This window comes from Aquimarina sp. BL5 (genome assembly GCF_003443675.1).
In the GTDB taxonomy this organism is placed as follows: Bacteria; Bacteroidota; Bacteroidia; order Flavobacteriales; family Flavobacteriaceae; genus Aquimarina.
This window is the reverse complement of record NZ_CP031963.1, coordinates 3,845,729-3,903,399: the sequence shown is the minus strand read 5'-3', so window position 1 is coordinate 3,903,399 and position 57,671 is coordinate 3,845,729. Positions and strand designations below refer to the sequence as shown.

At 33.4% G+C, this 57,671-nt stretch carries 58 protein-coding genes and 1 riboswitch (2 of these 59 running past the window's edge); of the genes, 23 read left to right on the top strand and 35 right to left on the bottom strand.

The genetic code is table 11. The annotated features are described in order from the left end of the window. A protein-coding gene (locus tag D1818_RS16320; protein WP_118460043.1) for an MATE family efflux transporter crosses the window boundary here: on the bottom strand, nt 1-1,231 show its 5' portion. Its footprint begins 176 nt before the window's first position; 1,231 of the gene's 1,407 nt are visible here — the first part of the coding sequence; its start codon is at nt 1,229-1,231; the stop codon falls past the left edge of the window. 307 nt (nt 1,232-1,538) lie between these two features. On the opposite strand from D1818_RS16320, the gene D1818_RS16315 reads away from it, so the two are divergent. Continuing rightward, nucleotides 1,539-1,868, top strand: a complete 330-nt coding sequence (locus D1818_RS16315; RefSeq protein WP_118460042.1) for a T9SS type A sorting domain-containing protein — start codon at nt 1,539-1,541, stop codon at nt 1,866-1,868. A 124-nt stretch (nt 1,869-1,992) separates the two neighbouring features. Here D1818_RS16315 and D1818_RS16310 read toward each other — a convergent pair whose 3' ends face one another. Both D1818_RS16310 and D1818_RS25620 read right to left on the bottom strand, forming a co-directional pair. Beyond that, entirely contained in the window at nt 1,993-2,844 is an 852-nt protein-coding gene (locus D1818_RS16310; protein ID WP_233558671.1) for an IS3 family transposase, read from the bottom strand. Beyond that, nucleotides 2,841-3,272 (bottom strand): helix-turn-helix domain-containing protein, encoded by a 432-nt coding sequence (locus tag D1818_RS25620; protein WP_205487255.1) that lies wholly within the window; start codon nt 3,270-3,272, stop codon nt 2,841-2,843. The genes D1818_RS16310 and D1818_RS25620 overlap by 4 nt, the downstream gene beginning before the upstream one ends. 121 nt (nt 3,273-3,393) lie before the next feature. Between D1818_RS25620 and D1818_RS16305 the strand changes: the two genes are divergently transcribed. The 3 genes from D1818_RS16305 (at nt 3,394) to D1818_RS16295 (ending at nt 6,137) form a co-directional block, all read left to right on the top strand. Next, entirely contained in the window at nt 3,394-4,374 is a 981-nt protein-coding gene (locus D1818_RS16305) for an acyl transferase (RefSeq protein ID WP_118460041.1), read from the top strand. A gap of 244 nt (nt 4,375-4,618) precedes the next feature. Next, nucleotides 4,619-5,068, top strand: a complete 450-nt coding sequence (locus D1818_RS16300; RefSeq protein ID WP_118463832.1) for a YHS domain-containing (seleno)protein — start codon at nt 4,619-4,621, stop codon at nt 5,066-5,068. Nucleotides 5,069-5,285: 217 nt separating this feature from the next. Continuing rightward, a complete protein-coding gene (locus tag D1818_RS16295) occupies nt 5,286-6,137 on the top strand; it encodes a M12 family metallopeptidase (RefSeq protein ID WP_118460040.1) in 852 nt (283 codons plus the stop codon). Nucleotides 6,138-6,219: 82 nt separating this feature from the next. Here the strand turns inward: D1818_RS16295 and tyrS are convergent, their stop codons facing one another. The 3 genes from tyrS to D1818_RS16280 form a co-directional block, all read right to left on the bottom strand. Then, the gene (gene tyrS / locus D1818_RS16290; RefSeq protein WP_118460039.1) at nt 6,220-7,515 is read right to left on the bottom strand and encodes a tyrosine--tRNA ligase; all 1,296 of its coding nucleotides are present in this window, start codon (nt 7,513-7,515) and stop codon (nt 6,220-6,222) included. Between the two features lie 95 nt (nt 7,516-7,610). After that, nucleotides 7,611-8,345, bottom strand: a complete 735-nt coding sequence (locus tag D1818_RS16285) for a tol-pal system YbgF family protein (RefSeq protein ID WP_118460038.1) — start codon at nt 8,343-8,345, stop codon at nt 7,611-7,613. Between the two features lies 1 nt (nt 8,346). Next, on the bottom strand, nt 8,347-8,931 hold the full coding sequence (locus D1818_RS16280) for an RNA polymerase sigma factor (RefSeq protein ID WP_118460037.1): 585 nt from the start codon (nt 8,929-8,931) through the stop codon (nt 8,347-8,349). 145 nt (nt 8,932-9,076) lie between these two features. Between D1818_RS16280 and D1818_RS16275 the strand changes: the two genes are divergently transcribed. Together D1818_RS16275 and D1818_RS16270 are read left to right on the top strand one after the other, a co-directional pair. Beyond that, the gene (locus D1818_RS16275; protein WP_158596889.1) at nt 9,077-12,031 is read left to right on the top strand and encodes a CHAT domain-containing protein; all 2,955 of its coding nucleotides are present in this window, start codon (nt 9,077-9,079) and stop codon (nt 12,029-12,031) included. A gap of 59 nt (nt 12,032-12,090) precedes the next feature. After that, complete coding sequence (locus D1818_RS16270; protein ID WP_118460035.1) at nt 12,091-13,101, top strand: NAD-dependent epimerase/dehydratase family protein; 1,011 nt, start codon at nt 12,091-12,093, stop codon at nt 13,099-13,101. Here the strand turns inward: D1818_RS16270 and D1818_RS16265 are convergent. The 3 genes from D1818_RS16265 to D1818_RS16255 all read right to left on the bottom strand — a co-directional run bounded on the left by D1818_RS16265 (nt 13,070) and on the right by D1818_RS16255 (nt 15,767). Then, on the bottom strand, nt 13,070-13,597 hold the full coding sequence (locus D1818_RS16265) for a DUF4296 domain-containing protein (protein WP_118460034.1): 528 nt from the start codon (nt 13,595-13,597) through the stop codon (nt 13,070-13,072). The genes D1818_RS16270 and D1818_RS16265 overlap by 32 nt on opposite strands. Nucleotides 13,598-13,692: 95 nt before the next feature. After that, complete coding sequence (locus tag D1818_RS16260; protein WP_118463829.1) at nt 13,693-15,033, bottom strand: dihydroorotase; 1,341 nt, start codon at nt 15,031-15,033, stop codon at nt 13,693-13,695. Between the two features lie 2 nt (nt 15,034-15,035). Beyond that, a complete protein-coding gene (locus D1818_RS16255) occupies nt 15,036-15,767 on the bottom strand; it encodes a polyprenol monophosphomannose synthase (RefSeq protein WP_118460033.1) in 732 nt (243 codons plus the stop codon). Nucleotides 15,768-15,942: 175 nt separating this feature from the next. Between D1818_RS16255 and D1818_RS25940 the strand changes: the two genes are divergently transcribed. Together D1818_RS25940 and D1818_RS16245 are read left to right on the top strand one after the other, a co-directional pair. Then, nucleotides 15,943-16,596 carry a DUF4271 domain-containing protein gene (locus D1818_RS25940; RefSeq protein WP_118460032.1) on the top strand — a complete coding sequence of 218 codons (654 nt, stop codon included), beginning with the start codon at nt 15,943-15,945 and terminating at the stop codon, nt 16,594-16,596. Between the two features lie 32 nt (nt 16,597-16,628). After that, nucleotides 16,629-17,375, top strand: coding sequence for a uroporphyrinogen-III synthase (locus D1818_RS16245; RefSeq protein WP_118460031.1), 747 nt, complete (start codon nt 16,629-16,631; stop codon nt 17,373-17,375). Nucleotides 17,376-17,467: 92 nt separating this feature from the next. Here D1818_RS16245 and pckA read toward each other — a convergent pair whose 3' ends face one another. Both pckA and D1818_RS16235 read right to left on the bottom strand, forming a co-directional pair. Further along, a complete protein-coding gene (pckA, locus tag D1818_RS16240; RefSeq protein ID WP_118460030.1) occupies nt 17,468-19,084 on the bottom strand; it encodes a phosphoenolpyruvate carboxykinase (ATP) in 1,617 nt (538 codons plus the stop codon). A gap of 67 nt (nt 19,085-19,151) precedes the next feature. Then, nucleotides 19,152-19,535, bottom strand: a complete 384-nt coding sequence (locus D1818_RS16235; protein WP_118460029.1) for a DUF423 domain-containing protein — start codon at nt 19,533-19,535, stop codon at nt 19,152-19,154. Between the two features lie 153 nt (nt 19,536-19,688). On the opposite strand from D1818_RS16235, the gene D1818_RS16230 reads away from it, so the two are divergent. After that, nucleotides 19,689-21,059 carry a saccharopine dehydrogenase family protein gene (locus tag D1818_RS16230; RefSeq protein WP_118460028.1) on the top strand — a complete coding sequence of 457 codons (1,371 nt, stop codon included), beginning with the start codon at nt 19,689-19,691 and terminating at the stop codon, nt 21,057-21,059. A gap of 68 nt (nt 21,060-21,127) precedes the next feature. Beyond that, complete coding sequence (locus tag D1818_RS16225; RefSeq protein WP_118460027.1) at nt 21,128-21,598, top strand: Lrp/AsnC ligand binding domain-containing protein; 471 nt, start codon at nt 21,128-21,130, stop codon at nt 21,596-21,598. Nucleotides 21,599-21,646: 48 nt separating this feature from the next. Here the strand turns inward: D1818_RS16225 and D1818_RS16220 are convergent, their stop codons facing one another. The 6 genes from D1818_RS16220 to D1818_RS16195 form a co-directional block, all read right to left on the bottom strand. Continuing rightward, complete coding sequence (locus D1818_RS16220; protein WP_118460026.1) at nt 21,647-22,339, bottom strand: zinc metallopeptidase; 693 nt, start codon at nt 22,337-22,339, stop codon at nt 21,647-21,649. A 107-nt stretch (nt 22,340-22,446) separates the two neighbouring features. Then, nucleotides 22,447-23,562: an alanine dehydrogenase gene (gene ald, locus D1818_RS16215; protein ID WP_118460025.1), complete on the bottom strand. Its 1,116-nt coding sequence runs from the start codon at nt 23,560-23,562 to the stop codon at nt 22,447-22,449. Nucleotides 23,563-23,695: 133 nt separating this feature from the next. After that, nucleotides 23,696-23,956 (bottom strand): SemiSWEET family sugar transporter, encoded by a 261-nt coding sequence (locus D1818_RS16210; protein WP_118460024.1) that lies wholly within the window; start codon nt 23,954-23,956, stop codon nt 23,696-23,698. A 170-nt stretch (nt 23,957-24,126) separates the two neighbouring features. Next, nucleotides 24,127-26,940: a leucine--tRNA ligase gene (gene leuS / locus D1818_RS16205; protein ID WP_118460023.1), complete on the bottom strand. Its 2,814-nt coding sequence runs from the start codon at nt 26,938-26,940 to the stop codon at nt 24,127-24,129. 155 nt (nt 26,941-27,095) lie between these two features. After that, entirely contained in the window at nt 27,096-27,536 is a 441-nt protein-coding gene (locus D1818_RS16200; RefSeq protein WP_147406100.1) for a hypothetical protein, read from the bottom strand. An 81-nt stretch (nt 27,537-27,617) separates the two neighbouring features. Beyond that, the gene (locus D1818_RS16195; RefSeq protein WP_118460021.1) at nt 27,618-28,550 is read right to left on the bottom strand and encodes a ketopantoate reductase family protein; all 933 of its coding nucleotides are present in this window, start codon (nt 28,548-28,550) and stop codon (nt 27,618-27,620) included. A 256-nt stretch (nt 28,551-28,806) separates the two neighbouring features. Here D1818_RS16195 and D1818_RS16190 point away from each other — a divergent pair, with 256 nt between their 5' ends. Genes D1818_RS16190 through D1818_RS16160 form a run of 7 tightly spaced genes read left to right on the top strand, consistent with a single transcriptional unit; the run spans nt 28,807 to nt 33,493 of the window. Next, on the top strand, nt 28,807-29,685 hold the full coding sequence (locus tag D1818_RS16190; RefSeq protein ID WP_118463826.1) for an ABC transporter permease: 879 nt from the start codon (nt 28,807-28,809) through the stop codon (nt 29,683-29,685). 5 nt (nt 29,686-29,690) lie between these two features. Beyond that, the gene (lgt, locus tag D1818_RS16185) at nt 29,691-30,518 is read left to right on the top strand and encodes a prolipoprotein diacylglyceryl transferase (protein ID WP_118460020.1); all 828 of its coding nucleotides are present in this window, start codon (nt 29,691-29,693) and stop codon (nt 30,516-30,518) included. An 11-nt stretch (nt 30,519-30,529) separates the two neighbouring features. After that, entirely contained in the window at nt 30,530-30,937 is a 408-nt protein-coding gene (locus D1818_RS16180) for a hypothetical protein (RefSeq protein WP_118460019.1), read from the top strand. After that, complete coding sequence (locus tag D1818_RS16175; protein WP_118460018.1) at nt 30,918-31,184, top strand: DUF3098 domain-containing protein; 267 nt, start codon at nt 30,918-30,920, stop codon at nt 31,182-31,184. Before D1818_RS16180 ends, D1818_RS16175 begins: the two co-directional genes overlap by 20 nt. 59 nt (nt 31,185-31,243) lie before the next feature. Continuing rightward, nucleotides 31,244-32,038, top strand: a complete 795-nt coding sequence (locus D1818_RS16170) for an undecaprenyl-diphosphate phosphatase (RefSeq protein WP_118460017.1) — start codon at nt 31,244-31,246, stop codon at nt 32,036-32,038. A gap of 9 nt (nt 32,039-32,047) precedes the next feature. After that, nucleotides 32,048-32,755: a tRNA pseudouridine(55) synthase TruB gene (gene truB, locus D1818_RS16165; protein WP_118460016.1), complete on the top strand. Its 708-nt coding sequence runs from the start codon at nt 32,048-32,050 to the stop codon at nt 32,753-32,755. Nucleotides 32,756-32,788: 33 nt separating this feature from the next. Beyond that, entirely contained in the window at nt 32,789-33,493 is a 705-nt protein-coding gene (locus D1818_RS16160; RefSeq protein WP_118460015.1) for a hypothetical protein, read from the top strand. A gap of 6 nt (nt 33,494-33,499) precedes the next feature. On the opposite strand, the gene D1818_RS16155 is transcribed toward D1818_RS16160, so the two are convergent. Beyond that, nucleotides 33,500-34,111 (bottom strand): thioredoxin family protein, encoded by a 612-nt coding sequence (locus tag D1818_RS16155; protein ID WP_199726259.1) that lies wholly within the window; start codon nt 34,109-34,111, stop codon nt 33,500-33,502. A 172-nt stretch (nt 34,112-34,283) separates the two neighbouring features. On the opposite strand from D1818_RS16155, the gene D1818_RS16150 reads away from it, so the two are divergent. Further along, entirely contained in the window at nt 34,284-37,547 is a 3,264-nt protein-coding gene (locus D1818_RS16150) for a S41 family peptidase (protein WP_118460014.1), read from the top strand. A gap of 15 nt (nt 37,548-37,562) precedes the next feature. Beyond that, a complete protein-coding gene (locus D1818_RS16145) occupies nt 37,563-38,126 on the top strand; it encodes a DNA-3-methyladenine glycosylase I (protein WP_118460013.1) in 564 nt (187 codons plus the stop codon). Between the two features lies 1 nt (nt 38,127). Here D1818_RS16145 and upp read toward each other — a convergent pair whose 3' ends face one another. From upp to D1818_RS16125, 4 genes are all read right to left on the bottom strand, one after another. Next, nucleotides 38,128-38,781 (bottom strand): uracil phosphoribosyltransferase, encoded by a 654-nt coding sequence (gene upp / locus D1818_RS16140; RefSeq protein ID WP_118460012.1) that lies wholly within the window; start codon nt 38,779-38,781, stop codon nt 38,128-38,130. Nucleotides 38,782-38,856: 75 nt separating this feature from the next. Next, nucleotides 38,857-39,495: a leucyl/phenylalanyl-tRNA--protein transferase gene (gene aat, locus D1818_RS16135; RefSeq protein ID WP_118460011.1), complete on the bottom strand. Its 639-nt coding sequence runs from the start codon at nt 39,493-39,495 to the stop codon at nt 38,857-38,859. Nucleotides 39,496-39,753: 258 nt separating this feature from the next. After that, entirely contained in the window at nt 39,754-40,128 is a 375-nt protein-coding gene (locus D1818_RS16130) for a DUF3127 domain-containing protein (protein ID WP_118460010.1), read from the bottom strand. Between the two features lie 8 nt (nt 40,129-40,136). Then, nucleotides 40,137-41,012 carry a flavin reductase family protein gene (locus D1818_RS16125; RefSeq protein WP_118460009.1) on the bottom strand — a complete coding sequence of 292 codons (876 nt, stop codon included), beginning with the start codon at nt 41,010-41,012 and terminating at the stop codon, nt 40,137-40,139. Between the two features lie 137 nt (nt 41,013-41,149). On the opposite strand from D1818_RS16125, the gene D1818_RS16120 reads away from it, so the two are divergent. Together D1818_RS16120 and D1818_RS16115 are read left to right on the top strand one after the other, a co-directional pair. Continuing rightward, nucleotides 41,150-42,364, top strand: coding sequence for a HAMP domain-containing sensor histidine kinase (locus D1818_RS16120; protein ID WP_118460008.1), 1,215 nt, complete (start codon nt 41,150-41,152; stop codon nt 42,362-42,364). Between the two features lie 36 nt (nt 42,365-42,400). Then, entirely contained in the window at nt 42,401-42,757 is a 357-nt protein-coding gene (locus D1818_RS16115; RefSeq protein ID WP_118460007.1) for a hypothetical protein, read from the top strand. Nucleotides 42,758-42,788: 31 nt separating this feature from the next. Here the strand turns inward: D1818_RS16115 and D1818_RS16110 are convergent, their stop codons facing one another. The 3 genes from D1818_RS16110 to greA form a co-directional block, all read right to left on the bottom strand. Continuing rightward, nucleotides 42,789-43,205, bottom strand: coding sequence for a thioesterase family protein (locus tag D1818_RS16110; protein ID WP_118460006.1), 417 nt, complete (start codon nt 43,203-43,205; stop codon nt 42,789-42,791). A gap of 2 nt (nt 43,206-43,207) precedes the next feature. Next, nucleotides 43,208-43,597, bottom strand: a complete 390-nt coding sequence (locus D1818_RS16105) for an HIT family protein (protein WP_118460005.1) — start codon at nt 43,595-43,597, stop codon at nt 43,208-43,210. Between the two features lie 120 nt (nt 43,598-43,717). Beyond that, on the bottom strand, nt 43,718-44,194 hold the full coding sequence (greA, locus tag D1818_RS16100) for a transcription elongation factor GreA (RefSeq protein WP_118460004.1): 477 nt from the start codon (nt 44,192-44,194) through the stop codon (nt 43,718-43,720). Between the two features lie 166 nt (nt 44,195-44,360). Here greA and D1818_RS16095 point away from each other — a divergent pair, with 166 nt between their 5' ends. Then, entirely contained in the window at nt 44,361-44,795 is a 435-nt protein-coding gene (locus tag D1818_RS16095; RefSeq protein ID WP_118460003.1) for a hypothetical protein, read from the top strand. Here D1818_RS16095 and moeB read toward each other — a convergent pair. The 9 genes from moeB to D1818_RS16050 form a co-directional block, all read right to left on the bottom strand. Further along, nucleotides 44,792-45,853: a molybdopterin-synthase adenylyltransferase MoeB gene (moeB, locus tag D1818_RS16090; protein WP_118460002.1), complete on the bottom strand. Its 1,062-nt coding sequence runs from the start codon at nt 45,851-45,853 to the stop codon at nt 44,792-44,794. The two genes, D1818_RS16095 and moeB, sit on opposite strands and share 4 nt — an antisense overlap. 32 nt (nt 45,854-45,885) lie before the next feature. Then, nucleotides 45,886-47,025, bottom strand: a complete 1,140-nt coding sequence (gene thiH / locus D1818_RS16085) for a 2-iminoacetate synthase ThiH (RefSeq protein WP_118460001.1) — start codon at nt 47,023-47,025, stop codon at nt 45,886-45,888. Beyond that, the gene (locus tag D1818_RS16080) at nt 47,025-47,429 is read right to left on the bottom strand and encodes a four helix bundle protein (RefSeq protein WP_233558497.1); all 405 of its coding nucleotides are present in this window, start codon (nt 47,427-47,429) and stop codon (nt 47,025-47,027) included. Before D1818_RS16080 ends, thiH begins: the two co-directional genes overlap by 1 nt. Before the next feature lie 10 nt (nt 47,430-47,439). Beyond that, a complete protein-coding gene (locus D1818_RS16075; RefSeq protein WP_118460000.1) occupies nt 47,440-48,213 on the bottom strand; it encodes a thiazole synthase in 774 nt (257 codons plus the stop codon). A gap of 61 nt (nt 48,214-48,274) precedes the next feature. Next, on the bottom strand, nt 48,275-49,057 hold the full coding sequence (locus D1818_RS16070) for a hydroxymethylpyrimidine/phosphomethylpyrimidine kinase (protein WP_118459999.1): 783 nt from the start codon (nt 49,055-49,057) through the stop codon (nt 48,275-48,277). 7 nt (nt 49,058-49,064) lie between these two features. Continuing rightward, nucleotides 49,065-49,673, bottom strand: a complete 609-nt coding sequence (locus tag D1818_RS16065; RefSeq protein WP_118459998.1) for a thiamine phosphate synthase — start codon at nt 49,671-49,673, stop codon at nt 49,065-49,067. 70 nt (nt 49,674-49,743) lie between these two features. Continuing rightward, on the bottom strand, nt 49,744-51,603 hold the full coding sequence (thiC, locus tag D1818_RS16060; RefSeq protein ID WP_118459997.1) for a phosphomethylpyrimidine synthase ThiC: 1,860 nt from the start codon (nt 51,601-51,603) through the stop codon (nt 49,744-49,746). Between the two features lie 41 nt (nt 51,604-51,644). Then, the gene (thiS, locus tag D1818_RS16055) at nt 51,645-51,845 is read right to left on the bottom strand and encodes a sulfur carrier protein ThiS (protein WP_118459996.1); all 201 of its coding nucleotides are present in this window, start codon (nt 51,843-51,845) and stop codon (nt 51,645-51,647) included. Between the two features lie 76 nt (nt 51,846-51,921). Beyond that, nucleotides 51,922-52,020: riboswitch (TPP riboswitch) on the bottom strand. Between the two features lie 63 nt (nt 52,021-52,083). Continuing rightward, nucleotides 52,084-54,303 (bottom strand): TonB-dependent receptor, encoded by a 2,220-nt coding sequence (locus D1818_RS16050; protein WP_118459995.1) that lies wholly within the window; start codon nt 54,301-54,303, stop codon nt 52,084-52,086. A 318-nt stretch (nt 54,304-54,621) separates the two neighbouring features. Here D1818_RS16050 and D1818_RS16045 point away from each other — a divergent pair, with 318 nt between their 5' ends. Beyond that, entirely contained in the window at nt 54,622-57,051 is a 2,430-nt protein-coding gene (locus D1818_RS16045) for a hybrid sensor histidine kinase/response regulator (RefSeq protein ID WP_118459994.1), read from the top strand. On the opposite strand, the gene D1818_RS16040 is transcribed toward D1818_RS16045, so the two are convergent. Next, nucleotides 57,048-57,671, bottom strand: the 3' portion of a protein-coding gene (locus D1818_RS16040) for a sigma-54 dependent transcriptional regulator (protein WP_118459993.1). The gene runs 729 nt beyond the window's last position; only the last 624 of its 1,353 coding nucleotides appear in the window; its start codon lies beyond the right edge, outside the window — the gene reads right to left on this strand; it ends in the stop codon at nt 57,048-57,050. The genes D1818_RS16045 and D1818_RS16040 overlap by 4 nt on opposite strands.

Here is a 57,671-nt window from a genome sequence, read left to right as displayed (position 1 = left end):
TAGTTGGCGTCTTCGTATCTCCGGCGCCATTAAATGATTGAATCACCACCATACCATATGCATAGAATACATAACCAGCTGCAATTACACGCAGACTTAATGCTCCGTATTTTACGACTTCAGGTTCTACACTAAAAATTCTGATAATAACCTCAGCAAATATTAGGTAAAATACAGATACAACAATCATAAAATAAGCATTGTATTTCCCGGTTTTCCAAACAGATTGTTCTGCTCTCTCAGGTTTACCCGCTCCAAGATTTTGACCCACAAGAGTTGCAGCGGCGTTACTCATTCCCCAAGAAGGCATGAGCGTAAACATTAATACTCTAATTGCAATAGTGTATCCCGCCAAAACTTCACTACCAAACTCTGCCATGATTCTCATTAAAAAAACCCAACTGGATGTTCCTATAATAAACTGACCAATACCTCCAAGAGATACTTTGATCAAATTAATCATGACTTTAGAACGCAAAACAATATCCTTAAGAGTTACCTTAATTTTACTCCAGCCAAAGAAAAGAATTACTAATTGTAATAGCACTGCACTACCTCTTCCTATAGTAGTTGCTATAGCAGCTCCCTGTACTCCGAAACCCGGAATTGGTCCAAAACCGAAAATAAAAAGTGGATCAAGAATAATATTTAAGAGGTTAGAAAAAATCAACACTTTCATAGCTACAGAAGCGTCACCTGCTCCTCGGAAAACCGCATTGATTAAAAACAATAACATAATAGTTATGTTTCCACCTAGCAAAACCTGCGTATATCCGTATCCATCAGAGATCAAATCAGGTTCTCCTCCCATAAGCGCTAAAATCTCTTTCGGAAAAACAATTCCGATTACGCTAATGATCACCGCTACCACGGTTCCTAAAAAAATAGCTTGTACCGCTGCCTGAGATGCTCCCTCGATATCCTCTTCACCAACTCTACGAGCTACGATAGCAGTAACTCCCATACTGAGACCAATTGCAACAGCATAAATTAAAGTGATAACCGATTCTGTTAACCCTACCGTTGCAATGGCATTTTCACCAAGACCGGAAACCCAATAGATATCTACTAATGCAAAAATAGATTCCATTATCATTTCTAAAATCATAGGAATTGCGAGCATAAACACCGCTCTACGGATACTTCCAGAAGTAAATTGTTGTTCTTTACCTGAAATAGCTATTTTAAAATAAGAAAATAGTTTAGTAAGGGTAAGTTTATTTTGTGTCATAAGAAAAAGAATTACGTTTTAAAAAAAGAAATAGATGGAAGACGCTAGAGAAGTCTCTCTAGCTTACTAGTACCGAGACCGATATTTCCAAAAAGACGTACATAATTCTTTATAACTTCATAATAGTGTAAATATCCGCTTTTTTTACGAAACGACAAAACAAGCGATAAACCTTAATTATAAAATGGTAAACCCGTAGATATAAAATCAAATTCATTATTTATAGAGATTTAACATTAAAAAAGGATCTCCCTAACTCAATTATTAATAAAATATTGTACTTTTATAGTCCCAAAATAAATTTTTTATGAAAAAAATCTACTTACTACTCATATTTATCGGTGTTTTTAGCCTCTTCTTTTCTAATGGAGTGAAGGCTCAGTCATCTTCTAGTTCGAACAACCAAGAAGAACGGATTCAAGTATTTCCTAATCCTATCTCTGGTGATATTCTTAATGTAACATCTAAATCAGGAAAGTCAATTACTTGTAGGGTTTTTAACGTATTAGGTAAAACTGTACTATACAAAGTTATTACTACAGAGAAATTAAATATTTCAGCACTGCCTCCGGGAGTTTATGTGCTTAGAATGAAAATTGGTGATTTCACCACTGCTAAAAAATTGGTAAGACAATAAGGTTCTAATCAATCATCTTTTTTATTCCTTAAATCGGAATATCATATTGATAATCTAACCAAAAATTAAAATTGTGACGTCCTGAATAATCGTTACAGGAATTAATAAATACAAGGTAGCAATTTTAATTTGCTACCTTTTGTTTTTTGTAGCTTTTTCTTTTTAATTTATTTTGTTGATGCATTTGATCAGGTGTTAACATTGAATTAGATAAATGAGGTCTTATCTGATTATAAATGCGGATTGCATTTTGAACCAGTTTGGTTTTGATTTGCATTGAAGTATCATACTTGTCAATAGCAAATTCTTGTTTAAGAATTCCATTAATTCTTTCTGCTATGGCATTTTCGTAAGGGTCATATTTTTCAGTCATACTAGGGCTAATATTATTGATGTTTAATGTTTTTTGATATTCATTGGAACAATACTGTAATCCTCTATCGGAATGATGAATTATAGGTTTTTCATTATAATCTCTATTAGAAATAGCCATATCTAAAGCTGTTAAAGATCCTTTTACACTTAGACTATTTGATACATTATATCCCATTATTTTTTTAGAATAAGCATCCGTGATTAAAGCCAAATAACATGGATTTTCCCTATTTCCTATATAAGTTATATCACTGACCCATACTTGTTCTGGTCTGATAAATTCAACATCTTTTATTCGATTTTTATGTTTTCTAAATCTATGATGAGAATCCGTAGTTACATGATAGTTCTTTTTAGGTAAAATCAACAAGTTATTAGCCTTTAGTATTTTAAATAGCTTATCGCGACCAACTCCGATTACTTTGAGTTGAGATTTTAAAAGATGAAATAATTTTCTTGTACCGATTCTAGGCATTGATATGCGAATGGTATTTACTAAATCAATTACCTTTTTACTTAGTTTTTGTTTGTCTTGATAAGACCGAATAGCTCTATAATACACCTGTCTATTCACCCCGAGTAAATCACAGGTAGCAGTTATGCTTTCTTGTTTTTCTTGGCTATATTTTTCGATAACTCGGGTACGTGCTTTTTTCTGATCGGAATATTAAATTCCTCTTCGGCGATATCAATCATCATATCAAATATAATTGCTTTCTTATCCGCACGCTCTGCTAAAAATTCAGCTCTTGCTTTTTGTTTCTCTAAAAACTTGACTTGCTGTTCTAATTCTAAAATACGTTGTTCAGGTGTTTTGGACATGGATCTATTTACACTAAAATCATAATCAAATTTACCATATTTTTTTAACCAAGTGCGAATCGTAGATCTTGCTTGAATACCATACTTATCCAAAGCTTGAGTTCTTGTTAATAAGCCTTGTTCAATCTCTTGAACAACTTGTAGCTTAAAGGATAAACTGTAATCCTTCTGTGTACGCTTTACATAATTTGAATGTAATGACTCCATAAATAACATTTTAGTGTAACGATATTTCAGGACGAGACAAATATTATATAAAAAAACACTCTATTCATCCAGAGTGTTTTTTTATACCTTTGTTTTAAATTAAAACACCTTATTAATTCCTATGCTGGCTGAAACTATTTTTACAATTCAAAATGATCAAGATTTTGAAAAAGCCGCATTGAGAGTTTTTCAACATCAATATATTAATTGTAAGATATACCAGCGATTTTGTAACCTTTTGGGAGTTACTAAAAGTTCCATAAAAAACAGCCGTGATATTCCATTTCTGCCTATTGAATTTTTCAAGCAAGAAAAAATTGTTAGTTCTCCATCTAGTATTCAGCAAATTTTTACCAGCAGCGGAACCACAGGAAGCATCACTAGTAAACATTATGTGACTAATTTAAATATTTATGAAAGTAGTTTTAGAAAAGGGTTTCAGCATTTCTATGGAGATATCAGAGATTACACAATTTTGGCTCTTTTACCATCCTATCTAGAACGTGAAGGTTCTTCATTAGTTTATATGGCGGACAAACTAATTAAAGAAAGTCAGGAACCGAAAAGTGGATTCTATCTGGACCAAACAGAAAAGTTGGTAACCATGTTAAAACAACTAACCAAACAAGGTAAAAAAGTATTACTTATTGGAGTTTCTTTTGCATTATTAGATCTTGTCGAAAACTATGACATCTCACTAAATAAGGATACGATTATCATGGAAACCGGGGGAATGAAAGGCAGAAGAAAAGAAATGATACGAGGACAACTACACCAGATTCTTAAAAAGGGTTTTCGTGTATCCACAATTCATAGTGAATACGGCATGACTGAGTTATTATCCCAGGCGTATTCTAAAGGTGATGGAATCTTTTATTGCCCTCCTTGGATGAAAGTTTCAACTCGTGATCCCGAAGATGCTTTAACTCCCTTACCAAGTAATAAAACAGGAGGGGTCAATATTATTGATCTGGCTAACATAAATTCCTGTTCATTTATCGCTAGTCAAGATCTTGGAAAAACTTACGACAACCGTAGTTTTGAAATTCTTGGTAGATTTGATCATAGCGACATTAGAGGGTGTAATTTAATGGCATTATAAGTATCTCCTAAAATGCTATTTTTTCCACAACTAAAAATTCCAACTAAATTTTAATAACATCTCCACTTTTCTGCAACTTTTAGTTTTAGAAATCGTATTTATAGGTGTAAGTGATTTTAGATTAAAAGAATATTAAATTCTATCTCTATATCTTCTAAAAACTTATAATTATGTTAAAATTGTAATGTTCTGATTTTTTCACGACTGAATGGTTGTAACAACAAAAAAAACACGATTACAAAAAATGAAAAAGTTCATTGTTATATTGTTTTTAGGAATAACTGCTTCTTTAACAGCTCAGCAGATTGACTACAATGTTAAAAAAGGATTTGTTGCAGAAGGATACGATGTTACAGAGTATTTTAATAATAAAGCAGTAAAAGGAGTTAGTAAGTTTATTACTACTCATGATAATGTAAAATATAAATTTGTAAGTCAGGAAAATCTGGAAAAGTTTAAAAACAACCCAGAAAAATTTGTTCCACAATATGGAGGTTACTGTGCTTATGCAGTAGGAGCTAATGCAGATAAAGTGGATATTGATCCTGAAACATACGAAATACGAGATGGAAAACTATACTTATTCTATAATTCTTGGGGAGTCAATACCTTAACTAAATGGAATAAGGAAGGAGCTGAAGATTTAAAGAATAAAGCTGATATAAATTGGCAAAAAATAAAAACGAAAAAATAATCGATACTATCGATATACATATAGAATGCTAAGTTTTTTTCAATAATTGATTGGTTAGTTGACAAAGCCTGCTAAGAAGAGATTCTTGCAGGCTTTGTTTTTTTTTGAGTTATTATAGTATCGAAATCTGATAAAATACCATTGTTAAATACGCTATAGGTTTAAAATATTAAGTGAGAATCGCTCGTTATAGACATCCAACTTAAATTTTAACACAATGAAAATCAACAAGTTTATAAGCGTAACTGCTTTAGGAGTATCTGTACTATTATTCGCAAATTGCCAAAACGATTCTATATCAGAAGAGGTCGCACAAGAATTACCAAAATCCAACACCTCATTCGAAAAGTATCCATTAACTTCGAATGAGCAAACGGTTATCAAACCTTTTTTTGGTAGTGAAACCGAATTTAACGAAATAGACGGTAATTTAGTTTTAGGTGATATGATCTTGTCTCCAGAACAAGTAGAAGAAACCAATAGTATCGAAAAGGGAACCATTCTTAATAATTCTGCCAGAAGATGGCCGAAATCAGGAAACGTTTATGTTGTTCCTTACGTAATAGATAGTCGTTTACCCAACAAAAGTCGTGTAACCAACGCAATGAATCATTGGAAAAACAAAACAAAAGTTCGTTTTGTTAGAAGAACCAACCAACGGAATTATGTATACTTTACAGATGATGGAGGATGCTATTCTTACATCGGTAAAATAGGTGGTCGCCAAATCATATCTCTTGCTAGTGGCTGCACTACAGGTAATACTATTCATGAAATTGGTCATGCAGTAGGTATGTTCCATGAGCAATCACACCCAAGACGAGATCAAAATGTGACTATTAATTTTCAGAATATCATTCCTGGTAGAGAAGGTAATTTTAGAAAAGAAGCCGCTTCTAACGTAAAGACTACTAATTTTGATTTAGGATCAGTGATGATGTACGGTTCTTTCTTTTTCTCTAAAAACGGGCGACCTACAATTACCAGAAAGAATGGAAACACCTTTAATGTACAGAGAAATGGACTAAGTAATAGAGATGTAAGAGTAGTAAATAAAATTTATAACTAAATTTCGCCTCATAGTATAGGAAAGGCGTATACATTATCTTTATGTATACGCCTTTTATAGTATCTCTAAATCTCAGATTACTTTATACTACTCTAATTACAAAATAATTTTTCTTTCCTCTTTGTAGTAAAACAAATTGATCATTAATCAAATCATTAGAAGTTATAGAATACCCTTCTTTTACCTTTTCCTTGTTCACTGAGATAGAATTCTCTTTAAGAGCTCTTCTTGCCTCTCCATTAGACTTCAGGAATCCTGTATGTTCTGCCAATGCTCCAATGATATCTAATCCATCATTAATTAGCCCATTGGAAACTTCAGCCTGAGGCACCCCTTCAAAAACATCTAGGAATGTAGCTTCATCCAACCCTTTCAGGTCTTCAGAAGTAGACTTTCCAAATAGGATATTAGATGCTTTGATTGCGTTATCCAAATCTTGCTGAGAATGTACCATAACGGTAATTTCTTCGGCTAATTTTTTCTGAAGAATTCTCTGATGCGGAGCTTCAGCATGTGTAGCAACTAAACTTTCGATTTCTTCTTTTGTCAAAAAAGTAAAAATCTTAATATACTTCTCAGCATCCTCATCACTCGTATTCAACCAGTACTGATAAAATTTATATGGTGACGTTCTTTTGGCATCTAGCCAAACATTTCCTCCTTCAGATTTACCAAACTTAGATCCATCAGACTTCGTAATTAATGGACAGGTTAGTGCATATCCTTTTCCTCCACCAATACGTCTTATTAACTCGGTACCTGTAGTGATATTACCCCATTGATCACTACCTCCCATTTGCAGTGTGCATTCATGTTCTTTGTATAAATGCAAGAAATCATATCCCTGTACTAATTGATACGTAAACTCTGTGAAGGACATTCCATCAGAAGACTCTGAAGAAATTCTGTTCTTTACAGAATCCTTAGCCATCATATAGTTTACGGTAATATGCTTACCTACATCCCTAATAAAATCAAGAAAGGAGAATTCCTTCATCCAGTCATAGTTATTAACCAATACGGCAGCATTAGCAGCATCTCCCTCGAAATCTAAAAACTGCGCCAACTGCGATTTTATAGCTTCCTGATTGTGTCGTAAAGTTTTTTCGTCTAGAAGGTTTCGTTCTGCTGATTTGCCAGAAGGATCTCCAATCATTCCAGTGGCACCCCCAACCAGAGCAAAAGGTTTATGACCAGCACGTTGATAATGTGCTAATAACATAATAGGAACTAGATTTCCAATATGTAAAGAATCTGCAGTAGGATCAAACCCAACATATGCAGCTCTCATTTGTTCCATTAGGTATTCTTCTGTACCAGGCATAGCATCATGCAACATCCCTCTCCAGCGTAGTTCTTCTATAAAGTTTACGGCCATTGTAATATAATTCTATTAGACGCGGCAAAGATAAAAATATGGATTATATAGCGCTATGAATAACTGAGAAATCGTTTTATCAATCTCGTCTTTTATCACTCCTTCAACTCTGCTTTCAGTTGCATCGCTTTTTCTTTGTAAACTCCATTATAATTAATGATTTCCTTAAGAATCTCTGAAGATTTTTTAATTTCTCCTAGTTTAAGATGTGTAAGTGAACGATACCAATTAGCAGCTTCGCGGTACCTACTCGCATCACTTATCATTTCAAACTGGAGTATGGCTTCTTGTTCTTTTCCACTATTAAGATAACTATTGCCCAGATATAATCTAAACTGTTCCGATGCACTAATAGAAATAGTTTTCTCAAGTTTAGAGATCACCGTATCATAATTACCTTTAGAGTAATTTTTAACGATGTCATCCCATTCGTTAGCAGTATCTCCTCTTGTAACATCTTCTGCAGGATAAGGCCTATAATAAGAGGCATACAACTCCGAGAAGCTATCTGTTTTATTCAAGTTATTCCATAACAATGTTCCTACTCCTAGTATAATAATAATAGAAGCTGCAATTTTCCAATATGAAAAATAGGTGTTACTTTTTAGTTGTTCTTTTTTTACTTCTGCACTGATTTTTTGCAATTTCTCTTTAAAATTAAGCGTATCTCTATCACTCAAGACTCGATGTAACTCACGTTGCTTTTCTAGTTCACGTTCAAGTTCAGAATCTTCAGCTATTTCTTTTTCAAAGGCAAGTACTTCTTCCTCTGATAATGTCTGAGCAAGATACCCTTCTATTTTTTCAAATAATTCCTGAGTCCTTTCCATATTATGATTCTTTTTCAGAAGTTATTTTTAACTCCTGATATACAGGATCTTCTTCTATCATATACAATAAAGATTTTTTACACTCAAATTTCTTTTTTCGTGCATATCCTTCTGCATATCCAGTAATACGAGCTATTTCTTTCATATTGTTACCTGCAAAAACTAAACTTAACACTTCTTTACAGGCATCACTTAGTTTGAGGAAGTATTTACGATATACATGCTCCCGTTCTTTTTCCTCTATATCTTCTACAATATACTCTTCAGATTCTTCATTTGCTTCTATTAACTCATCATCAAAGATTATTTTTTTTTTCTTTCGTAATCGACTTCTCCAAGTATTCTTACAAATGGCATAAAAATAGGTTCGTATAGAAACATTAATATCTAATGTACCTGATCTTAGTTTTTGATACATCACAACCAAAGCATCCTGAAATACATCTTCTGCATCTTCCTCTTCGCCAGAATTCTGAAGAATGTAACCCCTGATATAGTTATAATTCTTCTTATAGAAAGCTTTTATAATTGCAGTATCTCCTGCCGCAATTCCTTCTAAAATTTTACGTTCCTTGGGGTTATTCATAAGTTAATGTCTCCAAACGGTAATCTGTTACCTTTTTCTAATGTAAAAGTAACATTTTTACGTTCTTTGCTATTAATAAATATAGAATTCCCTTATGAAACGTTTCGAATGTTATTTCAATATAACAAAATGTGTGTTTTTTATTATGATAATCTCTTTCAACTATATCGATGCACAAAATGTAAATGATACGATTTTAGCTTCTGAGTATTTTAAAAAAGCAGATTCTCTGTTAGTTGATAGAAAACTAGATAATTCTATCGTATATTTTAAAAAGGCACTACCCTTATACAAAAATGTGAAAGCATGGAAAAAAGTAGCCAATTGCTATAATGAAATAGCTTATATTCAGTTTCAACTCCAAAAACTAGATTCATCATATTTCGCTGCAAAAAAAAGTCTTGACATATGCAAAAAGCACCTTCCTGAAAACTCTATCGAAAAAACAGTTTCTTATGAATATATTGGAAACTATCACGAAATAAAAAAGTCTGATATAGAAACTGCTCTAAGTTATTATCAAAAGTCCTATAGAATAAAAAAGAAAATCTTACCTAAAAATCATATAAGTTTTTCTTCTACATTAGCTAATTTAGGATTCATTTCATATGCTAAAGGAGAATACGACAAATCAATAGAATATCATAAAAAAAGCTTATCTATAAAAAAGCGTCACAAAAAAAAGAATTCAAATCTATCATATAGTTTAAACGAAATTGGAAGAATTTACATTGAAAAAAAACAACACACTAAAGCATTAGAATATTTCAAACAATCATTAATTATTTCTATCGAAACTTTCGGCTCAAACAATTTAGAAGTAGCTACTAATCTAAATAATATTGGCGTCGCCCTACGTGGAAACAAACAATACAAAGAGGCTTTAATAAAATATAGAGAAGCTTTACAGATATATATAAAATTATATGGCGATAAGCATATAAGGGTATCCAATTCCTATTATAATATTGGACTCGTTTATTATGATTTGAAAGATTATGATAAATCTCTCGATTTTTATAACAAAGCTTTAAACATAAGGCTAAATGAACTTGGAGAAGATCATCAATATATTGCTAATTCATATTTTCTTATTGGTATTAGTTTTGATGGAAAAAAAGAATATGAAAAAGCATTAATAAACTACAAAAAAGCAGTACGTATAAATTTAAATCAATCCAGTATTAATTACGGAATGGTCGCAAACATTTATAATTATATTGGAAACACTTTAAATAAAACAAAAGAATTTTCAGAAGCCATAACGTATTACGAACACGCCTTAAAAACAAATTCCATCTCTGAAAGTAGAAATTTACATTTTTTTGACTCGAATATTGCTTTAGAAACCTTACTATTCAAAGCTAAAACCTTTCAGAATTACTTTCCAAATAAAGACAGCGTCCAAAGCCTTAAAAATAGTATCCGTGTTTATCAAAAAGCAGATACCTTAACAAATAGTATTAGAGGAACCTTAAGCAATTATAAAGATCGAGTAACTTTTGCTAACAAAGTTAAGGAGATTTATCAAGGTGCTATTGATGCTCAATTACTTCTTCATAATCACAATCAACATAAAGATGCAATACATCAAGCATTTCTGTTTTCAGAAAAGAGCAAGGCTAATACCCTAAAAGGACTACTAAATGATGCTAATGCAAAAAGTTTTGCAGGTTTACCTTCAAAACTTGTGTCATTAGAAAAAAAGTTAAGAATTGATCACGCTTTTTATCAATCGCAAATCACTAAAGAACGTTCTGCACAAAAAATAGATTCTGGTAGTATTTCGAACTATGAAAATAAATTATTCAATCTGTCTAGAAGAAAAGACTCCTTAACAGAAGCTTTAGAGAAAAACTATCCTAACTATTATCAACTAAAACATCAAAACGAGATTATTTCTATCAATGATATTCAACAAAAACTGGATAACAAAACTACCTTTTTGGAATTTTTTACAGCTGATAGTACTACCTATGCCTTTACCATTTCAAAAAGTAAAATTGATGTAAAAAAATTCACTACTCTAAAACTTACAGAGAACATTGAAGAATTAAGAACATCAATTACAGATAAAAATATTGCTAGCTATAAAAGTAATGCGCTTGAACTATACCAGCAATTGATCAGTCCTATCAAAGATCAAATCGTTGGTGATAATTTGATTATCAGCCCGGATGGTCCATTATGGCATCTGAATTTTGATTTACTACTTACTAAAGATGATGGTTCCAACAACCCTAAAAAACTATCTTATTTATTAAAAGATTATACGATTAGTTACGCCAATTCTGCTAACCTTTTATTTACCCCTCTCCTAAGCAGTAAAAAATCTAATAAATTAAAGGAATGTCTAGCATTTTCGTTTTCGGACACCACAAACATTATAACAAGTGAGACCCTTAGTATGGCTGCGCTAAGAGATACTGGAGATGACCTCCCTGGAACTCGCAAAGAAATCAAAGCAATCGCAAATATTATAGACGGAAACTATTTCTACGGATCAGAAGCTATAGAGGCTAACTTTAAGAAAAATGCTAGCCAGTACAATATCCTACATCTAGCATTACACGGTGAGGTAGATAATGAACGACCAGAAAATTCTAAATTATTTTTCACTCAAAATAAGGATACCATAGAAGATAATCTATTGTACAGTCACGAATTATTTGCTTTAGACATCCCTTCAGAGTTAACAGTATTAAGTGCTTGCAATACTGGTACAGGCAAAATTGCAAAAGGAGAAGGTGTTATGAGCTTAGGAACTGCATTTCAATATGCGGGAACTAAAAGCCTATTATTAAGTAGTTGGGAAGTATCAGATCAAACTACTCCAGAATTGATGAAGTATTTCTATACCAACTTAAAAGCTGGCATGAATAAAGCAAAAGCACTACAACAGGCAAAGTTACAATATTTAAACACCGCTAACATTAATCGTACAAACCCGTTTTATTGGGGAGGTTTTTATTTGTTAGGCGATGTTTCTCCAATTCAGTTTAGCAATGATTATTCTTGGTATTGGGCAACTGGATTGGCAGTGTTTATCATACTATTTTTTGGTATTGTTTGGCTTAGAAAAAGGAAAGCTTCTTTTTAAATAAGTAAAACAAAATATTTATTCCTAATTGTTTACATTAGTGTGATAGAATAAATACTATGATATTAGTTACCGGAGCAACAGGTTTAGTAGGCACACATTTATTAATAAAACTGGCGGAAGAAAAACATCAGATACGTGCTTTATATAGAACAACTGCTAAAAAGGAATACGCAAAAACAGTTTTTTTGAAATGCTCTAAACCGGAAGATCATAATGCCTTTGAGACTATTGAATGGATACAAGGAGATCTTAATGACATTCCGACACTAAGTATTGCTTTTGAAGGAATTACTCAAGTGTATCACTGCGCAGCTATGATATCTTTTAATCCATCACACTACAAAAAACTACGCAAAATAAATATAGAAGGAACGGCAAATATTGTAAACCTATCATTGATCCATAAGATACAAAAGCTTTGTTACGTAAGTTCGATAGCAACTTTAAGTGAAAACACTTTTCAAAATCCAATTAACGAAACTACAGAATGGAATCCCGAGGTCTCTGATTCTGTCTATGCCATTACCAAATACGGTGCTGAGATGGAGGTATGGCGCGGAACTCAAGAAGGACTTAACGCAGTAATTGTAAATCCCGGTATCATTATAGGTCCTGGTTTTTTTAATTCTGGTAGTGGATATCTATTTAAAAAAATCTATAAAGGAATGAAATACTTCACTACTGGAACTACTGGATATGTAGCTGTTGATGACGTAGTAAAGATCATGCACCGCCTTATGAATAGTGAAATAAAAAATGAGAGATACATCTTAGTGAGTGAAAATTTAAGTTTCAAAAATGTATTTTCTCTAATTGCGGAAGCTCTTAACAAACCTATCCCAAAAAAGAAAGTGTCTCCTTTTCTAATGAAAACAGCGTACTATCTACAACAATTTAGTCATTTCGTTTTCCGAACAAAGCAATCAATATTCAAATCTTCAATAAAAAGTGCTTTTTCTAATTCTTTATATGAAAATGAAAAGATAAAAAAAGAGCTTATTTATAGTTTTACACCTGTAAATAAAGCAATAGAAACTACTGCTTCTTTTTTCCTGAAGGAGGAATAGGTTTTGACTTGTTTCTTTTCTTGATTGCGTTTTCTATCTCTTCTTCTATTAAAAATTCTTCATCAATAGATGATTTTTTTTCGAGCTTGATACCTTTTGTTGCTTTTTTAATAGAATCTTTTATCTTTTGTATGGAATCTTCTTCTTTTTTTAGTTTCTCAAATTTCACCTTCGATTTCTCTAGGTTGTTTTTTACCCTTTTAAAAATCTCTTCATATTCATCCAATTGATTGATATACCAATTATTATTTTCGGCAAATACTAAACTATCTACACCATGTTTTTTTAAGATATAAGATTCAGGGTTTATTTTTTTAACATCAAAAACTTTTTTATAACTTCCTTTTGCTGCTTTCACAAAAGCAATATCTGTAAGTATCTCTACCATTTTATCTTCTGATAGTAGATTTTCTGGCTTTTGTCCTTTATCCAAACTTTGACAAGAAAAAACAATAAGAACCAAAGAAAAAAAACTATATACTATTCCTTTTTTCACGCATTTAAATTTTATCAATTATTATAAGTAAATCATTAAGCTGAGAATATTTCTAACTACTGAGTTCTTACTCTAAAAATTTTCTAACACTTACGTTATCGGTCAAAAGTTAATCGTTGTGCATTTTTAACATCATAGAACTTAAAATTCTTATACACTAAACTTCCGTTCACAAAAGTATGTGTAATTCTTGATTTAAAGGTAGTCCCTTCAAATGGAGACCATCCACACTTATACGCAATATTATCACTATTAACAGTCCAAGGAGCATTAAGATCTACTAAAACTGCATCCGCGCAATAGCCTTCTTTTATATAGCCTCTCTTCTCTACCTGAAATAAAATTGCAGGATTATGGCACATTTTCTCTACAATCTTTTCTAACGAAATTTTGCCCTTATGATAAAACTCTAACATTGCAGGTAATGCATGTTGTACTAAAGGACCTCCTGAAGGTGCTTTTGTATATACATTATCTTTTTCTTCTTTGGTATGTGGCGCATGATCAGTCGCAATTACATCTAATTTATCCTTAAGTAAAGCTTGAAATAGTGCTTCTCTATCTTTTGATGTTTTTACTGCGGGATTCCACTTTATCAATGTTCCTTTTTCTTTATAATCCTCATCAGAAAACCAAAGGTGATGTATACAAACTTCTGCGGTGATCTTTTTATCTTTTAACGGAATCTTATTCGTAAACAATTCTAATTCCTTTGCTGTAGAAAGATGAAAAACGTGTAATCTAGCACCTGTCTTTTTGGCCAATGCTACGGCTCTAGAGGAAGATATATAACAAGCTTCTTCACTTCTAATAATCGGATGCATCTCAATAGGTATATCCTCACCATACTGCTCTTTATATTTCGCCGTATTATTTCTTATCGTCTCTTCATCCTCACAGTGTACAGAAATTAACAAATCAGTAGATGAGAAGATTTTTTCTAATACTTCGGGATTATCTACCAACATATTTCCTGTAGAAGAACCTAAAAACAACTTAAGTCCTGCAACTTTATTGCGATCTACCTTTAATATCTCTTCTAGATTATCGTTAGTACCTCCAAACATAAAAGAATAGTTAGCATAACTGGTTTTAGCGGCTATTTCGAACTTTTCCTCAAGCTTTTCTATAGTAGTTGTTTGCGGATTTGTATTAGGCATTTCAATAAAAGAAGTAATCCCTCCAGCTATTGCAGCTTTAGATTCCGTTTCTATAGTAGCTTTATGTGTTAGTCCTGGTTCTCTAAAATGAACCTGATCATCAATAACACCTGGCAAAAGATATTTCCCTTCTGCATCAAAGACCTGTACATCAGGAGATTTGGCACTAATCTGTGAAGAGATTTCTTTAAAAAAACCATTCTCTATATATACATCTCCATTAAAAATCTTTCCTTCATTAATAATGTTAGTATTCTTAATCAATACTTTATTCATGATCATATTTCATAACTATTAAACAAACTCTTTAATTTCATCCTTAATACGCCAAAAATCGCTTCAGAGATAATTCCTTTACTCATTTTAGAAGTTCCTCTTGTTCTATCAGTAAACACTACTGGAACTTCCTTTATCTTAAATTTTGATAGATATGCTTTAAATTTCATTTCAATCTGAAAAGCGTATCCTACGAACTTAATCTTATCAAGGTTAATTTTTTCTAAAACTTCTCTTTTATAACAAATAAAACCTGCTGTAGTATCATGAATATCCATTCCAGTGATAAAACGAACATATTTAGATGCTAACCAAGATAGTAATACCCTGCTCATAGGCCAATTAACCACATTTACTCCTGTAACATATCTCGACCCAATCGCTACATCTGATGTTCCCTTAGCGCAAGCATTATATAATCGTATCAGATCATTTGGATTATGTGAAAAATCCGCATCCATCTCAAAAACATATTCATAAGATCGTTCTAACGCCCATTTAAATCCTGTAATATATGCTGTTCCTAATCCTAACTTTCCTTTCCGCTCTACTAAAAAAAGATGTTCGGGATACTCCTCTTGCAATTCTTTAATCTTTGCGGCTGTTCCGTCTGGAGAATTATCATCTACAATCAGAATATTAAAATCACGTTGAAGCGCAAGCACATTTTTGATAATACGCTCTACATTTTCGATCTCATTATAGGTAGGTATAATTACTAATGCGTCTACCATTTAAAGTGTTTTCAGGCAAATATAACTAAATAATCACTAGAATATTTTCAGTTTTTCGCACTAATATTATGGTTTATGTATATATACTTGGTATTTAAATTAGTGTTGCATCTTATTATAGGATACTTTATTTTATTATGTAATAAGTATGGCTTAATTTTATCCTTTTATAAGCATGGAAGTTATTACAAGAGAAATCATATCTACTGACTGGATTACTATAGTAATTCTAATGTGTTTTGTGCTTTTAGCGACAGCTAAACTTATGAATTCTGCTCGCTTTTCAGAATTTGTAATGCTTTTCAACACAAACAAGTATATCGTTCTTAATCAAAAAGGGAATAAACTATCTACTTTTTTTAATGGAATTCTAATTTTAGTTCAAGTTCTCTCTGTTTCATTGTTCATATATCTGTGCCTAGATGTTTTACAATGGGAATCGGGTACAGTTGATATGATACTTTACCTAAAGATATCCGCTCTTTATTTATTTGTTTTAATCTCTAAAATCTTGATAGAAAAAATAGTTTCTACTATTTTTTCTATAGAAGTTTTAATTGAAGATTATTTATTTTATAAAGTATCATATCGTAATTTTTTGGGGGTAATTTTATTGCCTCTTAATTTATTGTTCATTTATACTGCGAAACCCTCAAAAATTGTTCTAATTGCATTACTAGTTTGTTTGTTGATTCTAAACTTAATGATTCTATTTTCTGTGTATAAGAAAAACGAAAACATCATTTTAAACCATTCGTTTTATTTTATTTTGTATCTTTGCGCACTTGAAATCGCACCCTATTTTATGCTATACAAGCTAATTATATAATATAGGGGTACGTTTACAAATAAAGACTATATATGAAAGTGAAAACGATTTTGGTCTCACAACCAGAGCCTAAAGTAGAAAATTCACCTTATTTCGAACTTGAGGAGAAAGAAAAGGTAAAAATTGACTTTATACCGTTTATTCACGTAGAGGGCGTAGATGCTAAGGAAGTGAGGCAACAAAAGGTAGATTTATCTCAATACACTGCTATTATTCTTACGAGTAGAAATTCTGTGGATCATTTTTTTAGAATCGCTGATGAAATGCGTTTTAAAGTTCCTGATTCGCTTAAATACTTTTGCCAGAGTGAAGCTGTTGCTTATTATCTACAGAAGTATGTAGTTTACAGAAAGAGAAAAATTTATGTTGGAAAACGTACATTTCAGGAATTAATGCCGTTAGTTAAGAAGTATAAAAATGAAAAGTTTTTATTACCTTCTTCCGATAAATTAAAATCTGAAATCCCTGACACACTTAACACCTTAAAAGTAGAATGGAAGCAAGCAATTTTCTACAAAACTGTGGTAAGTGATCTTTCTGATTTAAGAGATGTGTTTTATGACATCCTAGTGTTTTTTAGTCCTTCAGGAATAAAATCATTATTCGAGAACTTTCCGGACTTTCAACAAAAAGATACTCGTATTGCTGTTTTTGGAAACTCTACAGTAAAAGCTGCAGAGGAACACGACTTGATAGTGAATATTCAAGCTCCAACTCCTGAAACTCCTTCAATGACAATGGCACTTCAGAAATACATTAAAGAAGCAAATAAGAAATAACAATACTTATTTTTTAAAATATTGAAAACAAAAAAATGCCTGAAATATATATTTCAGGCATTTTTTTATTTCTTTTAGTATTTAACTATCTACTAAAAAGCATAACGTTGTGGACCTCCTCTACGGATTTCCTCATTAGCATAGGATTCGAATTTTTTGAAATTCTCTCTGAATGCATTCGTTAATTTAAATGCTGTTTTATAATATTCTTCATCATTATTCCAAGTAGCTCTAGGGCTCAATACCGTTGTTGGAACTCCTGGACATTCTCTTGGCTGTGCCACTCCAAATACCGAATGAATGTGATAGTTATCGTAAGAATACAATCCTAAATCACCATTAAGTACCGCTTGGATCATAGCACGTGTATATTTTAATTTGATTCTAGTTCCTACGCCATATGGTCCGCCAGTCCATCCTGTATTCACCAACCAAACATTTACACCAGTGTCTTTCATTTTTTTGATTAACATTTCGGCATATTTTGCTGGATGTAACGGCATAAACGGCGCTCCAAAACAAGCTGAGAATGAAGGAGTAGGCTCTACAACACCAGCCTCTGTTCCTGCTACTTTTGCTGTATATCCAGATATAAAATGGTACGCTGCCTGACTTGGAGTCAATTTAGAAATAGGAGGCATAACTCCAAAAGCATCTGCTGTTAAAAAGAATATATTCTTTGGGTTTTTACCTATAGAAGATTCCTGTATATTCTCTATGTGATAAATTGGATAACTTACCCTTGTATTCTGAGTGATAGAAGTATCTGCATAATCCACCTCGCCATCATCTCCAAAAATTACATTTTCAAGAATTGCTCCTTTTTTAATCGCTCCATATATCTCCGGTTCCTTTTCTGCTGAGAGATCAATCACCTTTGCATAGCAACCACCTTCAAAATTGAAGATTGTATTTTCTTTGGTCCAACCATGTTCATCGTCCCCAATTAATTTACGGTTAGGATCAGTCGACAATGTTGTTTTTCCCGTTCCAGAAAGCCCAAAGAATATTGCAGTATCTCCTTCTTCTCCAACATTAGCAGAGCAATGCATCGGAAGCGTTTCCTTATAAACAGGTAGTATGAAATTTAACGCAGAAAAAATACCTTTTTTGATTTCTCCCGTATAACCTGTCCCTCCAATAAGCGCTATTTTTTTCGTAAAGTTTAATATCGCAAAATTATGTTGACGTGTACCATCTACTGATGCATCCGCCATAAAACCAGGCGCATTAATCACTGTCCATTCTGGATCAAAACCCTTGAGCTCCTCTTCTGTTGGCCTTAAGAACATATTATAAGCAAACATATTAGACCAAGGATACTCATTGATCACTCGTATTTTTAACTTATAATCAGCATCCGCACAAGCGTAACTATCTCTAACAAATATCTCTTTACCTGAAAGATATGACGTAACCTTGTCGTATAATGCATCAAAAGCATTAGACTCAAAAGGAATATTGATATCACCCCACCAAATTTTATCTTCAGTAATTTGATCTTTTACAATAAAACGATCCATTGGTGAACGACCAGTAAACTCACCTGTATTTACAGCAAGTGTTCCAGATTTTGTAATTTTTCCTTGTCCCTTTTGAACCGTTTCTTCCTGAAGTTCATCTGGAGATAACTGGTAGCGTATTGTAGCATTTTCAATACCGTAATGCTTTAACGAAATCGTTTTCGTAATTGGATACAGTGGTTCCATAAAAATATGTTGTGTTTGTTATGTTTGACAAAATTATAAATAAATATTACACTAACGGTTAAAAAAATCACTTAATCTTAACAAGCGAAATAACAAAGAAAATCCATCCTAAAATTAACATAAAACCTCCCAAAGGTGTAATAAAGCCAATACTTGATAGAGAAATTCCTAATATTTCATCAACTACCAAAAGGTAAATTGACCCTGAAAAAAGAATCATTCCACTTAAGAAGAAATAAAAAATGCGTTTTTTGACAACATCTTCTAAGACAGCCATATTTCCTAAAATAATACAAACGATTGCATGATACATTTGATATCGAACACCCGTCTGAAAAGAATTAATACTTGTTTGGTCTACAAGCTTCTCTAAGCCATGCGCTCCAAATGCTCCTAATAGTACGGCTAATAGGGCTGCAACTGCTCCGGTAATCAAAATTGTTTTATTCATTCTTTTTTTAGCAATAATTGATCATTTTTTTGACCAAAAAATAAATTTTAGACATATTTTGTTTGAAAAGATAACGAATACGTCAAAATTGAGAACTTACTTTTTGATGTATTTACTACATTCGCATCAAAGTTATCAAAATAATCAATAAGCATGCGAAAGATACTGGTCATTGGTGCAGGTAAATCCACTGCGGTTTTAATTAAATATTTTCAGGATAAATCCGAATCTGAAAATTTACACATTATTATCGGGGACGTTTCCGTTGAGAATGCTCGAACACTTGCAGCAGATCATCCTAATACTACTCCTATCAAGTTAGATGTTTTTGACAAAAACTCGAGAGAAGACACAATTAAAAATGCTGACATTGTAGTATCTATGCTTCCAGCAAGATTCCATATAGAAGTAGCCAAAGACTGCCTTAGATTCGAAAAATCTTTGGTCACCGCCTCTTATGTAAGCAAAGAGATGCAAGAGCTTCATGAAGAAGTAAAGAAAAAAGGTCTTGTTTTTATGAATGAGATTGGTGTAGATCCTGGGATTGATCATATGAGTGCAATGCAGGTTATTGACCGGATACGAAATCAAGGAGGAAAAATTATATTATTTGAATCTTTTACAGGAGGATTGGTAGCTCCTGAAAGTGACAACAATCTATGGCGTTATAAATTTACATGGAATCCCAGAAACGTAGTAGTTGCTGGACAGGGTGGGGCTGCAGAATTCTTACAAGAAGGAGCCTATAAATACATCCCTTATCATAAATTATTCAGAAGAACCGAATTCCTAGAAGTAGAAGAATACGGTCGTTTTGAAGCATATGCTAATAGAAACTCCTTAAAATATCAAAGCATTTATGGACTCAATGATATTTTAACTCTTTATCGAGGAACCATAAGAAGAGTTGGATTTTCTAAAGCCTGGAACATTTTTGTGCAATTAGGTATGACAGCTGATGATTATACATTAGCAAACTCTGAACATATGAGTTACCGAGATTTTACAAACTCATTTCTTGCTTACTCTCCAACAGATTCTGTAGAGTTAAAGCTTCGTCATTATTTAAAAATTGATCAGGACGATATTATCTGGGACAAACTAATAGAGCTAGATATCTTTAATACTGATAAAAAAGTAGGAATTCCTAACGCGACACCTGCTCAGATTTTACAGAAAATACTAATGGACAAATGGACCTTAAATGACGGAGACAAAGATATGATCGTAATGTATCATAAATTTGGATATGAACTTGATGGAGAACGCAAACAGATAGACGCAACAATGGTATGTATTGGCAAGGATCAAAAGTACACAGCTATGGCCAGAACTGTTGGATTACCAGTTGCCATGGCTGCATTAAGAATTTTGAACAAGGAAATTACATCTCCTGGGGTACAGATACCGATCCGAGAAGAAATATACACTCCAATCCTTAAGGAATTAGAGGAATACGGCATTGAATTTAAAGAAAAAGAATGTGAGTATTTAGGATACAATCCTGACGGTGTAAAAGGATAATCTTATAAAAAGTTTCAATTTTAAATCTTATCCTCTATTTTTGATTATTAATTGTAATCTATCTTTTTATGAAAGGTCAATATGGTAGTGTAAAAATAGATGGTATTGACAAAGAAATTCTTCGTAATCTTATGGAAGATGCCCGAAGGCCTATCTTAGAAATTGCAAGAAAGATTGGAATTTCTGGCGCAGCCATTCATCAAAGATTAAGAAAACTAGAAGGTTCTGGCCTTATTGCTGGATCCAAATTTATTATAGATCCAAAAGTATTAGGATATAAAACCATGGCCTTTGTAGGAGTATATCTAGATAAAGCGGTTAGCAACCCTAAAGCAGTTAAACAATTGAAAGACATTCCTGAAGTAATTGAATGTCACTACACTACAGGAAACTGGTCTATATTCATTAAAATTCTCTGTAGAGATAATGAACACCTAATGAATGTATTGAATAAAGAAATTCAGGCAATTGAAGGCGTATCTAGAACAGAAACATTTATTTCACTAGACCAACAAATCAATAGACAGATTAAAATATAGTGCATGAAATACCTTCAAGACTTTAAAATCTCAAAGGTATTTTTACTATTAATCTCTTCTTCCTAAAAACATAGAAACAAAGTAAAGCAATGTAGCTAAAGAGCCTAACGCAGCCACCAAATAAGTCCTTGCAGCCCATTTTAAAGCATCTTTCGCCCCATCATACTCGTTACTTGTTACCATATTTGCATTTTCCAACCAAGCTAAAGCTCTATTACTAGCATCATATTCCACAGGAAGTGTTATAAAAGTAAATAAAGTTGTAACAGCGAATAATATTATTCCAACCAAGAAAATTAAATTTCCGAATGCATTACCGGCAACTGACAAACCTAAACCTACCATTATTACAATATTGGACAATTTACTAGAAATCCCCACTGCAGGAACAATCTTAGATCTAAGCGTTAACCAACTATAAGCAGTAGCGTGCTGAACAGCGTGACCCACTTCATGAGCGGCAACAGCAGCTGCAGCTGCATTTCTTTGATTATACACTCCTTCACTCAAATTCACTGTTTTATTCCTTGGATTGTAGTGATCTGTTAACATCCCTGGTGTAGAAATTACTTTTACATCTCGTATTCCATTATCTTCTAACATTTTTGTAGCAATCTCTGCCCCGCTCATTCCATTCTGCAAACGCACATTAGAATAATGCTTAAACTTGCTTTTTAGTTTATTACTAACGAATGAACTTACCAGAAAGATAATTCCCGCTATGACATAATATCCCATCATAATTAAAAACTTTTTTTATTATTAAAGTTACAATAATAAAAGCAAAAACCTCGCCATAAAGACGAGGTTTTCAGTTAAATAAACTTGAGTTAGCCAATAAGTCGAGTTTAACTTAAATAGTTATTTACATCTTCCAAAGGAAGGTTAAATGCTTCTGAAATAGCTGGATACACTACATCTCCGTTGATTACGTTTAATCCTTTTTTAAGTGGTTCGTTATCTGCACAAGCAGCTTTCCAACCTTTGTTTGCTAATTGTACCGCATATGACAAAGTAACATTAGTTAATGCCAAAGTCGAAGTATAAGGTACTGCTCCTGGCATATTAGCCACTGAATAATGTACTACATCATCAATAATATAAACCGGATCTTGATGTGTAGTAGGTTTTGTAGTCTCAAAACAACCACCTTGATCTACTGCCACATCTACCAATACTGTTCCAGCACGCATATCCTTTAGCATATCACGAGTGATAAGTTTTGGCGCTTTCGCTCCTGGTATTAATACACCTCCAACGATTAAATCAGAAGTCTTTATATGTTCACGAATTGTATATTCATTAGAAAATTCAGTATTCACATTGGCAGGCATTACATCATCTAGATAACGTAATCTCTTCATACTAATATCTAGAATTGTTACATCTGCACCCATTCCTGCTGCCATTTTTGCAGCCTGAGTACCAACAACACCTCCACCAAGCACTAATACTTTGGCAGGAGCAACTCCAGGAACACCTCCAAGAAGAATTCCTCTTCCTTTTAACGGTTTTTCTAAATATTTCGCTCCTTGCTGGATAGACATACGCCCAGCCACTTCACTCATTGGTGTAAGTAATGGTAAACTACGATCAGGATCTTCAACAGTTTCATAAGAAATACAAACCGACCCACTCTCTATCATTGCTTTTGTTAAAGGCTCGCTTGAAGCAAAATGAAAGTAAGTGAATATTAATTGATCTTTCTTGATCAATTTATATTCTGGCTCTATAGGCTCCTTCACCTTTATAATCATCTCCGCAGTCTGATACACCTCTTCTATAGTAGGTAATATCTTTGCTCCTGCACCGATATATTCATCATCACTAAAACCACTCTGAAGACCAGCATCTTGCTGAATGAAAACAGTGTGACCATGACTAACGAGTGCCATTGTTCCAGCAGGTGTTACACCCACTCTGTTCTCGTTATTCTTGATTTCCTTAGGAACACCAATTATCATATTCTTAATTTTTGGTCGAAAATAAATTTTTTATTGAAATAAAACAATAAAATAGGCCTAAAAAATATCTTATCTGTAATTTAAAGAAATACACTGAAATTTGTTAAAAAACGATCAGAATTAGCAATTTCTTTTAGTTTTTGTAGCGGAATTTAAAATAAAGCAGCAAAAATCCAGATATAGCCGTAACAAAGTTTGCCAAAATTACAGGCAGACTATCTATCAAATACCCATAAACCAACCAACAAAGCACTCCACTTTCAAAAATTAACAACATTGACATCGATAAACTTTCTGCAGATTTCGTCTTCCAAGTTTTATAAACTTGTGGTAAAAAAGCAGCTGTTGTTAATATCGCTGCTATTAATCCAAGAATTTCTACTGGGTTGATCATATACTATTTTGAGAAAAACATCTACCTAAAAAAACAGCGTCAGTTTGAGTGTCCGCCTCGGGCGAATGTATCGAAAACCAGTTGTTTTTGATCAAAAGCCTAATCTCGATACAATCTCAATCAAAATTGGGATCACTCCTTTGACAACTTTTTATTATACAATGTTTCGTTTACCCAACTACATTGACAATCTTACCTGGTACCACGATCACTTTTTTAGGTGTTCTACCATCAAGTTGTTGTTGTGTTTTTTCATGCGCCATTACAGCTGCTTCGATATCTTCTTTGCTTAAATCTAAAGATAACTCCATCATAAAACGCATTTTACCATTAAATGAAATAGGATATTGCTTTGTACTTTCTACCAAATGCTTTTCTTCAAAAACCGGAAATGATGCTGTAGCAATTGATTCATTATGTCCTAATTTATTCCATAGCTCTTCTGCTATATGTGGAGCATACGGAGAAACCAATATCAATAATGGTTCTAAAATTGCTCTGGAATTACATTTCTGAGCAGTTAATTCATTTACTGCAATCATAAAAGTACTCACCGAAGTATTAAAAGAGAAATTCTCTATATCTTCTTCTACCTTTTTAATGGTTTTATGTAATGTCTTTAAGTTATCTTTTGTGGGTTCTGAATCAGTCACACCAAACACATCTCCATTATGGTAGAGTTTCCATAATCTCTTTAAGAATCCATGCACACCAGTAATTCCTGCTGTATTCCAAGGTTTTGCTTGCTCTAATGGTCCTAAAAACATTTCATATAGTCGTAAACTATCTGCTCCATATTGATCACAAATACCATCTGGGTTTACTACATTAAACCATCTTTTGGACATTTTTTCAACTTCTCTCCCAACAATATACTTACCATGTTCAAGTTCGAACTCAGCATCCATAAACTGTGGTTGCCAATTCTTTAAATCCTCAGGCAATAATTCATCAGAGGAATTTATCATATTAACATCCACACGAAGCTCTTCTACATCATATTGATCTTTTAATCCTTTGGAAACATATTTATTTGTACCGCTAACTCTATAAACAATAGCACTTGTTCCCAAAATCATTCCCTGATTGATCAGTTTCTTTGCAAATTCATCAACTGGTACAACACTTCTATCAAATAAAAATTTCTGCCAAAAACGCGCATATAATAAATGACCCGTTGCGTGCTCACTTCCTCCTATATATAGATCAACTTCTTTCCAGTAATTAATTGCATCTTGTGAAAAAACCTCATCTTCATTATTAGGATCCATATACCTATTAAAGTAATAAGAACTTCCTGCCCAACCTGGCATGGTATTTAATTCCAAAGGAAAAACAGTTGTATTATCTATTAAATCATTAGAAACTACTTCATTCTTTTCGGTGTCCCAAGCCCAAACATCCGCGCGACCTAATGGCGGTTCACCAGTTTCGGTTGGTAAATATTTTTCTACTTCAGGTAATTCGATTGGTAAATGTTTTAGATCAATCATCTGTGGCATACCGTCTACATAATATACTGGAAATGGTTCTCCCCAATAGCGCTGACGACTAAATACTGCATCACGTAATCTATAATTGATTTTACCTTTTCCTTGACCTAGTTTTTCTAACTCATAAATCGCAGTTTTTACTGCTTTTTTATATTTCAAACCATCTAAAAAGTCCGAATTGGTAATGATTGTTTCGTCTTTATCCGCAAACGCTTCTTCAGAAATATCTACTCCTTCAAAAATATTAGGAATATCAATCTCAAAGTGTTTTGCAAAATCATAATCACGTTGGTCTCCACAAGGTACTGCCATTACAGCTCCTGTACCGTATCCAGCTAACACATAATCTCCAATCCAGATTGGAACTGGTTCTTTAGTAAATGGATGTTCAGCGTAAGCTCCTGTAAACACGCCACTAATAGTTTTTACATCCGCCATACGATCACGTTCACTACGTTTCGCAGTTGCTTCTATATATGCATCTATTTCGGCTTTTTGCTCTGGAGTTGTAATTTTAGCTACTAATTCATGTTCGGGAGCCAATGTCATAAAACTCACACCAAAGATAGTATCAGGACGTGTAGTAAAAACATCGATCACTTCATCATGACCTTTTACACGAAACGTCACACTTGCTCCTTCAGAACGACCTATCCAATTGGTTTGAGAATCTTTTAATGGCTGAGGCCAATCAATCGTATTTAATCCATCCAGTAAACGTTGTGCATATGCAGAAATACGCATACTCCATTGTGTCATCTTTTTACGGATCACTGGATAACCACCACGTTCGGAAACTCCGTTTACGATTTCATCGTTGGCTAACACTGTTCCTAATTGTGGACACCAGTTCACCTCTGTTTCTGCTAAATACGTTAATCTATATTTTAATAAAACCTCTTGTTTGTCTTTTGATGAAAAAGCATTCCAATCAGCAGCAGTAAATTCTGCTATATCTTCATCACATACTGCATTAACATTTGGATTCCCTTCTTTAGAAAACAACTCTTCTAACTCACTAATCGGTCTTGCTTTATCCGCATCATTATCATACCAAGAATTAAAAAGCTCTGTAAAGATCCATTGTGTCCATTTATAAAACTTAGGATCGCTGGTTTTTACTTCACGACTCCAATCAAAAGAAAATCCAATTTTATCTAATTGCTGGCGATAACGAGCAATATTATCTTTGGTAGTGATTGCAGGATGTTGACCTGTTTGGATCGCATACTGCTCTGCAGGCAACCCAAATGAGTCATATCCTTGTGGGTGTAATACGTTAAATCCTTTGTGACGCTTATATCTTGCATAAATATCACTGGCAATATATCCTAATGGATGCCCAACGTGTAGTCCTGCTCCAGAAGGATAAGGAAACATGTCTAGCACATAGTATTTTGGTTTATCGCTGTTATTTTCAGCTTTAAACGTTCCATTCTCTGCCCAATAGGCTTGCCATCTGGCTTCAATCGTATTAAAATCGTAACTCATCATCTGAAATTAAGACCGCAAATTTACGATTTTTGTTATACCTCTAATACTATTGAGAGTTTATAAATTGATAAAAAATAAACGAATCCTGAATTTGTTCGATTGTTAATAACGATTGTTCGCGAAGTATTAGGGAAAATGTACTTATAAGCTGCCTAATTGGTTTTTTCGATAATAAACAAGATTCCTATAAAATCAAAGTATATTTTTTCATTCTTATATTGAATTACAAATCTTTGTATTCCTTCATCATTTGGCAGTTGGATGAATTCAATTTCATTTTTATTCAAAACTTTCCATCTATAACTATACAATCCAATGAATGGTTCGACATCTTTGTCATTTTCTGATAGACTTTTCTTGTCCCTATATATTAATTCTTTAGATGCCAAAAATTCAATCGAAGCATCAATATACCTTTTTTTCAAGTCTTTATCTTCTTCAGATCTAGATTCAATATTGCCATAGCAACTTGTGATTTGACTATTATTAATAACATCTTTAATAATCCATTTCCCTATAATATCTGTTTCCATTAATTGTGGATATAGATTTTCAATACAAAATAATAACAAGGCATATAATAGTAATCTCATAAATTTGAGACGAAAAACAAGCAATTCTGTTACGAATCGGCTTTTAGACAGTTATTCCCGACTATCTAATATTTGGAAAAACTATTTAACCTCATTTCTAGCTTTTGCTTCCATTGGCTGTAAACAACTATAAATAAATGCATTTGTAGGTGTCTCTAGGTCTAGTTTTTTACCTTCTTTTACAATAAAACCATTAAAATTATCTAACTCTGAAGGTCTCCCTTCCATAATATCTCTTTGGGTAGAGGCAGTTGCATCAAAAGGTTGTTTGCCAATAAAAGTCATGATTCCATCTACAATAGCCAAAGGCATTTCAATTCCTTTGGCTATAGCTATCTGATAAATCTCAGTAGCTGTCGCTCTGAGCATATTATTCAATTCAGGATGCGCATATATTTCTCCGATTGTTGCTCTGGTGAGCGCTCCTAAACCGCTAACAGTAGTGATGAACATAAATTTGCTCCATATATCTATCTGGATATCCTCAGAAATCTTGTTCTTAAATCCTGCTTTATCAAAAACAGCTTTCACCTTTTGTAAACGATCAGATCTACTTTTATCCAGTTCTCCAAAAATAACTTCGGGCGTATGTCCAAAATGCGAAATAACTCCTGGAACTTCAATTTTACTGTAGATCTTACACAATCCCCCAAGTACATGTTTTTTATCAATCACAGATTGTACTTTTTCTGCATTATCCGCGCCATTCTGTAGTGGAATTACAATGGTATCTTCTTTCAGGATTGGTTTAATAAATTCGGAAGCTTCCTGAACTTGCCAGGATTTGGTACAGATTAAAATCAAATCTGCTTTTTCAATTTTGTAGATATCATCGGTAATTAAAAAAGGCCCGGTCTCGAAATCTCCATCAATACTTTTAACCTGTAACCCACTCCGAAGTATCGCTTCTAGATGCTTTCCTCTCGCAATCATCGATACTTTTTGGCCAGAATTGGCAATTTTTCCTCCAAAATACCCTCCAACCCCACCAATACCTATAATAACTGTATGCATATTCTTTTTAGATAAATTAGATCGCTCTACTCTTAGAAATTTAGGTAATCCCAGTATTCGTTTTATGAAATATAATCTTTATTGTGATTTCAAAAAATTTTAATCCCTGTTAGACGTTACCTTTATAAATCAAAGTTAATTAAAACATCATAATAAACAGATCTTGCACTATAGCAAGATTAATTCTGAAATGAGATACATTTTAGAATTAAAAGTCTCATTAACTTTATTATTTTTACCTACAAAACAAATTTTTATGAGTTCATCTTTTGAAAAATATCAGAAACGTAGACTAATTTCCTCGTATTTCTCTGTGGTTATTAGTATTTCTCTGGTACTTTTTTTATTAGGTTTACTAGGGCTTTTGGTATTGAATACAAAAAAAGTTGCTGATCATTTTAAAGAAAAAATTGCACTTACCATTTATTTAAAAGATACTGCCAAAGAAGTTGAGATCAAACAAATGGAAAAAAGCTTAGCGCTATCAGAATATACAAAATCGACTACTTACATCTCTAAAGATGAAGCTGCGGAAGAACATAGCAAGGACATTGGAGAAAATTTTATGGATTTTCTTGGATACAACCCTCTTCAGAATTCGATTGACGTATATCTAAAAGCCGATTTTGTAGATCAGGTAAAGATTGATGAAATCACAACATCTATTACTAAAAAAGATTTTGTTGATGAAGTAACTTATGATAAGCCATTGATCTCTCTATTAAATGATAACATCAAGAAAATAAGTTTTTGGGCACTATTAATTAGTGGAATTTTTACTTTTATCGCTGTACTTCTTATCAATAGTTCCATTCGACTTTCTGTATATTCTAAACGTTTTATTATTAAAACCATGCAGATGGTAGGCGCTACCAAAAGATTTATTCGCAGGCCTTTTGTTTGGAAAAGTGTTCGTTTGGGAATGATCGGAGCCATTCTTGCTCTCATTGGAGTTGCAGTCGTTTTATATTATCTCGACAAAGCTTTCCCAGAATTAGCATTGCTTAGTGACAAAATATTGCTAATTGGTTTATTTGGAGGAGTTTTTGGAGTAGGTGTTTTGATCACCTGGATAAGTACATTTTTTGCTACACAACGTTTTCTGAATCTCAGAACTGATGAATTGTATTATTAGAATTTATGGAACCATTATATTGGAACGTTGATCCAGAAATTACTACTCTCTTTGGTGTTTTTCCAATAAAGTATTACGGATTATTTTTTGTTACTGGACTATTGTTAAGTTATACCATTCTAAAAAAGATATTTCTTTCGGAAAACATTCCATTAAAAAACCTAGACACTCTTACCAATTACGTATTTATTGGCACTTTGGTTGGAGCAAGATTAGGACATTGTTTATTTTATGATTTTGCATATTTCTGGCAACACCCTTTAGAAATTTTCCTTCCATTCAAAATATCATCAGAAGGTTGGGATTTCACAGGTTTTGCTGGCCTGGCTAGTCACGGTGGCGCAATTGGAATTTTGATTGCTATCACATTGTTTGTCATAAAGACCAAAACTCCTTTCTTATGGATCATGGATAAAGTAAGCATCGTCATCCCAATTGGATGTGCCTTTATTCGTTTTGGAAATTTTATGAATTCTGAAATCTATGGAAAACCTACAAATCGTAACTATGGAGTAGTTTTTGTAAAAGATGATTTAATCACTAGACATCCAACTCAATTATATGAAGCCTTTTCTTTTCTAGCTATCTTTGTTATACTCTGGTATCTTAACAAAAAGAAGATTTTCTTTCATCAAAATGGGGTAGTTTTTGGGATATTTTTAATTTTAATGTTCTCAGCAAGATTCATTATCGAATTCTCTAAAGAAAATCAGGTAGCTTTTGAAGATACTATGACATTAAATATGGGACAATTATTAAGTATTCCTTTTATCATAGTGGGAATTATTTTGATAACACTTAGAATATTAAAAAAAGAAGCAGCAACTTCTTAAAGTTAATAATTATGCAAAAAACCGGTAAAATATTCTTTTCTGTATCCTTTGTACTATTTGTTATTTTTATGTGGATGATGATTCAGACTTTTAAACCTATACGCAATGTACAACCAGATGAAGTCATCGAAATTAAAGGAAAAGTAACAAAAATAGAAGAAGGTAGTGGTTTTGATATTGCCATAACGCTAGAAAATGACAGTCATTACTATTACATTAATCGCGGATTGCAATATGGACTAACGATAGAAGAATTACAAAAGGAGTTATTAAATAAAAACGTTACTTTGTATCCTATTCATAGATGGACTATATTTACACGCGACAAGATTATGGGACATATCTCAAAATTAATGATCGAAGATCGCGTTATTTTTAATGAACTTAATAATGACATTCATGAGCAAACAATCCAATAATAATATAGAACATAAACCAGATTTCGTCTTTGGAAAAAAGAACTATGTAGTGATGGCGATCGGTATTGCTGTAATTGCCTTAGGATTTATTCTTATGGCTGGAGGAGGAAGTGACGACCCTAATGTCTTTAACCCTGATATCTACAATTTCAGAAGGATTAGACTAGCACCTACAGTTGTTTTAATTGGTTTTGGAATAGAAGTATATGCTATTTTATTAAACCCTGATAAGAAGAAAAATCAGTAATTAAACAATTTATCTTCTGGTAATTATATATTTGCATCGAATTTTATAAATCCTTCCTTATGGAGACTATTGATGCGATTATTTTAGGCGTTATTCAAGGACTTACAGAGTTTCTGCCTGTTTCTTCTAGTGGTCATTTAGAATTAGGAAAAGCTATTCTAGGGGATAAAAGTGTACCCGAAGAATCACTACTTTTTACGGTTGTTTTACATTTTGCTACAGCACTAAGTACTATAGTAGTCTTTAGAAAAGACATCTGGGAAATCATTAAAGGACTTCTGAAATTCAAAAAAAATGAAGAAACAATGTTCTCTTTAAGGATTATTGTTTCTATGATTCCTGCAGTTATTATCGGTTTATTTTTTGAAGAACAATTAGAACAACTTTTTGGCGGAAACATCATGTTCGTAGGTTTCATGCTAATTATCACTGCCATCCTACTTTGGTTAGCTGATAAAGCCAAGAACACAGCAAAAATAGTTACAACTCCCAATGCATTTGTTATCGGAATTGCTCAAGCGATAGCGATGTTGCCCGGAATTTCGAGAAGTGGTGCTACTATTTCTACCTCCGTATTACTAGGAAATGACAAAACCAAAGCGGCTAGATTTTCATTCTTAATGGTAATTCCTTTAATTTTTGGTAAAATTGGTAAAGACCTGTTAAGTGGGGATCTTACCGTTTCTGCAGAAAATAGTACACCTTTGATTCTAGGCTTTATTGCAGCGTTTATTTCTGGTCTTTTTGCCTGTACTTGGATGATTTCCTTGGTAAAAAAGAGTAAATTATCATATTTTGCCTTATATTGTATTGTTGTTGGTGTTGTAGCCATCATCTTTGGTTTTATTAAATAGTCCCCAATAATGCTAACCGAACAAGATTATAAAGATGGTCAAATTCTTTTGATCGATAAGCCTCTACAATGGACATCCTTTCAGGTTGTTAACAAACTGCGTTGGTTAATTCGTAAAAATTTTGGGATCAAAAAAATCAAAGTAGGACACGCAGGAACATTAGACCCTCTTGCTTCGGGATTACTTATCATCTGTACCGGTAAATTCACAAAACGAATCCAAGAATTTATGGGACAAACTAAAGAATATACAGGAACCATTACATTAGGAGCAACTACTCCTTCTTATGATTTAGAAACGGAAATCGATAAAACTTTTGCTATCGATCACATTTCTGAAGAAGTTATAAAAACAACCACCGAACAATTTATTGGTGAAATCGAACAATACCCTCCGATTTTTTCAGCTTTAAAAAAAGATGGAAAACGATTATACGAATACGCTCGTCAGGGTGAGGAAGTTGAAATACCAGCAAGAAAAATTACTATTTCAGCGTTTGAAATTACCAGAATCGAATTACCTGAGATTGATTTTAGAGTAGTTTGCGGAAAAGGAACTTATATTAGATCATTGGCGCACGATTTTGGAAAAGCACTACAAAGTGGAGGTCATTTAAGTGTTTTAAGAAGAACCAAAATAGGAGAATTCTCTGTGGATGATGCAATAAGCCCGCAAGTGTTTGAAAATCAGTTGCACTCGGAAATTGAAACTACATAAAATATTGTAGAAAAAAAGAAGTTATAGATACCTATGGAATTTATAGAAAAACATAAAGCTTTAATTATCACATCCATGCTAATGGGTATTTTTGTGTTGTCACTCTATAATATAAATATGGTGAACAAGAGAAAGCAGCAATCCGAAATTCTGATGGAAATTCCGGAAGAATTGATGGAGGAACTTACTAAAGAGGAAGAACCCGAAACACCACCAGAAGAAGAACGAGAACTCATTGCTTCTAAAAGAACTCATGATGCATTTAATGAAGATTTTGAGGATTCAGAGGATTTCGAACAAAGAATAAAATCTCTTACGGAGACAGAAGAAGCAACAGAAGAAGCATCTAACAATGATCAATTAACAGAAGGTCAAGAGGCTATCAATGAAGACATCACCAGCGAAGAAGTTCCTGTGGATAAAAAAGAAGAGAAACCAATACCTGAAGAAGTTAATAATAGAAATAGCTCTGTTACTTTTATATTAAAAGGTAGAGAAAAGAAAGATATCCCAAATCCCATTTATACCTGTAATGGTAGTGGGAAAGTAGTAGTAAAAATTGAGGTAAATCAGAACGGTTATGTCATTGATGCTAAGATTGACAAAAAGAAATCCACGACCAGAAACGAGTGCCTCTTTGATAATGCATTAGACTATGCACAAGATGCATTATTTTCATCTTCAGAAATGAAAGAACAAAAAGGTTTTATCACGTATTACTTTAACTACGGAGGTTAATTAACTCTATATTAATTTTACCAAATCTTCGGCGATATTATTTCCTTTGTCTTTATTATACCAAACCTGTAAGTCTTGTTTGAATTCTGGATCTAAACCTCCGTGCATTTCTTTGTAATCATTTACCATTTTTGTAGCTACAGATGGCCTTGGCCCCCATGTATTTACCACTTCTTGAGTTTCTTTATTATAGGCTATTAGTTTTGGAATCGCCTTTCCTCCATTCATCAGAAAATTATTCATCAACTCATCATGCTCATCTCTAGATATAACTCTTAAATCAATCCCTTCATTTAATTCAGAAAGCTTATTAATTACAGGTAATGACTGCGCTGCATCACCACACCACCCCTCAGTAAGGACCAACCAAGTAATATTAGTTGTAGCATTAGAAAACGTTTCTGCAATCGCTCCATTAATTTTTAGCGTTTTATCTAAACGTTTCATTCTACGATCATTCAGCATACTATAATTAGTTAGTGCATCTGATTGCTCATGTCCTGTAGACTTTCCTTCTGATACTAAGTTGCTTACTGTATTTCTATACTCTTCATAGGAATATGAATTTCTTATTCCTTCTTCTATTAGCTCATTTATAGTCATTGTAGTGGTTTCCATAATTTTCTTTATATCTTATCCTATAGGACGATATATTTTCTTAAAACTTACATTTTATAAAGGTCATAAATTTAGAAAACGTTTTAGTTTTAACAAAGATTGGCAAAATGCGCTAAGATCGTATGCTATTTTTTCAATATTTTGATCTTTTAAATTTTAATATCTCTTTTTGATGAAAAAAAAATTTATCCTTGCCTTCGTTTTTATTTGTATATCCTCTCTATCTCTAGCACAGGGAACTCAACTACTAAGACAACCAACTATTTCTGAAACTGAAATAGTATTTGTATATGTAAATGATTTATGGAAATCATCCTTGCAAGGAGGGAACGCAATACGATTAACAAGTAATATAGGATCAGAATCATATCCTCATTTTTCTAAAGATGGAAAAACCATTGCTTTTACCGGACAATATGATGGAAATACGGACATATACACCATACCATCTGAAGGTGGCGAACCGAATAGGTTAACCTGGCATCCTAGTGGAGATTTTGTTCAAGGGTGGACACCTGAAAACACCATACTTTTCCGTTCAGGAAGAGAAAGTCATCCTACCCAAACTAATAAATTTTATACTGTTTCTCCGGATGGTGGGTTACCAATTGCATATGATATCCCTAGAGCTGGTTCCGGAGAAGTATCCCCAGACGGAAAGCACGTTGCCTATGTCCCTATCACTTCCTGGGATTTGGAATGGCGTAATTACAGAGGTGGACAAGCATTACCTATATGGATTGTTAATCTCGACACAAAAAACCTTGTAACTACTCCGCAATCCGACAAAGAAAGACATTTAGACCCCGTATGGATTAACAATACTATCTATTATATTTCGGAACGTGATTATGTAAGCAATATCTGGTCTTACGATATCATATCAAAAACCGAAAAACAAATAACATTTCATAAAAAGTATGATATCAAAAGCTTAGACGCTAATGACAGTAAAATCATATACGAACAAGGAGGTTATTTGCACCTTCTAGACCCAGATAGTGGAAAAGCAAAACAATTAAATATTACCGTAAATGGTGACATGAATTTTGCGCGATCCAGATGGGAAAACATTACTGCTCGACAGCTAAAAAATCCTAATATTTCTCCAACGGGTAAGCGTGCAATCTTTGAGCATAGAGGAGAAATTTTTAGTGTCCCAAAAGAAAATGGAACTTGGAGAAATCTTTCGAACTCCTCTAATTCGGCTGAACGTTCTCCTATTTGGTCTCCAAAAGGAGATAAAGTCGCTTGGTTCTCTGATGCTAGTGGTGAGTACAAACTAGTCATCGCCAATCAACAGGGAGGTTCTGAAAAAATATATGAGTTACCTAATCACACTTTTTATTTCAAACCTGATTGGTCACCAGATGGAACCCATATTGCTTATTCAGACACTGATTATAACATTTGGATTGTAAATCTAGAAACTGGAAAGGTTCACAAGGCCGCCTCAGACAACTATGCGCATCCAAATAGAACGCTCAATCCTATTTGGTCTCCTGACAGCAAATGGATTGCATATCCAAAACAGTTAAAAAGTCACTTTAAAGCAATTTTTGCTTACAATATCGATTCTAAAAAAACTATCCAATTAACCGATGGTATTGCGGATGCTATTAGTCCCGTTTGGGATGAAACGGGAAAATTTCTTTATTTTCTTGCCAGTACAAATTATGGATTGCAGTCTGGATGGTTAGATATGAGTTCTTATGACACAGAAGTACTTAGAAGTTTATATGCTATTGTACTTTCAGAATCTGGAACAGCGCCAAATCTTCCAAAAACAGATGAAGAAACTACTGACGAAAGGGATTCTAAAGAAGACCAAAAAGCATCCGCTGATAAAGAAAAAGACGGTTTAAATAAGTCCAATCCAGTAATCATTGATGCTAATGGCATATATGATCGTGTTGTCGCATTGAAATTAGAAAAACGTCAATATGTAGGATTGGCTAAAGGACCTAAAAACACAGTTTTTATAGCAGAAAATATTCCTAATCAAAAAGGATTGACTTTACATAAGTATGATGTCGAAAAAATGAAATCTGAAATCTTTACCAAAGGAATAACAGAAATGGTAACCTCCTCGGATCGAAAAAATATGTTAATACATCAAAATGATTTGTGGAGTATTATCAATACTAAAACAAAAACAAAAGCTACTCACAAAAAGCTTACTATGAATTTAAAAATTAAGGTGAGTCCTATTGAAGAGTATCATCAGATTTTTAAAGAAGGTTGGCGCTATATGCGTGACTTTTTGTATGTTGATAATACGCATGGAGCTCCCTGGAATGAAATATATGAGTGGTATTCTCCTTGGATCAAGCATGTAAGACACAGAACTGACCTTAACTATGTGGTAGACATTATGAGTGGCGAAATATCTATAGGACATTCATATGTATCAGGAGGAGATACTCCAGATATAAACAGAGTACCTGTTGGATTATTGGGATGTGATTTTAAGAAAGAAAATAGCGGTTATAGAATTCAAAAGATCTATACAGGAGAAAGCTGGAATCCTGATTTGGAAGCTCCGCTATCACTTCCAGGAATAGCTGTAAAAGAAGGTGATTATATCTTGGCTATTAATGGACAAGATCTTGATCTTTCTATAAATCCATATAGCTTATTGGAGCAAACGGCAGGAAGAGAAATTACGATTACAGTAAACAATGTCCCTTCTAAAAAAAATGCAAAAGATATTGTTGTCAAGCCTGTAAGTAATGAAAGAACCTTGAGAACCTATGATTGGATAGAAAACAACAGGAAAAAGGTTGAGAAACTCTCTGGAGGTAAATTGGCATACGTGTATGTCCCTAATACGAGTAGTCGTGGTTTTGATTCTTTTAATAGGTATTACTTTTCTCAACAAGATAAAAAAGGAGTTATTATCGATGAGCGTAATAATGGAGGTGGCTCTGCAGCGGATTATATTATTGATATTTTATCAAGAGAACCTATCGGGTACTTTAATAGTAAATCGCATGATAATCGTCCCTGGACTACTCCTATCGCTGGTATTTGGGGCCCAAAGGTGATGCTTATCAACGAACGCGCTGGTTCTGGAGGTGATTTATTACCTTATATGTTTAAGGCTAAAAATATAGGCCCTCTTATTGGAACTCGAACTTGGGGCGGCTTAGTTGGTACTTGGGATACTCCTCCATTTATAGATGGCGGAAGGATGGTAGCTCCCCGAGGCGGTTTTTATGATCTGAAAGGAAATTGGGCTGTAGAAGGAGAAGGCATTTCACCTGATATAGAAGTAATTCAAAACCCAAAGTCTGTAATACAAGGAAATGACCCTCAATTAGAAAGAGGAGTAGAAGAAGCGCTTCGTTTATTACAAACTAACGAATTTAAGATACAACCTGAGCCCGCTGCTCCAGTTCGATGGAAACGCCCAAACGGATATAAGCAAGAATAAACAAATTATTATATGATGAAAAAACATAAATGTGGGTGGTGTATTGGTGATTCTTTATACGAATCATACCACGATAATGAATGGGGAGTGCCATTGCATGACGAGCGTCTTTTGTTTGAATTTCTTGTTTTAGAAACTTTTCAGGCGGGATTAAGTTGGATCACAATTCTCAAAAAACGAGAAAACTTCAGACTTGCTTTTGATAATTTTGATTACAAAATTGTTGCTCAATACAATGATACTAAGAAAGAAGAATTGTTACAAAATGCTGGTATCATTAGAAATAAACTAAAGGTTAATTCTGCAATAAGCAACGCACAAAATTTCATGAAAATTCAAGAAGAATTTGGCAGTTTTGACTCTTATGTATGGGGTTTTGTGGATGGAAAGCCTATTATAAATACCTGGAAACATCATAAAGATTGTCCTGCCACTACGGAGATCTCAGATCTACTCAGCAAAGACTTAAAAAAGAGAGGTTTTAAATTTGTAGGATCTACTGTTATTTATGCCTTTATGCAAGCTATTGGTATGGTAAACGATCATACAGTAGATTGTTTTAGATATAAAGAGGTCTAAATTACATCTTTACTCCATAAGATAAATCACCTGAATCTCCTAAACCTGGTATTATATAGCCTCTACTGCTTAATTCCTTATCAATAGCTGCTATCCAAAGATGGGTGTTTTTAGGAAAAACATCTTTGATATACTCCACACCTTTAGTAGAGCCTATTACAGAAATGATATGAATCTGTTTAGGTTCACCATGATTTTTCATGGCTTTAATGGTATTCTCCAGAGTTTTTCCAGTGGCAAGCATCGGATCCGCTAACAACAGTGTTTTATTCTCTAAAGAAGGTGATGCTAAGTAATTGACAACGACTTCAAAATCATCGGTATCCTCAGGATGATCTCTATATGCCGAAATAAATGCATTTTCTGCTGTATCAAAATAATTAAGAAGTCCTTGATGTAATGGTAAACCTGCTCGCAAAATAGAACACAGAACCAACCCTTTCTCTGGCACTGAAACTTCTTTGGTTCCTAAAGGTGTCTTGACCGTTTTCGAAGTATACGCTAATGCCTTGCTTAGTTCATAACCCAAAACCTCACCGATACGCTCTATATTCTTTCTGAAACGCATACTGTCTTTTTGTATTGTGCTATCTCTAATTTCGCTAATAAATTGATTTAAAATAGAGTTTTCAGTTTCGAAGTTGTGAATAGTCATGGATGGTAAAATTTAATCCTCATTGAGGGTCTAATTCTCCGAGGCATGTTCTAAACTTGTTTATTATGTATAAAGCTACTTTAAAAATTCCATAAAAGCATCTCTGGAAATTTCTTTTGCTCCTAAACTAGCCAAATGATCCGTATAGACCTGGCAATCTATCAACTTTACTTCTTTTTCTCTTAAGCGCTCAACTAATTTAATAAATCCATATTTAGAAGCATTACTTACTTTAGAAAACATACTCTCTCCACAAAATACTTTCTTATCTTTCATCCATATTCCATATAAACCTCCAACCATTATTTTATCTTTCCACACTTCTACAGAAATAGCATGTCCCATTTCATGAAGTTGTATGTATGCTTCTTGCATATCTGATGTGATCCAAGTACCAAACTGATCAGGCCGACTGATACTAGCGCAGCTATCAATAACTTGTTTAAAATCTTTATTAAAGGTGATTTCAAAATAGTTTTTACGAAACAATTGTCGCATACTTTTACTTATTTTGAGATCCTCAGGAAAAAGAACCATTCTGGGATCGGGACTAAACCACAAAATAGGTTGATCCTCATCGTACCAAGGAAAAACTCCGTTATGATACGCATTCAATAATCTGGGAATAGAAAGGTCTCCTCCTACTGCCAACAACCCATCTTCATTGGCGTCAGAAACAGGTGGGAAGTTTATGGAATGATTAAGTATATACAAAAGAAAAAATCAGAAAGTTTCTACAACGTTAAATATCAAATAGTTGTTTGAATTGACCAAAAAAATCGCAATATTTGTTAGAACCTTTTAAGATAAATTTTGTTCATCATTGCTTTTTTGAGTTTTATTAAAAGGTTAACCTAAAACCACAATATGAAAAGTCCGATACAATGTATCGGACTTTTTACTTTACACTTCGATAGGGTAGTTATTCTTAATCTATCAAAGGACCAGTATAATATCTATAAATTGATTTGCCTAAAATGGTAAATCATCATGATCTTCTTCCGTAAGATTTGTTGCAGGTTCAAATGCATCAGCAGGAGGCATTGGTGCCCCTGCAGAAGGAGCTGCTGCTTGTAAATTCTCAATTCTCCATCCTTGGATCGAGTTAAAATATTTAGTTTCTCCTTGTGGATTTACCCACTCGCGACCTCGTAAATTAATACTTATTTTCACATCCTGACCCACCTGAAAGTTGTTTAATAAATCACATTTATCTTGAACAAACTCTACCATTATATGCTGTGGATATTGTTCTTCTGTAGTAACCACTACCTCACGTTTTCTGAAACCATTGTTTCCAAAAGTTTGCGTTTCACCGACCATCTTTACTTTACCTTGTACTTCCATCTTTTTAATTATTGTATTGCTGCTAAAATATTCCAGGCAGTATTAATATCATCCTTATCCAAATACTGCTGTGCAAATTTATGAATTTCTATTAGGTTAGCATCCTGAATTTTATCCTTAATATCACTATTGTTATTAACAAAATCTTGGGCCTCAGTATTTGTAGGTATTCTTTCCACATTTGCCAACTTACCGAGATCATTTCCAGTAAAAATCGTACTTTTTTTTACATTTTCGGGTAAAGAATCAACGCCAATCCCTATAGTACTTAAAGGTTTTGGGACTTCAAACATTCCCATATTGGCTCTTGTGTACCAGTTCCCTCCCATACGAGCAACTTGATCAATTTTATATTGATCAATCTTACAATCATTATCAAGCACGTCTTCTTTTACGTGCATCAATAATACTTCACAAATAATAAGGTTTCCTGCTCCTCCTTCTTCTCCCATAGGCACTATTTGATTTACCTTACACTCGAACTGTACTGGCGCCTCATCCACTCTAAAAGCTTTTACCTTTTCTGAAGCTACCATAGTTAGGCCAGCTTTCTCAAACTCATTAACTCCTTCTGGATACTCTGTGCTAGATAAGGACATTTGCTGTACGATATCATAATTAACAACATTTATAACAACCTCTTTAGTAGCTATTGCATTCTCTAGAGTATGTTTAATAGTATTATCCCTAACTCTCCTAGCTGGTGAAAAAATAAGAATCGGCGGATTAGCACTAAAAACATTAAAAAAACTAAACGGAGAAAGATTGGATTTACCTTCTTTATCGACTGTGCTTGCAAATGCTATTGGTCTTGGTCCAATGGCCCCAAGCATCATTCCGTGTAATTTTCCTGTGGAAACTTCTAAAGGGTCTATACGTAACATAAATGAATCTATTATACAAAGATAATTAAAGTTTAAAGGTATCAACACACTATTGTTTGGTTTTACTTACCTTGTAATAGAAACAATAAAATAGTTTTATAACGTTTATATTTAGGGTTTGGTAACACATATTTTCTATGAATTTTTCTGATGAACGTAATCTGGCTAGTTATTTTATAATTTTTGCAGTTCTTGTGATTACTGGCCTAATATTATGGAATACTTCTATATTTCTTCAGCGATTAAAAAAAGATGAGAGTACTAAAATGCAAGTATGGGCGCAGTCATTCAAGGCATTAAGTAGCTCAGGAATAGATGGATCTAATGATATTAATTTGGATGATTACCTAGAGTTATCCAATCTAATCAATAGTACTAATAATACCATTCCCACAATCATTACCAACTCTAATGGTGATTTTATCAAAGGACAATCAGGCGATATAGATATTTCAGGATCAACACTAAATTTACCCGACGATATTACCGAAAAAGAATTAACAGATTATCTGGAACGGATGAAGTCTGAAAATGAACCAATAGTTTTGGATCTAAAAGGAACTGTACAATATGTTTACTACGGAAATTCTTCTATTTTACAGAAATTAAAGTATTATCCAATTGCTATTGCATTGATCATTTTTTTGTTGATTGGAGTAATTTATTTCTTTTTTACTACCTCCAAAGCTAGTGAGCAAAACAAACTTTGGGCAGGTATGGCTAAAGAAACTGCACATCAGATTGGAACTCCACTATCATCTTTAGTTGGATGGAATGAAATTCTAAAAGTAGAAAACGTAAATCCAGAGTATATCATAGAGATAGAGAAGGATATATCTAGACTTAAAGTAATTACAGAACGTTTTTCTAAAATAGGATCTATTCCTAAATTAGAAGAAGTAGATATTGTAAAAGAAACAAAAGAAGCTTATACCTATTTACAATCCAGAAGCTCTAAATTGATTAATTTTTCTCTCAATTTGCCAGAAGAATCTATTAAGGCGCATATCAATTCTCAACTATATAGCTGGACCATCGAAAATCTGGTAAAAAATGCAATTGATGCCATGCGCGGAAAAGGAGATCTAAACATTAGACTATCTCAGGACTCTAAACGTGTATTTATAAAAATTACAGATACTGGAAAAGGAATCCCAAAAAGTAAGTTTACCAAAATTTTTGAACCTGGCTATACCTCCAAAACCAGAGGTTGGGGACTTGGTCTTTCATTGGCCAAAAGAATCATTGAAGACTATCACTCAGGCAAAATTAAAGTACATAGATCTGAAATAAACAAAGGCACTACTTTTCAGATTACCCTTAACAAATCTGACGAATCCGTTATAACATAATTCTCTTATAAACGTTATACCTAAAAAATAAATAAAGTGAAAACCGAGTATATCCTTTTGAAAGAAGCTGTGCTTAATAACAACTGTCCTGAATGTTATTCTAAAGAAAGTTTATTATTATCATTTAAACAACAAAAACAGTTATCCAAACTTTTTATTAAGACCAAAGGTGAAATTATTGAAAGTATGGACTGTAAAAAATGTGAAACTACTATTTTTCCTGGGCGCTGGACCGATGACATTGAGAGAGTTTATAATTATCATAAAAAAACGATAAACTCTAAGCCTTCGGGTATACGTTTTACCAAGCTATTCTATTTTTTAATACTATTAACTTTAATGATAGGTGTTGCATTATATGCTTTACTATATTATCCTGAACTTTTTCAGTAATAACACTTACTTGAAGCCATTTCAATCACTACTATTCATATTGACTCATTACTTCTCGTAATTCGTCAGAGATTATAAAGGTTTTATCTATATTAAAATCAAAACAAACTGCTACATCATTTCCGATTGCACATAAAGTATTATCATCATTATACAATTCGTGATACAATCCAAAACTAGAATTCTTTATAAATTCTACTTTTGTTTTAATCACTACATTCCCTGGGAAAAACAAAGGATGCTTAAAATCACATTTGGTAGATACAAGCATTGGGCCTTTCTTAGTTTCAGCATATAATTTAGCCAATCCAGATACTTCCCAGAACTGAACACGAGCGCTTTGCATATATTTCATGAAATTCACATTATTTACGTGCTGATAGGTATCCATTTCACTCCAATCAATCCTGAGTTGCAATGACAATTTAAAATCAGAAGTAGTATTCATTTTTATAAATTCGATTGAATCTTAGTAGCTAGTGAATTAAACTCATCTGCCGTCATAGATACCTTGTGCTGAAATGTCATTTCTTTCATGGTATTAAGTGGTATCAAATGCACATGTACATGAGGTACTTCCAGACCTACGACAGCAACACCTACTCGTTTACAGGTAACAGATTTCTCTAATGCTTTAGCAACTTTACGCGAAAAGCGCATTAGTTCGACATAGGTTTCTTCATCAAGATCAAATATCTTGTTTTCTTCTTTTTTAGGAATACATAGGGTATGACCTTTAGCATTAGGGTTTATATCCAAAAAAGCATAAAAATTATCGTCTTCGGCAACTTTATAAGAGGGTATTTCGCCATTTACAATTTTAGTGAACAGGGTAGACATTCGTTAAAATTTTAGTTGGGTTATCGATACGAAATATAGGGTATTTCTAGCAAAAACAAGACTATAAAAAAACCTTTCTCATTTTTTTAAGAAAGGTTTTCGTAACTGCAAGTTATTCTTTTACTCTCGTGTAATTTCTACAACATCAAATTTCATAATTCCATTAGGAACCTGAATTTCTGCAACTTCCCCTACGCTTTTACCTAAAAGACCTTTACCAATAGGTGAATCTACAGATATTTTTCCTGTTTTAATATCAGCTTCACTCTGCGCCACTAATTTATATGTCATCTGCGCTCCATTGGTTTGATTTTTAATTTTAACTGTAGAATGGATTAATGCCTTGGAAGTGTCTAATTGAGATTCGTCTATTAAGCGAGCCCCAGACAAGGTTTCTTCTAACTTAGAAATTCTCATCTCCAATAATCCTTGTGCTTCTTTTGCTGCATCGTACTCAGCATTTTCACTTAAATCTCCTTTATCACGTGCTTCTGCAATTGCTTGTGATGCTTTTGGTCTCTCTATATCCTTCAGGTTATTTAATTCGTCTCTTAATTTTTTTAGCCCTTCTGCAGTGTAATAAGATACTTTGCTCATAACTTCATCGTTTATATAAATACAAAAAATCCCATGGCTATGGGACTTTAACTATAAACAAATATAATAAAAAATAATACCGAATCACATTTTTACTTAATTTGGTCTTTTTAAAAATGATACTTCGGTTACACAGCCATATTTTTCTTATAAATAATTAAAAATAATGAAAAAAATAATAGTACTAATTTGTTTTTCAATAAGCCTACTTTCTTGCAGTAGCGACGATAATCGTATTAACAATCCTAACCTCCCATCTATAGGTTTTAATCATACTGTAAACCTGGATTTACCACAATTTAATAGTCTTAAATTTCCAGGAAATGCTGAAGATATAAGGATCGAAGGTGTGGGTATTAAAGGTGTTGTTATATATAATGTAGATAATACGCTGTATTCTGCTTTTGAACTAAGTGATCCTAACATTGCGCCTAGTAGCTGTTCTGCCCTTAATATAAATGGCATACGAGCCGAGTCAAATTGTGGTAATGATAATGCCTATGAGATCGTCAGTGGTCAACAAATAGAGGGAGAAGGCGGATTTCCTCTTTTAAGATACCAAATAAGGAGAGAAGGAAATAATTTGATAATTTCTAATTAATATAACGAGAAACCATCCTTCAGATTGATTAACTGTAAGTCTTCTCTTTGTTTGTAAATAATTTCGATGGCTTTTTTGCTTCTTACACCTGATTGACAACAAACTACGATTGGTTTGTGATTATTTAATTCTACGGATCTATCTGAAACTATGTTTAGAGGTATATGTATTCCTCCAATATTAAAGTTATTATATTCTTCTAATGTTCTAACATCTAGAATTTGATAACTCTCAAGATTTTGTTTTAATTCTGAAGGTGTAATTTCTTCAAGAGTATTTGATGTAATCCCACAGAAAAAATCATAATCATTTTCCAACTGGTTTACTTCTATATCATTATTCTTTTTGAAACTGAGAACCTGTTGTTGTAAGGTAAGCACATCTAAATAGAGTAGTTTCCCTTTCAAAACTTCACCTATTCCAACAATCATTTTAATAACTTCATTTGCTTGAAGACTACCTATAATTCCAGGTAATACTCCTAAGACGCCAATATCTGAACAATTCGGAACAGCTCCGGATGCAGGAGGATTAGGAAACAGACAACGATATGTAGGACCATTTTCATAATTCAACACAGAAACTTGTCCCTGAAACTTAAAAATTGAACCAAACACCAAAGGTTTATCGGTTAATACACAGGCATCATTTACCAAGTATCTCGTTGGAAAATTATCGCTTCCATCCACAATAATATCATATTCAGAAAAAAGTTCTAAAGCATTATCTGTATCTAATTTCTCTTCATATACTTTAAAAAACACAAAAGGATTTAGTCTGGATAGTTTTTCTGAAGCTACTTTAGCTTTTGATCTTCCTATATCATCAATTGTATAGAGTATCTGCCGTTGAAGATTCGTTTGATCTACTACATCATCATCAATAATCCCAATTGTTCCTATACCCGCTGCTGTAAGATACTGTAGAACTGGACAACCTAAGCCTCCTGCACCAATTACCAAAACTTTAGCAGATGTTAGTTTATTTTGACCTTCTTCTCCAATTTCATCAAGGATAAGATGACGGTTGTATTGTGTTTTTTCTTCTTTGCTTAGCATATTACAAAACTAGCTTATAAAGATATTACAATTTATTGCCAATTATGAGCCCAATCTTTCCAAACGACTTCTAACCCTTTAGATTTTAGCATCGTGACAATTTCTTCTGTGGAACGTTCATCAGAAATTTCAAACTGCTCCAATGATTGAGGTTCTACTACATATCCTCCAGGATTTGTTTTAGATTCAGCGCTAATAGAGGTAACACCTAAGTTTACAATATTTTCTCTAAAGACTTCACTTTCTCTGGTAGACATAGATAATTCTACATCCTCATCTAATAAACGGAATGCACAGATTAATTGTACTAAATCAGAATCTGTCATTTCTACTTTGGGCTCTAATCCGCCACTATGAGGTCTAAGCCTAGGAAATGATATTGAATATTTTGTCTTCCAATATGTTTTTTCTAAATACTGCAGATGTAAGGCGGTAAAAAAACTATCCACTCTCCAATCCTCTAAACCGAATAGAGCTCCCAAACCTATTTTATGAATCCCTGCTTTTCCTAATCGATCCGGAGTTTCTAATCGATAGTCAAAGTTTGATTTTCTTCCTTTTGGATGATGCTTTTTATATTCACCCTTATGATACGTTTCTTGATATACAAGCACAGCATATAAGCCACTATCTATTAATAATTCATAATCTTTTTGATCCATGGGTTGTACCTCTATAGTAATATTCGCGAACTTAGATCTAATTAATCTAATGACATTATTAATATAATCGACTCCAACGGTGCGATTTGCTTCTCCCGTAACCAACAAAATATGATCATATCCTTTAGATTTCAGAAAATCTACTTCTCGTAAAATTTCTTCATCCGATAAGGTTCTTCTTGGAATTTTATTGGTCATACTAAACCCACAATATGTACAAATATTTTGGCATTCGTTACTTAAATACATCGGAGCATACATCTGTATCGTATTACCGAAACGCTTTTTCGTAATCTGATAACTTAGTTGCGCCATTTGCTCCAAATAAGGTTTGGCTGCTGGAGAAATTAGTGCTTTGAAATCCTCAATTGTTCTATTACTAGCATTTATTGCCTTCTGAACATCGTGCTCTGTTTTATTAAGAATATCAGAGAGTGTATCATCCCAATTGTATTGATCGAATATGTGTTTAAAGCTGGTATCGGGTATCGGGTATCGGGTATTTGACATTATGTAATTGATTTTACTAAATGATACAACATCTTTTTAATAGAAATTACTTGATTCATAAGTTCAATCTTTTGTTCTTCTTGAACATAATTTAAATCTGCTGATAAGATTACTAGGTATTCCACTTCAGAGATTGAAGCCGAAGCAATTCTTAAATATCTCGCAAACTCTTTATTTGAATCATGTCCACAGCCTTCTGCAATATTAGTTGGAACAGAAGAAGAGGCTCTTCTAATTTGTGATATAACACCAAACTTTTCTTCATTTGGAAATTCATTAGTAATACCATAAATCAATAAACATAGTTTATGACTTTTCGTCCAAACTTTTAATTCTTTAAAATCTCTCATTCCTACTATTTCACGTTTCCATTTCAGAATTACGGTTAGCCCAAAGCCCGACACCCAAAACCTTTTAATCTTTGGTTAAAAAACTAGTTAAAGGACTACTCGCTTCTGCATGTTGTTTAATAGGAGCTAACTTGGCATTATACGCTAACCGACCGGCTTCTACCGCCATTTTGAAAGCTTTAGCCATAGCCACCGGATCTTCTGAAACCGCAATAGCAGTATTCACTAAAACTGCATCGGCACCTATTTCCATTGCGTGAGCGGCATGCGATGGACTACCAATACCTGCATCTACAATAACCGGCACATTACTTTGATCGATTATTATTTCTAAGAAATCGATTGTTTTTAAACCTTTATTGCTTCCTATAGGTGCTCCTAATGGCATTACACATTGAGTACCAACTTCCTCTAATCGTTTACATAAAACTGGATCCGCATGAATATATGGCATTACTACAAAACCAAGTTTCACCAACTCTTCTGCAGCTTTTAAGGTTTCTATAGGATCTGGCAATAAGTACTTTGGATCTGGGTGAATTTCTAATTTAATCCAATTTGTTTCTAATGCTTCTCTTGCTAATTGAGCCGCAAAGATAGCCTCCTTAGCATCTCTAACACCTGAAGTATTGGGTAATAAATTAATCCTAGGATGATCCAAATGAGTTAATATATAATCTTCATTATTAGTGACATCAACCCGTTTAAGTGCCACCGTTATCAACTCACTTTCTGAAGTTAATAATGCTTTTCTCATCAGATCAGACGAACTAAACTTTCCTGTTCCGGTAAACAATCTGGAGGAAAACTCTTTATCTGCTATTTTTAATGTATCCATTTTCTAGCCTTTAGCTTCTAGCTGATTCGCCATTAGCATTTTTATGTTTTTTATTCAATCTTTATATATTATGATACCCTAAAAATGTCTTATTAGAACTCAATACTTTTTCGGTGTATCGTTTCCCTCTAAAACATGATTTTAGTAAAGAAAAACCTAATGCGAATTGCGCAGTTATGGCTGAGGATACTACACAACCGCTACCGTGTTTTTCTGTTATATTTTTACTTTTTGGGTTTAACACAAAATATTTTCCTTCGTTGGTAAATAATTCATCTTTTCCCAACATTTCTTTTCGGTGTCCACCTTTTAGAAATACATTAGTTTTACTGCTAATGTGTCTCACTGTCTCTTCTATAGTTTTATTAGTATAAAACATCTCAATTTCTTCGTAATTAGGAGTCAACAGATATATTTTCTTTAGCACTTCTTCAAAATGGTTCTTGATACTATTGAGATCAGGATTACTAGAACTAACATTTGGGGAATGAAAATCAAAATCAGAACTAGATTTTAGCACTGGATCCAAAACAATTTTTACATCGTTATTTTTCTCTAACAAAAAATCAATAATTTCATTTAGAACTTTCCAATTCTCCACAATGCCAATCTTTACATAATCAATATTGAATTTTTTAAAAAGAATTGATATCTGACTTTTGATCACCTCAACATCGTTCCAAATACATTCTTCAAAATCAGTATCATTCTGGATCGTATTTGCCGTACAAACAGCCAGGCCATAACACTTTAAAGCTTCAAATGTTTTAATATCTGCCGTTAATCCAGCTCCTGATGATGGATCAAAACCTGCTATGGTAAGTATGTTTGGCCGATTTCTCATAAGAACTTTAGTTAATATCTTTTATGACTTGATCGTCAGCTTTTTTTATTTTCAAAAAGCTATCTAAAGGATCTTCAGTATTCCAGACACCTCCTAAAACTCCCACTCCTTTAAACCCTAAATCATAGGTTTTTTGTAAAGTAGTTTCATTAATTCCGCCCATTCCGATGATTGTATGATTTAGATCATTTACATCAAAACCTTTCCCTTCATAACCAGCTTTAGAAATTGATCCAAAAACAGGACTTAACAAAACATATTCGAAATCTGACTTACATGCCACAATATCCTCTTTAGAATGAAAAGAACTTGTAACAGAGAATCCTTTGTTTTTATATACCTGAATTGTTACATCCAATGCATCTTCTAAGTCGATACGTGGTTGTTCTTGTAAATGTATTCCTCGTAACCCATATTCCTGAGTTAATTCGGGGAATTGGTGTATCATAATTCTGTTATGATATTTCGTTTCTATTTGATCTAATAAGGAGCGATATCCATCGATTGTAAATGTTGGTTTACGCAGATGCAATATTTGCAAACCAGTTTCAAACAATCCATTGATCTTATCTGCTTCGTTTGGCACTGGTTTTTCTGATGTGAGAACTATTATCATTTATTTAGGTATTCGGATTTCAGGTGTCAGATTTCAAAATCTATGAAAACTGATAGCCAATATCTGATGTTTACAGATATACTTCGCTTCCTTTTTCTTTAAACTCTTCTGCCTTTTCCTGCATTCCTTTTTCTAGTGCTTTCTGATCATCAATTTCCTTCTGAGCAGCATAATCTCGTACTTCTTGCGAAATTTTCATAGAACAGAATTTTGGACCACACATACTACAGAAATGAGCGATTTTTGCTCCTTCTGCTGGTAACGTTTCATCGTGATATTCTCTGGCTCTTTCAGGATCTAAGGCTAAGTTAAATTGATCTTCCCAGCGGAACTCAAATCGAGCTTTACTCAATGCATCATCTCTATGTTGCGCCCCTGGATGTCCTTTTGCTAAATCAGCCGCGTGAGCTGCCAATTTATATGTTATTACACCTACTCGTACATCTTCCTTATTAGGCAAACCTAAATGTTCTTTGGGAGTCACATAACATAACATAGCTGTACCATACCAACCAATCATAGCAGCTCCTATTCCAGAAGTAATATGATCGTATCCTGGAGCAATATCAGTAGTTAATGGGCCTAATGTATAAAAAGGTGCTTCTCCACAAGCTTCTAATTGCTTATCCATATTCTGCTTGATCATATGCATCGGCACATGTCCTGGACCTTCTATAAAAGTCTGCACATCGTGCTTCCAGGCAATTTTAGTAAGTTCTCCCAATGTTTCTAATTCTGCGAATTGCGCTTCGTCATTAGCATCGGCAATACTTCCTGGACGTAAACCATCTCCTAAAGAGAAAGCTACATCGTAGGATTTCATAATCTCACAAATCTCTTCGAAATGTGTATACAAGAAACTTTCTTTATGATGTGCTAAACACCATTTTGCCATGATCGAACCACCACGAGAAACAATCCCTGTTACTCTTTTTGCTGTCATTGGCACGTATGCCAAACGAACACCAGCGTGTATCGTAAAATAATCTACTCCTTGTTCAGCTTGTTCGATCAAAGTATCTCTGAAAATTTCCCAAGTAAGATCTTCTGCCTTACCATTTACCTTCTCTAAGGCTTGATAAATCGGCACTGTACCAATGGGTACTGGAGAATTACGAACGATCCACTCGCGAGTTTCATGGATATTCTGACCAGTAGAAAGATCCATTATATTATCAGCTCCCCATCGGCAAGCCCAAACCGCTTTTTCTACTTCTTCTTCTATACTAGAAGTGGTCGCAGAGTTCCCTATATTGGCATTTATTTTCACCAAAAAATTACGCCCCAAAATCATTGGTTCTGCTTCTGGGTGATTTATGTTAGATGGTATTACCGCTCTTCCTCTTGCTACTTCTTCTCTTACAAACTCTGCAGTAATTTTTTTAGGGATACTCGCTCCAAAATCCTGACCTGGATGTTGATTAGCAATTCGAGTTGCTTCTTCAATCTTTTGATTTTCACGAATGGCTACATATTCCATTTCGGGAGTAATAATTCCTTGCTTGGCATAATACATCTGAGAAACGTTCTTTCCAGCTTTTGCCTTCTTAGGTTTTCTTAAATGATTAAACCTAAGATGATCTAAACTAGCATCATTTAAACGTTGATTACAATATTCTGAAGAAAAACTATCTAGCTCTTCTACATCACCGCGATCCATAATCCATTGTTCTCTTATAGGCTCAATCCCTTCGTGTACATTTATTTTTTTACTAGGATCTGTGTATGGTCCGCTAGTATCATACACTACTACTGATTCATTGGGTGTTTTCTTACGAGTCATGGAATCCACTGTGTCGCTTAATTCAATTGCTCTCATTGCAACCTTAATTTGTGGATGAATGCTTCCTTTTACATAGATTTTCTTGGAACTTGGAAAAGGAGTAGTTGTTATTTTTCCTTCTTGCGGTGCGGTATCTTTTTTCTTCATAAATATATCTTTTTAGCTTTTAGTAATGGCTTAATTTCTATTTATCCTCCTTGAGTAGCTTGTATAATCGTAATAGTATCTTTCCCTTCAATAACGGTTTGGCTCCATTTACTCTTAGTAATGATTTCATTATTAACGGCAATAGCAATTCCGTCTTTGGAAAGACATAATTCCTCTAATATCGATACTATCGAACTATTCGCTGAAACAATTTGCTCTTGATTATTAATGCTTATGGTCATCTTTTTAGATTTAAATCCATAAACTTTAGGTAAAGACCTATTGAGAAGAAAAATCAAATTCTTATAACTTATATAAGAAATGATATTAACTTTTCCCTTCGTCAGTATTAACTGCATCAGGTTCAAAGGGTAATTTCTCAGACTTCAATACTAGAAGACACCCCTAAAGTTTATTTTATAAAAGTACTAAAACCCAGAAAACTAAACTAAGAAATACTAATTTTCTAGTTTTTTTAACTTAAAATTTTAGTGTCGCTCCAAGTAAGAAGTTTATTCCCGCTTGCGGATAAAAGCCCGCTCCTTCTATTGTCGTCACCGTTCCTGGGGCTGTAAAATCATCATCAAATGTAAAAAAATACCCATTCGACACATACTTTGTATCAAAAATATTATTTACCAAACCGGTTAGTACAATAGATTTAAATACTGGAATACCTTTAATTTCATAAACTACGTTCAAATCATTGATAAAGAAGCTATCTAGTTTAGATATTTCACTATCTATATTACCTAAGTACTGCTCTCCTACAAACTTTGATAAAAACCCTATTTTTAAATTATTAATAGGTTGATACTGTATAGTATTTGCCGCAACTAGATTTGGCGAAAATGAAATATTTGTATCTCCTAAATTTGTAAGCACTCCATCTCGTTGGAAAAAGAAATCTTTATTCTTATTAGTACTTATTGCGATATTTGGAGCGATCATTAATTTAGATCCTAAGCTAACTACCGCATCTATTTCGATACCTGCCCTATAACTTTTCCCACTATTGGCTCGTATCGGAGCTCCTACATTATCCAAAGCACCTGTTAGCACTAACTGGTCTCTAAAATTTAAATAATAAGCATTTACATTTAAATTAAGTTTAGAACTACTATGACGCCATCCTAGTTCAAAATCATCTAGGCGCTCCGGTCTTGGTGTTCCATTTTCAAAATCTGTTCTATTCGGTTCACGATTGGCACGTGCGTATGATGTGTAAAATTGATTTTTATCGTTTAGTTTAAAGGTGGCTCCTACCTTAGGGTTAAAAAAACTATAACTTTCATCAATAATAAATTCTTCAATATCCGAGTTGATACCATCGGTATTATAGTCAATGAATCTTCCTTGCAGGTCTAAATAGAATTGCCATTGTTTGTTTAAACGATAATTTCCTTTCGCAAAAACAGACACTTCTCCCTTATCACCTGTCCCAAAATAATACCGATCACCTAATTCAGAATCACTAGCAAAACGTGCCCATATAACTTCTCCAAAATGATCCCCATCATACTGACTCCAATAAAGTCCAGATGTCACATCCCAAGAAGTGTCTTTATAGTTAATATTTGCATTTATCACATAAAAATCGTTATCCAACCATCGTCTTCGTATAATATCCGATGTGGCTATCGTCTCTCCACCTATCATAACCTCTTCAAGCCCATAAAAAGCTAATGTGCTTTCATTCCCAAAATTGATGTTTTGCTCGAACCAGTCATCTACATATTCTTCAAAAAAACCACGCCCATACGTGTAATTTAAACTAAGTTGCGAACTCCAATTGTTAGTATATTTCTGATTCCAATGCAATTGATAATGATCCTGTTTATAGTTATCTACCTGATTTTCATGAAATCCTTCAGAATTACCCTCATCATCAAAACGGGCTCCAGCAGGATTAAAGGTACGATCACTCTCTAGGGTCGCAGCATCGATTCCAAACCAAGATTGATAGGTAATTTCGGATCCTGCAAAATTTATTGCTTTGATTAAGGTATTCTCGTCTTTATAAGCGCCTTGCAAAAAATAGGATTTAAGATCCGAAGAAGCACGATCTATGTATCCATCTGATTTAATCTGTGATAATCGTCCTGATATTTCAATATGTTTATTTAAAAGCCCAGTACTAAATTTTACATTGTGCCTACGAGTATTAAATGATCCTACAGAGTGCGAAGTTTCTCCATAAGCTTCATCAGAAATAACATCAGTAAGAATATTTAAACTGGCTCCAAAAGCCCCAGGACCATTCGTAGAGGTTCCTACTCCACGCTGTAACTGTAAACTTTCTATTGAAGAAGTAAAATCCTGTAAATTAACAAAAAAAGTGGTGAGGCTTTCTGCATCATTATATGGAATTCCATTAATAGTAACATTAATTCCCTGGTTTCCTGTTCCTCTTACTCTAAAACCAGTATATCCAATACCTGCACCTGCATCTGATGTTGTTACAACCCCTGGAAGAAAATTAAGTTGAGTTGCTATATCCTGACCTAAATTACGCTCTGTCAATTGTTCTTTACTCAAATTAGAATGTGTAATAGGTGAATCTGCATCCACACGAACAGATTTCACTAGAACTTCATCCAGTTTTTCAACTTTATTAGTTATGGAATCTTTCTTTTTTTCCTGAGCAAATAAAGGTGTGCTCAAAAACAAAATGGTAAGACAAAATAATAGGTTTTTCATTCGTAAAAAATTATTACGAATAAAAGGGGTAATTATTCAAAGATTAAAATTAACTATACTAATTATACCTTAAAACAAGCATAATTATTATTCCCCTAAAGCACTATTATCAAAATACATAAGTAACTTTTGGTGTCCCTTGGCAGCATTACCTGCCCAGGTTCATCGGGTATGATCTCAGCTTTGTCTAAAAAAGTTCTTTTTTTAAGACGTAGCACCCCTTTGAGATTTTGCCGCAAAAATACTATGTTTAATTGATTTATTGTAACTTTATTAAAGATAAAAACAATGCTTCTGTTTTTTTGAAGTTAGTATAGTATGAAAAACACAAAACGTTCTATTACGTTAAAAATAATTGCTGGTTACACACTTGCAATTGTACTTGCAGTAATTGCTTTTTGGGTGATCTACAGACAGTTTAGTAATTATTCTGAAATCACTAAAATAAAAAATGATAATAATGAAAAACTTTTCTTAGTTGGCGAAGCCATAACCGGTCTTTACGAGGCAGAAAGTTTAACAAGAAATATCATCCAAACTTCGGATACAGAGAAATTCAAAAACTATAAGACAAAAATTGACTCTATCATAAGCACAATAGATAGAGTTAGCACAATGTCTCTCGACACATTACAATCCATAAAAATTGACAGTATTAAGATCTTAATTGACAATAAAAACCAAAACTTTGAGAAACTTATTGCCATTTATGAGCAAAGTAAAGAAAAAGGGTTGCAGGAAAATGTAATGGATCAATTAAAGAAGAATGAGAATTTTGGAAATTATACCGATTATGATAAACGCTTTAGAAAATATAGTCCGCAAAAAAAAGAGGCTATTATCGCTTGGCTGGAATACACTAGAAAAGATAATGAAGAGCGCTTAACTAATCAAACTATTGACTCTATTGCCAGATCCATTTATCAAGCACTTTCTGATGCTGAGGAAAAAGAAAGAAGATATCAAAGACAGATCAAAGCCAGGGAAAATAAACTTTTAAAGAATGATCAAATTATTACCAGACAGCTCCGAGATTTAATGGCTGCTATAGAAGATAATGAGAGAAAGGAGTACGTTGCAAAATTAGAACGATCTAATAGTATTCTTGATAAAACTGCTCATTTCATTATTATCATTACTGCAATTAGTTTAATAATTGCCATTACGTTTCTCTTTTTAATCACCAAAGACGTATCAAAAAGCCAAAAATATAGAAACGAATTAGAAGCCGAAAAAATATACAAAGAGTCTCTATTAAAAACCAGAGAATCCTTGATAAATACGGTAACGCATGACCTGCGTTCTCCCTTGAATACCGTTATCGGATATTCCGATTTATTGGAAAAAACAGGCTTAACTAATAAACAAAAACATTATTTAGGTCATCTAAAAAAATCATCTGATTATATTCTCCATTTAGTAAACGATCTGCTTGATTTATCTAAACTCGAAGCAGGAAGAATGGTAATAGAGGAACTGCCATTTTCTCCTAAGAAATTAATCGAAAACACCATTACTAGTGTTATTCCTGTAAATGATAGTAAGAATTTAGAAATCTCAATAAATTCAGATAGAGAATTAAACAAACAATATCTAGGAGACCCTTTTAGAATCAAACAAGTACTTACTAACTTATTAAATAACGCGTACAAATTTACGGACCAAGGATCCATCACAATTGATAGTAAAATTACGCAAAACGGTCTTGCGGAAAAAGAGCTTATAATTTCTGTAATAGACACTGGTATTGGAATAACAAAGGAGCAACAGAAATTTATTTTCGAAGAGTTTTCGCAAGGAGATGATGATACTGAAAAAAAATATGGCGGTTTTGGTCTGGGATTAGCTATTACTAAAAAAATAATTAAACTTCTTAACGGAAAGATAAAATTAGAAAGTGAACCTGAAGAGGGCAGCAATTTTAGTTTTTGCATCCCTATTAAGCTTGCTAAGACACAAATTCCTGAGGAAGAAAATGAATCTTTAGAGATTCAGCACTTCGCGAACAAAAAAGCTCTCATTGTAGATGATGATCTTAGCCAATTAGATTTAACCAGCGAAGTTGCATCTCTGATCAGTTTATCATATGATCTCTGTGAAAATGGTTTGGATGCCTTAGAACTTTTAAAGAAAAACAACTATGATCTAATTCTTACAGATATTCAAATGCCCAAAATGGATGGTTTTGAACTACTAAAATCCATTAGAAATAATGCTTCCTATAAAGACTTACCGATTATTGCATTATCCGGTAGAACGGACACTTCTGTATCAGAGTATGAAGAAGCTGGCTTTTCTGGAAGTCTTCGTAAGCCTTATGCTCCGCAAGCTTTAATAGATTTAATAACTCGTATTTTAAAAATTGATGCAGTCGATCTTGACTATGAAAATCCAATGTCTGACAGGGAAAAAGAAACGAATTACTCTTTGAGCGATCTAATGCTTTTTGCTCAGGGAGATACAGAATCTCTTTATGCTATTTTAGAAACTTTTTGTAATAGTACTACGAATCATATAAAGGAGCTTAAATCTGCTATAAACAGTCATAATTTTGAACAAATTAAACGTTTAGCTCATAAAATGCTACCAATGTTTAAGCAAATAAAAGCAAAAGAAATCGTACCAATTTTAGATACGTTAGAACATCAGGATGACTATGAATTAGATAGTAAGGAAATTCTTGCTCTCACAGAGGAAGGAGTGAACAAAATAGAAGATTTAATTGATAAACTTAAAGTTAAAAACTAAAGACTGATATCATATTGCTTTAGTTTATTATAAAGCGTCTTTCTGTCTATATCGAGCATTCTTGCTGCCTTTGCTTTATTACCGTTTGCTTTTTCCAAAGCATCCAAAATCAATTCTTGTTCATTTTGACTCTTAAATAATCCGTAGGTTTGTTTGGCATTATGAGAAGCATATGCAACATCGTTTGGTAGTACATCCATGGTAATCATATCATTCTGAGAAAGCAATACAGACCTTTTTACAATATTTTTTAATTCTCTTAGGTTTCCAGGCCAATCGTATTTCTTAAATGTGTCTAATACCTCATCAGCAAAACCAACAACATGCTTATCTAGCTCTACATTAGATTCCTCTAGAAAATAATTTGCAAACAACATCAAATCTTCGATTCTATCTTTTAGTGGTGGTACTTTTATTGAAAATTCATTCAATCGGTGATATAGATCTTCTCTAAATTCTCCTTCTTTTACCGCATTACTAAGATCTTCATTTGTAGCCGCTATAACACGGATATCAACGTCTATTTCTTTATTGCTTCCTACGGGCTTAATCTTTCTTTCTTGTAATGCCCTAAGAAGTTGAACTTGTAATTCATAGCTAAGATTACCTATTTCATCTAA

Bases quoted from the DNA above. Each gene is read 5' to 3' on its own strand.
- D1818_RS16315 (WP_118460042.1), top strand. From the start codon at position 1,539: ATGAAAAAAATCTACTTACTACTCATATTTATCGGTGTTTTTAGCCTC.
- D1818_RS25620 (WP_205487255.1), bottom strand. From the start codon at position 3,272: ATGGAGTCATTACATTCAAATTATGTAAAGCGTACACAGAAGGATTAC.
- D1818_RS16305 (WP_118460041.1), top strand. From the start codon at position 3,394: ATGCTGGCTGAAACTATTTTTACAATTCAAAATGATCAAGATTTTGAA.
- D1818_RS16300 (WP_118463832.1), top strand. From the start codon at position 4,619: ATGAAAAAGTTCATTGTTATATTGTTTTTAGGAATAACTGCTTCTTTA.
- D1818_RS16295 (WP_118460040.1), top strand. From the start codon at position 5,286: ATGAAAATCAACAAGTTTATAAGCGTAACTGCTTTAGGAGTATCTGTA.
- tyrS (WP_118460039.1), bottom strand. From the start codon at position 7,515: ATGGCCGTAAACTTTATAGAAGAACTACGCTGGAGAGGGATGTTGCAT.
- D1818_RS16285 (WP_118460038.1), bottom strand. From the start codon at position 8,345: ATGGAAAGGACTCAGGAATTATTTGAAAAAATAGAAGGGTATCTTGCT.
- D1818_RS16280 (WP_118460037.1), bottom strand. From the start codon at position 8,931: ATGAATAACCCCAAGGAACGTAAAATTTTAGAAGGAATTGCGGCAGGA.
- D1818_RS16275 (WP_158596889.1), top strand. From the start codon at position 9,077: ATGATAATCTCTTTCAACTATATCGATGCACAAAATGTAAATGATACG.
- D1818_RS16270 (WP_118460035.1), top strand. From the start codon at position 12,091: ATGATATTAGTTACCGGAGCAACAGGTTTAGTAGGCACACATTTATTA.
- D1818_RS16260 (WP_118463829.1), bottom strand. From the start codon at position 15,033: ATGAATAAAGTATTGATTAAGAATACTAACATTATTAATGAAGGAAAG.
- D1818_RS16255 (WP_118460033.1), bottom strand. From the start codon at position 15,767: ATGGTAGACGCATTAGTAATTATACCTACCTATAATGAGATCGAAAAT.
- D1818_RS25940 (WP_118460032.1), top strand. From the start codon at position 15,943: ATGGAAGTTATTACAAGAGAAATCATATCTACTGACTGGATTACTATA.
- D1818_RS16245 (WP_118460031.1), top strand. From the start codon at position 16,629: ATGAAAGTGAAAACGATTTTGGTCTCACAACCAGAGCCTAAAGTAGAA.
- pckA (WP_118460030.1), bottom strand. From the start codon at position 19,084: ATGGAACCACTGTATCCAATTACGAAAACGATTTCGTTAAAGCATTAC.
- D1818_RS16235 (WP_118460029.1), bottom strand. From the start codon at position 19,535: ATGAATAAAACAATTTTGATTACCGGAGCAGTTGCAGCCCTATTAGCC.
- D1818_RS16230 (WP_118460028.1), top strand. From the start codon at position 19,689: ATGCGAAAGATACTGGTCATTGGTGCAGGTAAATCCACTGCGGTTTTA.
- D1818_RS16225 (WP_118460027.1), top strand. From the start codon at position 21,128: ATGAAAGGTCAATATGGTAGTGTAAAAATAGATGGTATTGACAAAGAA.
- D1818_RS16220 (WP_118460026.1), bottom strand. From the start codon at position 22,339: ATGATGGGATATTATGTCATAGCGGGAATTATCTTTCTGGTAAGTTCA.
- ald (WP_118460025.1), bottom strand. From the start codon at position 23,562: ATGATAATTGGTGTTCCTAAGGAAATCAAGAATAACGAGAACAGAGTG.
- D1818_RS16210 (WP_118460024.1), bottom strand. From the start codon at position 23,956: ATGATCAACCCAGTAGAAATTCTTGGATTAATAGCAGCGATATTAACA.
- leuS (WP_118460023.1), bottom strand. From the start codon at position 26,940: ATGAGTTACGATTTTAATACGATTGAAGCCAGATGGCAAGCCTATTGG.
- D1818_RS16200 (WP_147406100.1), bottom strand. From the start codon at position 27,536: ATGAGATTACTATTATATGCCTTGTTATTATTTTGTATTGAAAATCTA.
- D1818_RS16195 (WP_118460021.1), bottom strand. From the start codon at position 28,550: ATGCATACAGTTATTATAGGTATTGGTGGGGTTGGAGGGTATTTTGGA.
- D1818_RS16190 (WP_118463826.1), top strand. From the start codon at position 28,807: ATGAGTTCATCTTTTGAAAAATATCAGAAACGTAGACTAATTTCCTCG.
- lgt (WP_118460020.1), top strand. From the start codon at position 29,691: ATGGAACCATTATATTGGAACGTTGATCCAGAAATTACTACTCTCTTT.
- D1818_RS16180 (WP_118460019.1), top strand. From the start codon at position 30,530: ATGCAAAAAACCGGTAAAATATTCTTTTCTGTATCCTTTGTACTATTT.
- D1818_RS16175 (WP_118460018.1), top strand. From the start codon at position 30,918: ATGAGCAAACAATCCAATAATAATATAGAACATAAACCAGATTTCGTC.
- D1818_RS16170 (WP_118460017.1), top strand. From the start codon at position 31,244: ATGGAGACTATTGATGCGATTATTTTAGGCGTTATTCAAGGACTTACA.
- truB (WP_118460016.1), top strand. From the start codon at position 32,048: ATGCTAACCGAACAAGATTATAAAGATGGTCAAATTCTTTTGATCGAT.
- D1818_RS16160 (WP_118460015.1), top strand. From the start codon at position 32,789: ATGGAATTTATAGAAAAACATAAAGCTTTAATTATCACATCCATGCTA.
- D1818_RS16155 (WP_199726259.1), bottom strand. From the start codon at position 34,111: ATGGAAACCACTACAATGACTATAAATGAGCTAATAGAAGAAGGAATA.
- D1818_RS16150 (WP_118460014.1), top strand. From the start codon at position 34,284: ATGAAAAAAAAATTTATCCTTGCCTTCGTTTTTATTTGTATATCCTCT.
- D1818_RS16145 (WP_118460013.1), top strand. From the start codon at position 37,563: ATGAAAAAACATAAATGTGGGTGGTGTATTGGTGATTCTTTATACGAA.
- upp (WP_118460012.1), bottom strand. From the start codon at position 38,781: ATGACTATTCACAACTTCGAAACTGAAAACTCTATTTTAAATCAATTT.
- D1818_RS16130 (WP_118460010.1), bottom strand. From the start codon at position 40,128: ATGGAAGTACAAGGTAAAGTAAAGATGGTCGGTGAAACGCAAACTTTT.
- D1818_RS16125 (WP_118460009.1), bottom strand. From the start codon at position 41,012: ATGTTACGTATAGACCCTTTAGAAGTTTCCACAGGAAAATTACACGGA.
- D1818_RS16120 (WP_118460008.1), top strand. From the start codon at position 41,150: ATGAATTTTTCTGATGAACGTAATCTGGCTAGTTATTTTATAATTTTT.
- D1818_RS16110 (WP_118460006.1), bottom strand. From the start codon at position 43,205: ATGAATACTACTTCTGATTTTAAATTGTCATTGCAACTCAGGATTGAT.
- D1818_RS16105 (WP_118460005.1), bottom strand. From the start codon at position 43,597: ATGTCTACCCTGTTCACTAAAATTGTAAATGGCGAAATACCCTCTTAT.
- greA (WP_118460004.1), bottom strand. From the start codon at position 44,194: ATGAGCAAAGTATCTTATTACACTGCAGAAGGGCTAAAAAAATTAAGA.
- D1818_RS16095 (WP_118460003.1), top strand. From the start codon at position 44,361: ATGAAAAAAATAATAGTACTAATTTGTTTTTCAATAAGCCTACTTTCT.
- moeB (WP_118460002.1), bottom strand. From the start codon at position 45,853: ATGCTAAGCAAAGAAGAAAAAACACAATACAACCGTCATCTTATCCTT.
- thiH (WP_118460001.1), bottom strand. From the start codon at position 47,025: ATGTCAAATACCCGATACCCGATACCCGATACCAGCTTTAAACACATA.
- D1818_RS16075 (WP_118460000.1), bottom strand. From the start codon at position 48,213: ATGGATACATTAAAAATAGCAGATAAAGAGTTTTCCTCCAGATTGTTT.
- D1818_RS16070 (WP_118459999.1), bottom strand. From the start codon at position 49,057: ATGAGAAATCGGCCAAACATACTTACCATAGCAGGTTTTGATCCATCA.
- D1818_RS16065 (WP_118459998.1), bottom strand. From the start codon at position 49,673: ATGATAATAGTTCTCACATCAGAAAAACCAGTGCCAAACGAAGCAGAT.
- thiC (WP_118459997.1), bottom strand. From the start codon at position 51,603: ATGAAGAAAAAAGATACCGCACCGCAAGAAGGAAAAATAACAACTACT.
- thiS (WP_118459996.1), bottom strand. From the start codon at position 51,845: ATGACCATAAGCATTAATAATCAAGAGCAAATTGTTTCAGCGAATAGT.
- D1818_RS16050 (WP_118459995.1), bottom strand. From the start codon at position 54,303: ATGAAAAACCTATTATTTTGTCTTACCATTTTGTTTTTGAGCACACCT.
- D1818_RS16045 (WP_118459994.1), top strand. From the start codon at position 54,622: ATGAAAAACACAAAACGTTCTATTACGTTAAAAATAATTGCTGGTTAC.